The organism is Lacrimispora sp. 38-1, from assembly GCF_049890855.1.
Taxonomy (GTDB): Bacteria; Bacillota; Clostridia; order Lachnospirales; family Lachnospiraceae; genus Lacrimispora.
In genome coordinates this window covers 57,672-115,342 of record NZ_JBANEW010000058.1, presented here as the reverse complement: position 1 = coordinate 115,342, position 57,671 = coordinate 57,672, and the positions used below count along the sequence as shown (strand labels likewise).

The window sequence follows — 57,671 nt, the reverse complement described above, 5'->3', positions numbered from 1 at the left end:
TTAAATCAGCCGTTTTTGTTATTTTTCTCAATTATGTGTTTTTCTATCAGATCTTCACCCTTTTCCCTATACGAATTACATGTTTTATATTTTTTTTACTATTTTTGTTAAACAGGTAATTTTTTTCATGCTTGCCTCATATGCTTATAATAATAGATATTTTTATTTTCTAACGCACTTATGGGAGAAAGTGAACAATGGACGGAGATGTTTTTTTAGACCGCATACCATGCGGCATACTGAAGGTAAAGACAGAAGACAGATTTCCAGTTATTTATTCAAATTCAGCAATAAAAAACTGGTTTCAGTCTCCTTCCTGTCTTGAAGATATGATTTGTGAATCAGAATTTGGAGAATTTTCAGAAAAGATTCGCAATCATATGGAGCTTGGATCCCGGATATTCAGACTGGAATTCAGAGCCAAAACAATGGATGACCACTGCTGGTTCTCCATGGATTTTCATTTTATACAAGAAGAAGAGTTATTCTATTGTTCTGTATCGGATATCACCTGGCTGAAAAGAAACATGGAAAGTCTTAAAGTTCAGGAGGAGCAATACCGACTTGCAAGCCGTCACTCCGGCTGTATTGTATGTATCTATGATATCCCAAACAGAACCCTTTCTCCTTCCTCAGAATTTACCAGAAACTTTCCAGCCCATTTCACCATGCCCCTTTCTCCGGAATATTTAATTGAAAATGGCATCGTACATGAGGAAAGTATGAAAGACTTTCTGGAATTTTATGAAGAAATGGAGCGGGGTACTCCGGAAGGGGAATGTGTTGTCAGACTTAAGACCGGATCCGGAAAATACCACTGGTTCTCAAAGCATTATTCACTGGTATATACGGAAGAAAAAAAGCCCCTGCGCGGTATTATTTCCTATCAGGATATTACGGATCAATATGAAAAAGAGCTGGCATATCAGCGCTGGGCGGAGTATATGCAGGAACAGAAAAAAGACTGCATCGGTTATTACGAGTACAATACAAAATCAGATCTCTTTGAGGAAATAATCGGAGAAATGACCTGTAATGTTCCCGAGGACGCAAAAAAATCCTTTGCTGATATCATGAATTACATTGCAGAGCATGAAATTTATGAGGAAGACAAAGAACTTTACTTAAATTTCTTCAACAAGGAGTACTTACTTTTTCAGTACTACCAGGGCAACCGCTCTCTCCGGCTGGAACATCGCCGTTTAAGGGCTGATGGCAGTGTCTGCTGGACTCTTGGTATGGTACAGATTGTAACAGACCCTTATACAGACACCATCAAAGCTTTTATCCTGATCAAAGATATTGATGCTTCAAAGCGGGAGACACTGACTTTACACGAGCTGTCACGGCAGGACTGTCTGACCGGACTGTTAAACCGATCAGCTGCCATTTACGCAATCCGTCTTATCTTAAACAGCAGCAAGGGGCACCACATCCTTATCATGCTGGATATTGACCAGTTTAAACAGTTAAATGACAGCTATGGACACCAGTTTGGAGATAAGGCACTCCATCGGGCCGCATCAAGACTTAAATCTGCGCTCAGGAGAGAAGATATCTTCGGCCGCTTAGGGGGCGATGAATTTATAATTCTTCTGAAAGATGTCTCTTACAGCATGGATCTGTATTCCCGCTTAGAAAATTTATGCAGTCTGATCGGGAGTGCCCTGGAACCGGAAGTGCATATATCCGGAAGTCTGGGAACTGCCGCCTATCCGGAGGATGGAGTCACGTTTGAAGAATTATACAGAAAAGCGGATATCGCACTTTATCATGCAAAGAAACATGGCCGAAACCAGTATTCCGTTTATGAGCCTGGTATGTCCATGGCAAATAGTGAATAAAATAAATGCCCTGTAATTCTCATACAGGGCATTTTCAATATGCAGAAGAAGGGACTTGAACCCTCAAGGTATTGCTACCACACGGACCTGAACCGTGCGCGTCTGCCAATTCCGCCACTTCTGCTCTTATAATTGCACAAATTGATGAATCAATTCGTACAATTATAATACTATACTTTTCCAAAATAAGCAAGCACTTTTTTATATTTATTAATTACCATGGGACAGAATGTAAGCTGCAGAATTGATACCTGCTATTGCACCATCTGAAACTGCAGTGGCCACCTGGCGAATCTGCTTCTCCCGAATATCTCCGGCTGCATAGACACCTGCTATTTTTGTTTCCATTTTTTCATTTGCAGGTATATAATGGTCCACAAGATCCAGTTCTTTGTATAATTCTGTATTGGGCGTTGTACCAATATAAGTAAATATGCCGCACCCAGGATCTTCAATGCGCTCTTTTTCTCCTGTAACCACATCCGTCAGCTCCAGTGCTTCCACACGGTCTTTACCAAAAACCGCTGTAAGATTTTTTTCCAGCTTTACTTCTGCATTTTCCAGTAATTCCAGCTTTTTTGTAAACTCATAAATCGCCCCAAGCTTATTCTCAAAATGAATAACTGTAAGCTTTCTGGCAAATCCAGCAAGATAGAGTGCTTCTTTTAAAGCGCCGTCTCCACCACCCACCACGTAGATGTTTCTGCCTTCATACAGATTCCCATCTTTCAAAGCTTTTAAACCCATACCTTTTCCCAGAAGTTGTTTCTCCCCCGGTATATTAAGATTTTTGGGAGAGGAGCCATTTGCCAGAATAACTGCTGCTGACTCATAAGTATTCTGATCTGTCACTACCTTTTTCTCTGTTCCATACAGACATACCTGCATTACAGTCTCATACTGTATATGGACTCCGGCATTTAGCGCCTGGGTTTCCAGGCGTTTTGCAAAAGTGGAGCCTGTTTCCTTCTCCATTAAAGCAGAGTAATGGGTTACTGTGGATACTTTCCCTATAATACCTCCAACCTGCTCTTTCTCCAGTACCAGTACCTTAACTCCCCTGCTGGCCGCATAAATTGATGAACTAATACCGGCAGGCCCTCCGCCAATCACAATCAGATCATATCTCATTTTCTTATCCTTTCTTTTGCAATAGTCTTTTTTTATTGCTGCTTCCTTTTCTGATTATGATTATAGCATTCTGTAATGATAAGTTAAAATTATTTATCTTTATCTTACCATTACAGAAATTTATTATTACAATTAAATCGCACAAAAAAAGCAGTTCTTCACGAATGAAAAACTGCCCGTTAATGCGGGAGATGGGACTTGAACCCACACGATCATACAACCACAAGATCCTTAGTCTTGCCTGTCTGCCAATTCCAGCACTCCCGCATGTCATATTATAGGAAACCTTACAGCTATGACAATCAATAAGGTTCGTGCAGAAGAAGGGACTTGAACCCTCAAGGTATTGCTACCACACGGACCTGAACCGTGCGCGTCTGCCAATTCCGCCACTTCTGCATTGCGCTGTCATCTCTTTCAGCGACAATAGCTATTATAGTATACATGCTCTTTTCTGTCAACCTGATTTTCAATTATTTTGAAAATTATTTTTTTGTATATATTTTTTAAATAATATTGACAATTCTTGTTAAAGATGGTAAAATTACTTTCGTTGTGCGGGAGTGCTGGAATTGGCAGACAGGCAAGACTAAGGATCTTGTGGTTGTATGATCGTGTGGGTTCAAGTCCCATCTCCCGCACTTACTCTTAATAACCAAGAGTTTTTTCTTGACATATTTTACTTTTAGAGTATAATAGGTCATATATTCCTCGATAGCTCAGTCGGTAGAGCAAACGGCTGTTAACCGTTGGGTCGTAGGTTCAAGTCCTACTCGGGGAGTTTTTTAATCACACGTTTCGTGTGATTTTTTTATTGTTTAAAATCATCGCATAATATTTCATATTGAATCATATATATAAATGTACATACCTGTTAAGGTAGTACTTAGGTGCTGTCCCCAGCACCCGCATTTCCGGGCGGAAGTCTCAATCTCCTGTAGACTTCCGCCCCTCTGCGTTCTTTTTCAGTTTTTATTAACTGCAAATCTTATATTACATATAATAATATTAATATAAAACGAAAGGGTGTAGAATATGCCCCCATTCCCACCTTACGGCACCCCTCCAGGCGGACCAGTGCCTATGGGCCCTCCGCCATCAGCCGCACCGCCAAAACCTGCCCAGGCCCGATCTGCTACAAAAATGGTGAGCCCTGGTTCAATGCGAAATTGTATCGGGCGCTTTACCTATATATGGATGAGCAACGGACAGGAGTTCTGGTTCTTTCCAATTCAAATATGGCGTAACAGCGTCTCAGGCTTTCGCTGGGACAGAAGATTTGGCTGGTCATATGCAGGAATATCGTTAAACCGGATCGATATGTTCACCTGCTCCTGACAAAGAAAGCTCCCCCGCAGCCAGACCGTTAAACAGTAACAATTCAGAAAGGTGATGTGGTAATATGGATAATTATATATGCCGTTACGATACGTGCATATTACCTAAAAAAGTGGATGTACCAATAGAACTTTACAAGTCGCTGCAAGGGGAATATTTTATCGGATATGCAGATAACTTGTCTTTTGGCAGCAATACCAGCGCCTGGGCCAGATTATATAATCCGTGCTGCTCCCAGGTAAACTTATATGTAAATGTGTGGACTGTTACAGATATATCGGAAGCTCCTTACCGCGCCCAATTTTGGTTTAATGCAACTCCACCTGGTACACCGACTGATTCAGATTTGGTATCGCCTACCAATACTGCCCTTATGCCTTTGCCAGAACCAAAAATAAAGTTGCAATATGCTTCAAATGTTGAAGGGGAGCCTTCCGGAGGCGTAAAAGCATTTGTTCGCAGGGCTCTACCGGAAGCAACCCTGGTAGAGAGTGAAAATGGTAAACTAATATTCCCTCCGGGAGGTTCTTTATTGATATTCCTCTCTACGCCAGAAGCTCCAACATCTTCTGCCTCTGGCAGAATAGCCTTTGGCTGGTGGGAAGAAAGCATTTATGATACGTGTATCGTATGACAGGATTAATACAGAAAGGAAGCAAGAATTATATTTTTACTTCCTTTCTGTTCCGGAATCCCTTATTTAAGAGGAGATAACCTTAAGAATTTATAATAGATCATTTAATAAATCAAAATGTGTGTTCTTTCCAGTTACTCATACTATATGGTGCAATTAAGGGTCAGAATTTTATGCGGGTATTTTTCATCACGAAAAATTTCATCTTTTATCTGCCCGTTAAAAGTAAAGCCCAACTTTTCAGCAAGCATAATTGACTTATCATTCTCAATAAAAATACAAGCATTTATGTCTCTTACTTTCATATCATTTCGAGCAAATGCACATATTGCTTTCAGCGCTTCAACCATATAACCCTTTCCCCAATAATCTGGGTAAAGGTCATACCCAATATCACAAAAGCCCTTGGATTTATTCCAACAATGAAAACCACATGTGCCGATTTTTGTCCCATCACTCTTTCTTACCAGAATCCACCGATGCTGTGCTCTTGGCTCTGATTGTATATAAAAATTAATAATTTCGTCAGCACCTAAGATATCTGCAATTGGCTCAGCGTCGAACAAATATCGATTTACTTCGTTGTTTGAGAATTGTTCTAGTATAAACTCTCTGTCATGCAATGAGATATTTTTCAGAAACAATCTATCAGTTTCAAGTTCTTTAAAAAACATTTTAGTACCTCCATATGATAGAGGGCTAAATATAACTTCCCCTCCAATTAGTTTTGTTTGTCATACTTACCAAGCCCCTTTCTTTAATATTTATTAAACACCGACAAGTGTTATAACCTATTTAATTTAGATTATCTCTTTTATTAATTCAAAGTGGTAATTATTATACCATATTATTCTACCAACTCACAATATTATGTTTTCATTGTACCTTACTGCGTTAAACTAATTTTGAAGGTGAATGCTCATCAAACCGTGCATTACTTATTTCATTTATTTTTTCGATAATATCCAACAACCACTTCTGTGATAATACCTACAGAGATTATAAAAATTATCTTCCAAAATTCTGATTTGATAATATTCCACAGCGTGGCGTTAGTGGATACTTTTTCTCCCATTATCAATCCCGCAATGATAACAATATAACTTATAATATTTATAATTTTAACTTTTATATCAATCACCTAATCCTTAAAACTGCTGGAATAAACATACGTTTTTGAATACCCTCTATTATATAAACGTTTTAGACTTATAATTAGTAACACTATTTTTCATTTTTTACCTTTTGTCGATATAATATTTATGATGATTTATGCCGGTCTAAGAGCCAGTGAATTTATATTAATTGAAAGAAAAAATGTTAATTTACAAGAAACATATATGCTAACAAATATGAGTAGAAATTACGAATCAAAAACAACTCTTTTTAAACGGGTTTTAAAAATAAAAAAACCCCGTAAACACGAGGTTTTCGAGGTTTGAATCTGCGATTAAGCTACTTTGGATTTTGCAAGCTCAGCTAATTTTGCGAAGCCTTCTGCATCATTAACAGCCATATCAGCTAATACTTTTCTGTTTAAATCAACACCAGCCAGCTTTAATCCATGCATAAATACACTGTAGGATACGCCGTTGATACGTGCTGCTGCATTGATACGGGCAATCCATAACTGTCTGAACTGTCTCTTTCTTTCTTTTCTGCCTGCATAAGAACTTGTTAAAGCTCTCATTACGGACTGCTTTGCTACTCTATACTGTTTGGAACGAGCGCCTCTATAGCCTTTAGCCATCTTTAACACTCTGTTATGTCTTTTCTTAGCGTTCATACCGCCTTTAATTCTTGCCATCGGTCTTTCCTCCTTCTCAACTTAGAATTCTATAAATATGGTAAAATCTTTTTCATTACTTTTGCATTGGTTGCATCAGCAACAATATCTTTTCTAAGATTTCTTTTTCTCTTAGTAGACTTCTTAGTTAAGATGTGAGATTTGTAAGCTTTATTTCTTACAAGCTTTCCTGTACCTGTAACTTTGAAACGTTTTGCAGCTGATTTGCTTGTTTTTAATTTAGGCATTGTATTTTCCTCCTTGATAATGTTCTTTTAGCGTTTTGCGGTTAAAAACATAACCATGCTTCTTCCTTCCACTTTCGATGGTTTGTCGATTGTCGCAATATCGGATAACTTCTCAGCGAAATCATCTAAAATATATCTTGACTTTGACATATGCGCCATCTCACGACCTCTGAAACGTAAGGTTACCTTCACTTTATCTCCTTTTTCGAGGAACTTCCTTGCGGCGCCCATCTTTGTATTCAAATCATTTGTATCAATGTTGGGAGATAAACGAACTTCTTTTATTTCGATTACCTTCTGTTTCTTTTTAGCTTCTTTTTCTTTTCTTGCCAGCTCATAACGATACTTACCGTAATCGATGATCTTGCAAACCGGTGGTTTCGCGGTAGGAGCAATTTTAACTAAATCAAGCTCTGCTTCTTTTGCCATCTGCATGGCGTCTTTGGTTGCCATAACTCCAAGCTTTTCTCCGTTTTCACCAATCAACAGAATTTCTTTATCTCTGATCTGTTCATTAATCATTAAATCGCTAATTGTCGTGCACCTCCATTATATTGTGTGTGTATTGGTCGGAATCACATTGCTGCCTTTAGGCATAAAAAAAGTAGATAGACAAACGCTATCCACCACCAAAGTCTCTACACAGTACACCTATGTATCAAAGGCTATGAACCAGGGACACTTACTCGTGCCGTGGTGAGGCGGATACCTACTTTCCTGTCTGTTGTTTCCACAACTTTTATTATAATACTACACAATTTGTGATATGTCAATGTTTTTTCGCTTTAATTTATGGCTGAAATCATTATAACTGCCCTTTGTAATTAATATAGAAGAAAGACAAAGACCTGCCGGACTTCTGCCAGCCTGCCTTTGTCTTTTTTTACTGTTATCTGGTCTTAAATGTAGCGCATTCTGTATGTCCCGCTTCTCTTGCACCATCACCTGCAATGCCGATATGCTCTGCCGAACAGTGACGGCCTTCATTGTATACGCAGTTAACTGCTTCACAGTCCACTTCCAGCCTGCTCTCCGGTGTTTTGAATAAGTTATGGAAGGAACCGTCTTTGTTCTCATCAAAACTGCCGCAGCAGGTATCAATCGTATCTTTGGCCTGGGAGCCTTCCACAATAATTGCAGACTTGCAACAGCAATTATCAGAATTATGCAAACAACTTGTTACATTGCAGTCCAATTTTGTCATATTCATTTCCTCCTGGAATTTTTATTGAGATTTTCTTTCAGGAGGTATTATGCGCCGCGGGAGAGGAAACTATTCTCATGAATCGTTCTTCTCCCACGGAATCATATGATATTATTTGGATTCTTCTGTTACATTGACCTTTTTAATTTCTTTTGTACGGATCTCCTTACAGATATCGTCAATAAAGTCTGCAATCGGCCGCTGTCCTTCATCTCCGTTAAAACGGCTGCGTACGGAAACCACACCGTCTTCCTCCTCTTTCTGTCCCACTACCAGCATATACGGCAGTTTTGAAAGACGGGCCTCGCGGATCTTATAGCCGATTTTTTCAGAACGCTCATCTACTGTTGCAAGAATTCCGTTTGCTTTCAGCTGATCAGCAACTTTAGCTGCATACTCATGATATTTTTCGGAAATCGGAAGTACACGGACCTGCTCCGGACATAACCAGGTCGGGAACGCGCCTTCGTACTTTTCAATCAGCCATGCAAGAGTTCTTTCATAGCAGCCTATGGATGTTCTGTGAATAATATAAGGACGTTTCTTCGTTCCATCCTTATCTACAAAGCTCATGTCAAAACGCTCTGCCAGGAACATATCCAGCTGGATGGTAATCATCGTATCTTCCTTGCCATATACATTCTTAGCCTGGATATCCAGCTTCGGACCATAGAACGCTGCTTCTCCCACTGCTTCCGTATACTCAATTCCAATGTGATCCAGGATCTTACGCATCATGTCCTGTACTTCATCCCACATCTCAGGAGTTCCAAGGTAATGGCTGGCATTGTCAGGATCCCACTTGGACATCCGGTAAGTTACATCTCCTTCCAGACCAAGAGTCGTTAAGCAGTACTTTGCAAGATCCACACAGCCTTTGAACTCTTCCTCAATCTGATCGGGACGAACGATTAAATGGCCTTCGGAAATAGTAAACTGACGTACCCGGGTAAGTCCATGCATCTCTCCCGAATCTTCATTTCTAAACAGAGTTGATGTTTCACCATATCTGCATGGAAGATCGCGGTAAGACTTCTGGCTCTGTTTGTACACGTAATACTGGAATGGACATGTCATGGGACGAAGAGCAAATACTTCATCATCCTTTTCTTCATCCCCAAGAACGAACATACCCTCTTTATAATGATCCCAATGATCAGAGATAATATACAAATCCCGCTTTGCCATAAGAGGTGTCTTGGTTCTCATATAACCCCGTCTCTCCTCTTCATCCTCAATCCATCTCTGCATGGTCTGAACGATCTTGGCACCCTTTGGCATTAAAAGGGGGAGACCCTGACCAATCACATCAACAGTGGTAAACAGCTCTAAATCACGGCCAAGCTTGTTGTGATCACGATTTTTGATATTAGCTAAATATTCCAGATATTCATTTAACTCGTCTTTCTTTGAGAATGCTGTTCCGTAAATACGGGCAAGCATGGCATTCTTTTCGCTTCCTCTCCAGTATGCGCCGGAGGATGAAGTCAGTTTAAATGCCTTGATCGGCTTTGTGCTCATAAGGTGGGGTCCTGCGCAAAGATCGGTAAAATCTCCCTGCTTATAAAAAGAGATCTCTTCTCCCTCGGGAAGATCTAAAATCAGTTCCACCTTGTAAGGCTCACCCTTTTCTTCCATAAATTTAACCGCTTCTTCTCTTGGAAGGGTAAAACGCTCAATGGCTTCCCCTTCTTTGATGATCTTTTTCATTTCTCCTTCGATTTTATCAAGATCTTCTCTGGAAAATGAAGGATTGTCAAAATCATAGTAAAATCCATTCTCGATAGAAGGTCCAATGGCAAGTTTGGCCTGGGGATAAAGTCTCTTTACTGCCTGGGCCAGAATATGGCTGGCAGTATGGCGGTAAGCAGCAAGACCTGCCGGATCGCTGACCGTTAAAATGCTTAAACTGCAGTCCTTATTTACTGTAGTCCGTAAATCAACAACCTCTCCATCTATCTCGCCTGCACAGGCATTTCTGGCAAGTCCTTCACTGATATCAGAAGCGATATCAATGACTGACATTGCATGATCATACTCTTTGACCGAACCGTCTTTTAACGTAATCTTCATTGTTCTAATCTCCTTTACCAATTATTTTAAATCATGGATCAAATAAAAAAAGCCCCTTTCCATATGTTTCCATACAGAAAGGGACGATTCCAACTTAATAAATCGCGGTTCCACCCTACTTGAAAGAATGATTCACTCATTCAAACCACTTATACTGATGATAACGGAATCACCGTTCCCGATTAAGGGACGCTCCAAGCTGGTCTTCTCCTGATATTCCGGCAAGGCACTTTCACCGTATGTGCCTCTCTCTGAGCTCTCCTGTCAGGATACTGGTCTTGTCACCGCTTTATCTTAATTGCATTTCTATGCCTAAATTATAACACTCAAAAACGTTTTGTCAAGCGTCACGAAATATTTTCTTATAAAAGGACAATTAGAGCCGTTGTAATTGCCACAATGCTGATTATGATTGACAGGGAATTAACGGCACTTGCCATTTCAATATCGCCTTTTAGTTCGGCTGTGAATGCTGGTGATATGCCCGCAACCGGACCAAGTGTGACTATGGCAAGCGTCTGACGAATCTCCAGACTAAAGGGGGTGAAAAAGTAAAAGCCCACAGCCATTGTGATTGCAATTGCATATCTCATTCCAAGTATCTGGATAATTCTTTTTATTTTTTCTTTTTCCATACGGATTTCAAATCCAATACCAAGCATAAGCAGAGCCAGAAATGCATTGGCTGCTCCTGCAGTGTCTGCAAAGCTGATTATGATACCTGGAAGCTTGATCTTTAGAAGACCTAAAATTGTCATGATCACATAAGAATCGAACGGGACTGAGGAAAAAAGTTTTTTTACAACCTTGTTAAAAGAAGGCTTCTCCTCACCTCCTGCTGCCATGCTGGCAAGAGAATAGGTAAGGCCAGTACACATCACAGAATTGCCTGCATCAAAAAGACTGGTTGCCGCAAAGCCTACAGGGCTTAGGAAGCTCTGCACAAAAGGCATGGTGAAATTTCCCACATTATAGCCGGACATATTGAGCATGGCGAAGGCCTTGCTGTCTCCTGAGCGGGAAATATTGGTTATATATCCGATCCCTATTGTTACAAAATTACACAAAATTCCAATGACACACATGGCAAGCAGGGAACGCTCCATGGTAATTTTGCTGAAATTGGAAACGATGGCAGCCGGAAGAGTGATCTTTATCACCACTCTGGAAATCAGATAAAAATCTTTTGCCTGAAAAAAACCTGCCCGTTTCAGTAAATAGCCCATTATAATTATCGCCACAAAGGCTGCTGCCCTCATTAGTACTGCTGTCATAAAAACTCCTCTTTAAGCCTCCAGGCAAAACTGCCGGCGGTGCTGTAAGGCCCCGCCGGTGGTTCTTTTTTATATTATTTTACCTCAACGCTCCATCCTGCAGGTCCTGTCAGCCTGCCAAGCTGGATACCGGTAATGGTATCATAGCATCTCTGGGTGAGTTCACCGATCTTTCCTCCCCCGATGGACATTCTCTCTTCCTCAAACCGAAGCTCCCCAACAGGTGAAACGACTGCTGCCGTTCCGGTTCCAAAGCACTCTTCCATCTCTCCTGATCTGGCTGCAGCCACCACTTCATCTACAGAGATCTTCCGCTCTTCGACCTTAATTCCCCATTCTCTGCACAGGGAAAGAACAGAATCTCTTGTAACGCCTGGAAGAATGCTGCCGTTTAGTTCAGGAGTGATCACAACACCGTTTATCTTAAAGAAAATATTCATGGCGCCCACTTCTTCAATGTATTTGCGGTGAACACCGTCAAGCCACAGCACCTGGGAATATCCTTCATCATGGGCTTTCACCTGGGAAGCCAGGGAAGCAACATAGTTTCCGCCGGTCTTTGCTTCACCGATTCCGCCTTTCACCGCTCTTACATACTCATCTTCGATCCAGATCTTAACCGGGTCCAGACCGCTTGCGTAATAAGCACCCACAGGAGACAGAATAATCATGAACTTATAAGTATGAGATGGTCTCACTCCCAGAAACGGATCAGTGGCAATCACAAAGGGTCTGATATAAAGAGAGGTTCCAGGCTTTGTGGGAATCCAGTCCTGATCCACGCTTACAACTGTCTTTAACGCCTCTAAAAAGAGTTCTTCCGGAATCTCAGGAATGCAGAGTCTGTCATTGCTTCTGTTGGCTCTCTCAATATTCTTGTCAGGACGGAATAAAAGGATCTTTCCCTCTTCGGTTTTATATGCTTTTAAGCCTTCAAACATCTCCTGACCGTAATGGAACACCATGGAAGAGGGTTCCAGTTCCAGCTTGTGATAAGGCACAACTCTTGGGTCGTACCAACCCTTTCCTTCCTCATAATCCACCTCAAACATATGATCCGTAAATATGGTACCAAATGTCAAAGGATTTTCTTTGCCCGGCTTTTCTTTCGGGCAAGCGGTTCTCTCAATTCTTATAGTCTGCATGTTATACTCTTCCTTTCCCATACCGGCATATCGTCAGCTTTTATAATTTGTTTATCATTATCTTCCAAAAAACTGCTGATGTCAAGAATTTTCAGCCTGTTTTAATCTGCCGAAATGGAATCAAATCCATAACTGCTGGTTATATAACGAGGAAATTCCATTCTTACCGTCTTCATGGGGTTCACCGTCTGGCAGATCACCAGGTCTCCTGCCAGGGTCAGAAGCATTCCGGCATCCTCATCATCCAGGCCGATTTTTTCCTTCAGAAAATCATACATCTGTCTGACCGCTTTTCTCCATGCAGTTTCCACATCGTCTGCGGAAGCAATGGTAATCAGCTTCTCACCGGTCTCTATCATGGGATATGGAACACAGTTTTTGTTCTTCACCACATCAACCCGGACAACTGCCTTTCCTTCTATCTCCAGACCGCAGTCTTCCACCTCTCCGTCACCCATAATGCCATGAAAATCACCAAGAGATAAAAGCGCTCCCTCTGTAAAAACCGGAAGGTAAAGAGTGACTCCTTTTCTGATCTGTGTACAGTCCATATTTCCGCCATGATCCATGGGTGTAATGGTGGAAACACCATCTCCGTCCGGAGCCACACCGATCACTCCGATCATGGGTGTGACGGGCAGTTTCAGCTGCTCACTGTAATGAGCGTATCCATCAGTTACAGGAATCCGCTTCAGTACTTTTTTTTCAAAAAATTCCTTTTCACTACCGCTACCCGGTCCCAGCATAACTACTCCCACAGGCCCCGGTATGATATCCAGTATATCAATCTTTAACATATCTCCAGGCATGGCGCCTTCTATATAAAGTGGTCCTGTAGCCGGATTTCCAGGCTTTCGCACAACATTTTCAAAGGTTGCCTCTTCAGGAAGAAACTGATTGGTAAAGCAGTCATAAGTTTCAAAAGCTACCGTCTCTCCCGCTTTGATCCGTTCGCAGGGAGGATTATCTTTTGACAGTGTATGGGTAATATAATTTCTGGTTATGGTTTTCATTTTTTCAGTCCTTTCTGTGGTCCGGTCTTTTGGCTAAGTTCCGGCCATACAGTAACCAGCATGGTGATAAAACAGGCGCCTCCTCCGATCAAATTGGAAACCGGCTCTGCCATAAGAACCCCATAGGCTCCGTTCCCCAGAATGAAGGGAAGAAGAAGGATGAGAGGAATGACTATTACGACCTTTCTGAAAATGGAAAAAAACACTGCTCTCCTGGCCTTTCCAAGAGCCACGAAAACCGACTGCCCCGCAAACTGAAGAGACATGAGAAAGAATCCGAAATAGTAAATCCGCATGGAAGGGATTCCTGCCTCCAGAAGTTCTCCATCCTGATTGAAAATACGAATAAAAAACTCAGGAAAGCTGTGAACCAGGATCCACATGAAAGTTGTATATACAATAGCCACCACAGATGTGAATTTAATGGCCTGCTTTACTCGTTTGTATTCGCCGGCTCCGTAATTAAAGCCCATAACAGGCTGCGAGCCATTGGTCAGACCGTTGACAGGCATGGAAATTACTTCCCTGACAGAATTAATGACAGTCATAATTCCTACATATAAATCACCACCATAGTGCTGAAGAGAGGAATTATACATAATCTGCACCAGACTGTTGGTCACTGACATGGTAAAACCCGACATCCCAAGAGCTGTAATCGATTTAACCCGGTATCTTTTTAAGCGAAAGGCTGAGTACTTCAGCTTCAGTATAGCCTTTTTCCCTCTTAAAAACAGCACAATCCAAAGGGCCGAGAGGAACTGGGATATAATTGTGGCAAGAGCGGCTCCCCTTACCCCCATGTGAAGGGCAAAAATAAAGATGGGATCCAGCACAATATTGGCTGCCGCCCCAACCAGAACCGTCATCATCCCTATGGTTCCAAATCCCTGGGAATTGATAAAGCTGTTCATCCCAAGTCCGATCATTACAAAAACACTTCCAAGAAGATAGATGCTTAAATACTGATCGGCAAACGGATAAGTCTTATCACTGGCACCAAACAGATACAGCATGGGCTTTTTAAAAATCAGCCCTAAGGCTGTAAGAAGAATTCCAGATACAATGAGAAGAACAAACGAGTTTCCCATAATTTTTTCCGCTTCTTCCTCATTGCCCCGGCCTCTTTCAATGGAACACAGAGGTGCGCCTCCCATTCCGAACAAATTGGCAAAAGCGATTACCATGGAAATAATGGGAAGACATAGTCCCAGCCCGGTCAGAGCCAGTGTTGCATCCTCGGGAATTCTTCCTATGTAAATTCTGTCTATGATATTATAAAGAACATTAATCAGCTGGGCGAGGGTCATGGGTACTGCCAGCTTTAATATATTTCCTACTATATTTCCTTTTGAAAAGTCATTCTTTGTATCTGTCATTGATTCACTGCCTCTCTGCTGTATTATGCTCCCAACAAAGCACTTTTTTAATCATAGCACGGATTTTTCCATTTTGCATCCGGTTTTTTCCAGTCACTTCATAGGAATTCTTCTTTTACAGAAAAAAATGCCGGTTCCATGAAAAGGAACCGGCAGGACTATACGAAGAAAACTTACATAAGAGAATGATATAACCGGATAATGTCTTCCAGACTGGCTTCTTTGGGATTTCCGGGAGCACAGGCATCTGCTGCTGCTGATTTGGCCAAAAATGCAACATCCGCTTCATTTGCGATGCTTTTTAAATCAGCAGGAATTCCTACATCTGCAGAAAGCTTTTTAACTGCAGCCACTGCAGCCTTCCTGTATTCCTCCGGGCTCATGGAATCTGTTCCTTCCACTCCCATGGCTTTTGCTATATCACGATACTTCTCTCCAGTTGCTTCCGCATTAAACTCCATGATCGTAGGAAGCAGGATCGCATTGGCCACTCCATGAGGAGTATCATAGACGGCTCCCAGAGCGTGAGCCATAGAATGTACGATTCCCAGGCCGCAGTTTGAAAATCCCATACCAGTCATATATTGTCCCAATGCCATACCCTCTCTGCCTTCCGGGGTATTGTCAACTGCGCCTCTTAAGCTTTTGCCAATCAGTTCAACCGCTTTTAAATTAAACATGTCTGTAATGGGATTGGCACCTTTTGTGATATATCCTTCGATTGCGTGAGTGAGTGCATCCATACCGGTAGCTGCAGTCAGCCCTTTAGGCATGCTGGACATCATGTCCGGATCAACAATTGCAACAACAGGAATGTCGTGAGGATCTACACATACAAATTTACGTTTTTTCTCCACATCAGTAATTACATAGTTAATCGTCACTTCCGCTGCAGTACCAGCCGTGGTTGGAACAGCTATGATCGGGACAGAAGGATTCTTTGTAGGCGCAACGCCTTCTAAACTTCTTACATCTGCGTATTCCGGATTAGCAATGATAATGCCGATTGCTTTGGAGGTATCCATGGAGGAGCCTCCCCCAATGGCAATGATATAATCAGCACCAGATTTTTTGTATGCTTCTACTCCGGTCTGAACATTCTCGATTGTGGGGTTCGGCTTAATATCAGAATAAATTTCATACTCCAGACCGTTTTCTTCCAGTATTTTTGTCACTTTGGAGGTAACCTGGAATTTAATTAAATCAGGATCTGATGCGACAAATGCCTTCATAAATCCTCTTTTTGCTACTTCACCAGGAATCTCAAGAATGGCACCCGCACCGTGATAAGATGTTTCATTTAAAATAATTCTGTTTGCCATGGTAATCTCTCCTTTTCTTTTCTTCCATAAAGGAAGCCGTTTTGTTCTGTTATAATTTTAACAACCAGGCTTAAAAAAATAAAGTTACAGTTTACGGTTTTTGTAACAAATGTTACACAAGCCCTAAACTGTAACTTTATTTATGTGCATAAATACCAGAGTTTAAACCAGTCCCGCCTCCGAAAAAACCCCGGACAGCTTTGGCGGCATGGCTTCCACAAGGCTCTCTGCCATCTCCTTCGGCGACTGCGGCATTCCGGAAAGAACCCATTTCACAGTCATATACACAGATCCACGGCAATACATCTCTAACAGAAACTGGATCTCTTCCGATAAAGGTTCCTTCCTTCTATGAATTAACAGATCCGTATAGAATCCCATGATCAGTTCAAAATCATGCTCCTTTAATGAATTATAATCATCAGAGCGGAATGCACCGGTAAAGAAAACCGACTCCTTTTGAATGAACTGGAACTTTTCATTCAGGCTCTGGCAGACAGTCTTGTCTACACCGATCTGGGCAAATGATTCCAGCACCAGCTTATCAAAATACCAGTTTATCAAATCATACTTATCCTTAAAATTACGATAGAAAGTCTGCCTTGTCATCTGACAGCCGTCTACAATATTCTGAACCGTGATTTTATCCACCGGCCTGGTCTTCATGCAGTCTTTTATGGAATCAGCAAGCCGGTATTTCGTCTTTTCACTCTTATTGGGATAATCAGCCATGTTCCGCTCCTGTCACGTATATTTGATCTCTATTTTAACACAGCAGGCGCTTTTTGTGAATATTGCTGATAAAAACTTCTTATTAAGTGATTGGGGCAGGATTAAAAATACACAAATCATTGTGGAGACGGTATTTTTCAGCCCATGTCTGCTTCCGACTGCTGGCTACATCAATGATCTCATGAAACAGCAGTGTCCCGATCTCTTCAATTGTCGATTCTCCTGATGCAATGGTCCCTGCATTGATATCAATTAAGTCCTGCCACTGTGCCTTCATATCATTTCTGGAACAGACCTTGATGACAGGGGCAATTGCCAGACCATATGGTGTTCCTCTTCCTGTCATGAATACCTGAAGCCCGATACCGCTTGCCAGCTGGCAGGGGCCGCAGACAATATCACTTGCCGGCGTTGCAGCATAGATAAGTCCCTTTTTGCTTGGTTTTTCAGCAGGCGACAGCACTTCCACAATGGGAGAAGTTCCGGATTTCGCAATGGAACCCATGGCTTTTTCCACGATGTTTGCAAGTCCTCCCTTTTTATTCCCGGGAGTCGGGTTTGCACTGCGGTCTACCTCTCCTTCCTGAAGGTAATGATCATACCATTTCATCTCACCGGCCAGTTTTTTCCCTACCTCTTCATTGATACACCGCTCCGCCAAAAGATAGACTCCGTCCCTGACCTCTGTCACTTCGGAAAACAAAACGGTTGCTCCGCCTTTTACCAGCATGTCTGATGCATAGCCTGCCGCCGGATTGGCGGTAACACCGGAAAATGCATCGCTTCCGCCGCACTGCATTCCAATGAGTAAATCAGAAAGGGGAAGTGTTACACGTTTTCTTTCATTTAAAATCTTAAGCTTCTTTTCTGCCATTTCCATCAGGGCACTGATCATATCTTCAAATCCCTCTTTTTCCTGAAGTATGATCACATTGTCCGGATTAATATCTGCAGAATCACAAAGCATTTCTACTGTAAACTTTTCACAACCTAACGCCACCACCATAAGCTGTCCGCCGAAATTGGGATGCTTTGACAAATTTCTAAGGGCGCGTATGGGGATTTTCGCCTCCGGGGCATTGATGGCAACTCCGCAGCCGTAGGCATGGTTAATAGGAACAATGTCATCGACATTGGGATATTTATGAAGGAGTTCCCGTTTCATGCGTTCGACCGCTACATTTAATACACCGGTCACACACTGAACCGTTGTGCTGATTCCCAGAATATTACGGGTTCCGGCGGGGCCGCCCCATGGATTTACATATCCTTCCCATGTTGTTACCGGGGGCTCTGGTAAGTCTGTTACAAGATTGGTTGAAAATACCATATGATCCACTTCCGGCGGTTCGGGAAGCTCCAGCATATATTCATTAATCCAGTCTCCTTTTTTAACAGCCTCTGTTGCGTAGCCCAGCACCACACCATAACGGATCACAGATCCACCCTTTTCAATATCTTTAAGCGCAATCTTATGGGCCTGGGGAATATCGTGTCTGGCAGCGACGCCGGGCATAATTTCCTGGCCTGCTTTGATCTCATCGACTGCAATTGCCACATTATCTTCTTCCTTGATTTTAACAAACAGCGGTTTACTCATATCTTACTGATCCTTTCCAAAGTGATTTTACACAAAAATCATCCAACTTCTGTTTGTTTTTATTATAAATACACGGGACACATTTGTAAAATTGTTACTTTTAAGAATTCTCTAACTTTTTCTTTGAGTACTTGTTGTACTTTTTAGTTAATTGATCTATACTGACAGTACATAATTCATACAGGGGGAAATATCTTGGATACCAAACAGATTGAATATATATTAAAGATTGCAGAAGAAAATAACATCACAAAAGCTGCAGAAAAGCTTTTTCTCACACAGCCCGCATTAAACCAGCAGCTTCTTCGTCTGGAAAAGGAACTGGGTACTCAGCTTTTTCATCGTTCACGGACAAATTGGAGACCTACCCAGGCTGGAGAGGTGTATCTTGAAAATGCCAGGAAAATGCTGCTGATTAAACAGGAAACCTACCGCACCATCGGCGATATGGTCTCTGATAAAAAGGGAACGCTGTCGGTTGGCCTCACACCAGGGAGAGGAATTGCCATGTTCTCCGCTGTATATCCCAAATTCCATCAGAATTTTCCCGGCATTCACATCATTCCGGTGGAACGCAGTGTGATAAACCAGCAGGAGATGATTTTAAGAGGGGAGCTGGATATTGGCTTTCAGACATTATGCCCCAGCCAGCGCACTTTAGACGAATATGTAGAGCTGGGAAAAGAGGAAATCCTTCTTGCTCTTCCCACAAAGCACCCTTTAAGCAGACAGTTAGAAAACAGTGGGGAGATTTATCCGGAACTGGATATCAAAGCTCTGGAAGAGGACCCCTTTGTTTTGATGTATCAGGAATCCACCATTCGCTATCTCGTGGACCGGATCTTCCTCGAAGCAGATTTCACTCCCAAAGTATTGTTTGAAACTTCCAGCACCAGTGCGATTATTACCATGATTCAGGCCGGCCTTTGCTGCGGCCTGATTCCCATGTCCTATCTTCGGACGAAGCCGGAAGGGATTGCATGCTTTTCCCTTCCTTCCCACCCCACATGGGATGTGGTGGCTTCTTACCGGAAGAACAGCTATTTAACCCGCGCAGCCAGATACTTTATCAGGCTTGCCGCAGAATATTGGAACTATTAATCCTAATTGGAAAACTCAAAAAGATTTAATCCTACCGTCTCATCTGCTCTTCTGCCAACTACACCGGGGATTTCCGTAACAATGATCTCTCCCGTAGCGCTGATAACTGCACGGCCTAAATGACCGCTGTGGCATTCTCCGTTATGAGGATTTCCAATTACCATGTGAAGATGGAGATAAGGTTTTCCGTCTTTTTCCGTAATGCTGCCCATGAGAGATGCAATTTCATAAAGTCCCTTATACTCATGGCTGTAATACTCTTTCTTTTCTGTATCATAAACTCCAAGCTGGATGGTACCTGCTGCACCCAGACCGTTTACGGACGCCAGCCTGATCTTTTCTTTTTTACAAATCTGTATCAGACTGGTTAAAATCTCCTCTCCCGGATCCAGCCGTATAACAAATGTATGTTCAAATTTTCTGTACTCCATATGAATTCGCCTCCTGTTCATTAATCTTTCTCAACTGCTTCCTGGTTCTCTTTCACAAACATAATGCCAAATGCCAGTGCTAAAAGCACGCAGGAAAACCAGATGGTTTTTTCCGCAAACAAAGGTACCAGGAAACTGCCTGCTGCTGCACCCACGGCAAAAAACAGGATTACTCCATAATAGCGAAGGCATTTTTCAAGACTTTCCCTGTCCCTGGTCTGACGGTACCGGTACAGCATTTCGGTAGCACTTCTTAGATTCCCGATACACATGGTGCTTGCAAAAGCACTGCCCTTCATCTTTCTAAACGCTTCCACCTGCATGGCACAGACAAAGGATACCATTGCGTTGGCGGCCAGATCGAAGGACCTGGGCAAAAATCCTACCACAAACAAAAGCACCATTTCCATAACCACTACAATCTGCCGCCAGTGTATTCTTTCATTATCCTTATATTTTCCTCTGATTATTTCAGAAACATAAATCCCTGCAGCAAAGGCCAGAATCGGCATCAGATAGCGGAAGGCTGTCTGCCAGCTTCTGTTCATAATACTATGGGCAAAAATAATGATATTACCAGTCTGCGCATTGGCATATACCTTTCCTCTGTTAAAGTAGGTATAGGCATCCTGTAAGCCGCCGGATAATGTAAGGATTACTCCCGTTGACATCGCTTCTGACATCTGCCCCTCTATTCTTTTCCAGATCATTTTCCATCACCTGCCTTTCCAATGCCTACTATATCACATCTTTTCCTGATTGAAAACAAAGGGCTGCTGAAAGTGAACAAAAAATCTGTAGTATCTGCCAAATTCAACATAAAATTAGTAGATTTTATTTCTTCTTTGCCTTATGCTTATTGAGCACGAAAAAACATTGCCCAGAAGAGGAGAAATATCATGTCAGAGAAAGCAACTTTATCTGCCAAAGATGAAAAATTCCGTAATTTTGCACTGCATGACAATATGTGGAAGGTGGTTCTCTATGTCGGAACACCGTTAGCACTCTATCAAAGCTTAAATCAGCTTTTTAAAATATTTGACTCCATGATGGCTGCCCATATCAGCGCTTCTTCCGTTTCTGCAGTCGCCTATCTTTCCCAGATCAACTTAACGCTGTCCGCTCTGGGAGGAGGACTTGCCATTGGATCCAGTTTAAAAATCAGTGAAGCTTACGGTGCAGGAGATTTTAATCTCGTAAAAAAACGGGTGAGCAGCCTTTTTGCCATGTGCGGTTTATTGGGGGCGGCAATTCTTCTTGTTCTCATGCCAGCTGCTCCCCAGTTTCTTAAATTTGCCAAAACGCCGGACAGTTTTATTGCAGAAGGCACCCAGTATTTCCGTCTGGAGCTGATCGGTATGGTCATCAGTTTTTTTAATAACGTCTATATTGCCATCGAAAGAGCCAGAGGAAATTCCCGCAGAATCCTGCACTTAAACATGGGTGTTATTGTCATTAAACTTTCTTTAACAGCTCTGTTCGTTTATGTGATGGGGGCCGGAATCAACATGATCTCCGTTGCAACAATCATCTCCCAGATTTTTATCCTGGCTGCTGCAGTTAAAAACTTAAACCAGAAGGACAATGCATTTGGCTGCTCCTTACACAGCATCAGTTTAAAATCTGCTGTAATTGCGCCGATGATCACCCTGTCCATACCGGTTATTATTGAGAAAATTGCCTTTTCCCTTGGAAAAGTAGTCATTAATTCCATGAGCACGATTTACAGTGCGCTGACTGTTGGTGCCCTTGGAATCTCCAATAATATCGGCGGTATCACTACGATGCCTCAAAATGGTTTTCAGGAGGGCGGGTCTGCCATCATCAGTCAGAATATGGGAGCCGGTAAGCCCGGCCGTGCCATGAAGGCATTCGGCTGTATCCTCGTGATCAATGTTTTTCTGGGGGCCGTCCTCATGTCTTTATCCCTGCTGTTTTTAGGACAGATCAGCAGGCTTTTTGCAGGCGAAAACAGGGAATTCGCTGATATGATCGCATCGATTTACCGTTATGAAGCCTATGGCGCCATTCCTCTGGGAATAAATTCATCCGTTCTTGCACTGCTGTACGGATTCGGCAGAACAAAAATCACCCTGACCATCAATTTCTGCCGGGTATTCGTATTTCGCATTCCGGTTCTGTGGTATCTGCAGAACTATACACAGATGGGAAGTACCAGTGTTGGTGTAGTCATGGCTGTCAGCAATATCTGCACCGGATTATTTGCTCTGGTCATCGGTATTATCGAAATCCGCAGAGTCTGCCTTCAGTATCATATTACAAACAGCATTTTCCCTGTTTTAAAGAGAAGGCCACAGCCAAAAGCTGATTCATAACTGACAAAAAACAGGGTGCCATCCTCCGGCCTTACGGCATTGGACAGCACCCTGCTTTTTTATTCCCATAATATGACTTCACCCAAAGCCAGCGATTCAGGAACCTTTATAATTCTCTGGTTGGAAGATCCTTTAAACCGAAGTTTTAAATCCTTTTCCTCTTCTACAAATTTACCATCTACCAAAACATCCAGGCAGGCTAATATCCGGCGGGTCTGGGGAACGCTGTCAGCCATATCTCCCAGTATATCTTTTTCAAAATCAAATCCCGTATAACACCAGATGGTTTTGTCAGGAAACCGGCGACGGACGTCTTCCACAAGATGCAGAATTCCTTTCTGGTTTTCGGGATGCATGGGCTCCCCTCCAAGAAGGGTAAGCCCTGCAATATAGCTGTGACTGAGATATCCGGTTATCAGCTCCTCCGTATTCTTCGTGAACTCTTCTCCGTAGTGAAAATCCCACGCTTCTGCATTAAAGCAGCCCTTACAGTAATGGGTGCATCCGCTGACAAACAGGGATACTCTCACACCTGGTCCGTTGGCTACATCGGTGGGTTTTATTGCTGCATAATACATGGCTGCCTCCTAAAGATGCAGTACTCTGGATTTAATTTCTTTTGTCTTACCTGTATTCCAGAAATTTTCTCCTAAATAACCGCAGGTTCTTCTGGTTACATTCATACGGTTTTTATCTTTATTATGGCACTGCGGACATTCCCACTCCATATTGTCATTAATTATAATTTCACCGTCAAATCCGCATACCTGGCAGTAGTCAGACTTTGTATTAAATTCTGCATACTGAATGTTGTCATAGATAAATTTAACTACATCTTCCATTGCCTGTAAATTATGCTTCATATTGGGAACTTCCACATAAGAAATGGCTCCTCCGGAAGAAATCTTCTGGAACTGGCTCTCAAAGTTAAATTTGGTAAAGGCATCAATATGTTCTCTGACATCCACATGATAGGAATTGGTATAATAACCCTTATCCGTTACATCAGGAATGCTGCCAAAGCGCTCTCTGTCGATCTTTGCAAAGCGGTAGCACAGGGATTCTGCCGGAGTCCCGTACAGTCCAAAGCCAAGACCTGTCTCTTCCTTCCACTTGTCTACCACCTGCCTCATGTGATTCATAACACGAAGGGCAAACTCCTCTCCTTCGGGAGTGGTATGGCTGACCCCTTTCATGAGTCTGGTTGTTTCATAGAGACCGATATATCCCAATGAAATTGTGGAATATCCGCCGTGAAGCAGAGCATCGATGGTCTCTCCCTTTTTCAGCCTTGCAATGGCTCCGTACTGCCAGTGAATCGGGCTTACGTCAGACAGGGTTCCTTCCAGTGATTTATGCCTGCACATCAGAGCTTCAAAGCAAAGATTTAACCGTTCGTCCAAAAGGCTCCAGAACGTTTCCTCATCGCCCTTTGCAATAATTCCGATCTGAGGAAGGTTTAAGCTTACCACTCCCTGATTAAATCTTCCCTCGAACTTATAGTCTCCGTTCTCATCCTTCCAGGTGGAGAGAAAGCTGCGGCATCCCATACAGCTGAATACATTGCCCTCATAATTTTCCCGCATCTTTTTTGCTGAAATATAATCCGGATACATGCGTTTGGAGGAGCACTTAACTGCAAGTTTTGTTATATAATCATATCTTCCGCCCTTTAAGCAGTTGTTCTCATCAAGAACATAGATCAGCTTTGGAAATGCAGGCGTTACATAGACGCCGGATTCATTCTTAATGCCTTCCAGTCTCTGACGGAGAACCTCTTCCACAATCATGGCATTTTCTTCAATATATTCATCCTGATCGTCCAGGCATAAAAACAGCGTAACAAAGGGTGCCTGGCCATTGGTCGTCATCAGCGTATTGATCTGATACTGAATGGTCTGGACACCAGACTTCAATTCATCCCTTAAACGAATGGAAGCCATCTTCTCTATCATCTCTTCCGATACGGTATCGCCGAACTCTTCTCTGATCTGCTTATGAAATTTAGTGCTGCTTTTTCTTAAATATTTTCCCAGATGGCGGATGTCTACAGACTGGCCTCCGTACTGATTGCTGGCAACCGCCGCAATGATCTGGGTCATAACAGTACAGGCTACCTGGAAGCTCCTGGGGCTTTCAATCATCTTCTCATTCATCACGGTGCCATGATCCAGCATGTCCCCGATGTTGATCAGACAGCAGTTAAAAATCGGCTGCACAAAATAATCCGCATCATGAAAATGAATGGCACCCTGTTCATGGGCAAGAGAGATCCTCTCCGGCAGAAGCATTCTCTTTGTTAAGTCCCTGGAAACCTCTCCTGCAATATAATCTCTCTGGGTGGATGCAAGAATGGTATTCTTATTGGAGTTTTCCTCTGCCAGTTCTTTATTCTCATTCTTAATCAGCTTTAAAATGGATTCATCCGTTGTGTTGGCTTTGCGAAGCAGAGCCCTCTGGTAACGGTAAATGATATACTTTTTAGATAATGTATATTTGTTGTTATTTACAAGTCCGCTTTCAATCATGTCCTGAATGGTTTCCACATTCATCACGTCTTCTGAACGGCTCTCCACATCATCTAAAATGGCATCAATCATGTCCTCATCAGCCTGCTCAGCAAGATCCACCTCAGCATTGGCCTTGCGAATCGCCTTGACGATCTTATCTCTGTCATACTCCACAATTCTGCCGTCGCGCTTTTGTACTTTTATCATTTCTGTCACCCTAACCTGTTCAATATTTTGTATGTCAATTTAAATCTTCACTACATATAGTGCTTTTTAATTATACACTACCCAGCAAAAATGTAAAGGAGATTTTTGGAATTTTATCGGATAAAGTTAGTCCAGACTTTTTCTTCTTTTTCGGGAAGACTGATTCCTGCTGCCTTTCCGGCCTCAATACATTTTAAAAGCCATGCCATGTTTTTTCCCAGAGTCCTCATTGTGTAAAGCCCTTCCAGATCCTGCTCCACATCCTGCGGAGTTCTGCCATGTACCATATTCCAATAGGAGGAGGAAACCAGGGGCATCTGGGCAATGGTAAAATACTTATTTAAGGCATCAAGGGTGGCCGTAGTACCCGCTCTCCGTGCAGATGCTATGGCTGCTCCCGGCTTATGGGCAAAATTACTACCCCCTGCATAAAAGAGACGGTCAAGGAACGAAAACAGCGCTCCATTGGCAGACGCATAATAAACCGGCGAACCCACAATGAGACCATCTGCCTGTTTCATCTTTTCAATAAACTCATTTACCGGATCATCCTCAAATACACAGGCTCCCTTTTCCCTGCATGTTCCGCATGCGATACATCCATGAATGGCTTTATTTCCCAAATGAACCAGTTCTGTATCGATTCCCTCTGCTTTTAATGACCCTGCCACTTCAAGAAGGGCTCTGTTGGTGCAGCCCTCTTTATGAGGACTTCCGTTTAACAGCAATACTTTCATGACATTCCTATCCTTTCTTTAATCCAGAAGCCCCAGCAAATCTTCCTTCGTCAGATTGCTCAGGGAAACTGTACCCTCTGTTATAATCTGCTCTGCCAGATCTTTTTTTGATTCCTGAAGCTTTAAAATATTTTCTTCAATGGTACCCTTGGTGATTAACTTAAATACAGTCACCTGTTTATCCTGTCCGATTCTGTGAGCCCGGTCTGTAGCCTGATTCTGAGCTGCAACATTCCACCATGGGTCAAAATGAATTACCATATCTGCTGCGGTTAAATTGAGACCGGTTCCCCCGGCTTTTAAGGATATAAGAAACAACGGTATCTCATCTTTTTTAAAGGAATTGACCATATGAAGCCTCTCTTCCTTAGGAGTACCCCCGGTCAGCATATAGTAAGCAATACCTTCCCCTTTCAGCCTGTTTCCGATAATTTCCAGCATTGAGGTGAACTGGGAAAACAACAGGATCTTATGTCCTCCCTCCACACCATTTTTAATCAAGTCAACGCAGGTCTCAAGTTTTGCAGAATCTCCCCTGTAATTTTCGTAGCATAAATGGGGGTCACAGCAGATCTGGCGCAGCTTTGTAAGTTCTGCCAGTATCTGGATGCTGTCTCTTCCGGTTCTGTCCTCTCTGCTTTCCAGTTCTGTCTTTAAGCGGTACGCATTGGCCATATATAAATCCTTTTGCTCTTTGTCAAAAGCGGAGTATACCACTGTTTCCAGTTTGTCCGGCAGTTCCTTTAATACATCTTTTTTCAGTCTTCTTAAAATAAACGGGCCGATCAGGCGGTGAAGGCTTTCCAATACCCATTGCTCCTGATTCTTTACAATGGGCATCTCATATTCTTTTTTAAACTTCTGATAATGGAAAAGAAAACCCGGCATCAGAAAATCAAAAATACTCCAAAGCTCAGAAAGGCGGTTTTCTATGGGTGTTCCTGTCAATGCAAACCTGCAGACAGCATCAACCGATTTAACGGCTTTGGCACTCTGCGTGGATGCATTCTTGATGTACTGGGCTTCATCAATGATCTGAAAACGGAATGTTCTGCCTTCATAAAGGTCTGCATCTCTTTTCAGCAGATCGTAGGAAGTGACGACAACACAGCCGTTCTCCAGATTCTTTAACTGTTCTTCTCTCTCTGCCGCCGTACCTGTGACTGTTTTCACATTTAAAACCGGTGCAAACAGATGAATCTCATTCTCCCAGTTATAGACAAGGGAAGCCGGGCAGACCACAAGAAAGCTGGCATCCGGATTATTCTGGGCTTCGTCAAGAATTAAGGCGATGACCTGAATGGTCTTGCCAAGTCCCATATCATCCGCAAGAATTCCGCCGAATCCATATTTATCAAGAGTCTTAAGCCAGCGGAATCCAGTCTTCTGGTATCCTCTGAGTACAGACCTTAAAGACAGGGGTATCTCGAAATCGCTGTCCTCTATGGATTTCATCCCACGTACAACCGCTTTGTACAACTGATCCCTGTATAATGTTATGCCGCTTTCTTCTTTAAAAAGACCATCGAGATAAAGAGCTCTGTATTTGGGCAGACGGATATTTTTGTTCTCCATCTCATCCGGATTCATCCCAAGTCCCTCAACCAGCTTTGCGATGGTAATCAGACCGTTATCCTCAAGATTCACAAATTCCCCGCTTCTTAGCCGGTAATATTTCTTTTTTCTGCTGTATTCGGATAAAAGCCTGGCTAAATCCTGACCGGTTAATTCGCCTGCATCCACATTGAGCTCAAGCCAGTTTCCCGTACTTTTTACACCGACAGAAATTTTAGGCGGAGGAAGCACCTTTAATTTTTTAAATGACTCGGAAAAATAAACCTCTCCCACAGCCATAAATTCTCTTACCCCTTCTGTCAGAAGGCGGTATACCGCTTCCTCGTCATCCTTAATTGCCGGATAGTCCGATTCATATTCCCTGTATTTAAAATATCTGGTGATCAGCTGGCTGATACGGAATTCCCCCGGAACATCCCTGCATACGGTTCGGGGCAGCCTTTCATCCTCAACAGGCTGAAAGGAATAGCTTCCATAGGAAAGAGTAGGCCGCAGGACCAGCTTATTGAAACCATCGGAATCAAAATCAAACCTGGCTTTTAATTCTTCCGGTTTAAAAGACTCCAGATTAAGACTGCCTGAATCAATGGTACAGTAATCGGCAATGCGTTTTAACACACGTTCATAAAAAAGGGGCATATCCTTGTTATTAATTACCGTCTGATAATCCATACCATAGCCGCTCATCATCTGGCTCAAAAAAACTCCAAGTGTTTCGCTGCAGGGCTGGTCGCAGCAATAAAGGCGCTTTAAATCGCCAATATAGAGATGGGTCTCCCCCTTCAGCACCAGAAGATTTTTATCGATGGATACACGGACTCCGTCTCTTCCTTCACGGGCCGCCCCCACAGTCAGATCCGGATTACGCCAGGAGATCTCCAGCCGTCTTTTCTCTCCCCTGTGATCCTCAAACTCCAGAGTATTCCCTTTCATAATCTGGAAGAACCTGTCTCTGGCTGTTTTGCTCAGATTTAAATACCGCATCACGGGACGTGCAGAAAAGGAGCTTTTCTGCATCTGCTCATGCTGCTCACAATAGGAATTGATAACTTCCAGCATAAAATCCAGCAGCGGCCGGCTTTCCTTCACAAAAACAGACCGGTTATGGTAAAAAGCCAGATTTTTCCCATATTCCACATAAGTTCCATGATCCATGGCATCTGCAAAGGCAGCTAAATCCTTAACAAGGTAAAGACGGTCTCTGCCCAGCTTTACTTCCAGCTTCACCTCTCTGCGGTTTACCAGCACCGATACCGAAAGATAAATCTGTTCTTCCTGGCCTTCACTCATAATTCTGGCAACTTCCCCGTTGGTATACTCGCGGATCATGGCTCTCACCTGGGCAGAAGTAATCACCGTTTTACCCTGATTGCCTGCTTCCTGTTCCTCATAAGCCTTAAAAAGGGCCTGACAGTGAGCGCACATCCCCCGGTAGGAGTTTCCCTGGGCGCAGGAACAAGAGTAGTCAAAAACCTGACTACCCTTGAGATGAAGACTTGCTCTATATTCTTTTCCCTGATCTTCCACCAATGCCTTAACTCCTGTTTCGCCCTTCCAAAAAGCATTGGCAGTTATCTGTGATACTTTCATAACCCCTCACATCCGTTCACTTTTACATTCGTTCCGGTGCCTCAATACCCAAAACTCCGATGCAGCCGTTCAACACATCCTTTGCCAGGCGGAGGAGTCCGATCCATGAGGCCTGCTGTTCTTTGTTCTCTTCCGAAATGATCTTTGTCTCATGGTAGAAGCGGTTAAATGCATTAGCTAATTCGTAGACATACTGGCATATCTTATGAGGAGCCAGCTCCAGAAAAGCACTTTCTGTCACTTCATTATACTTAGACAGCTGGAGCATTAAATCCTTTTCTGCATCTGAGGAAGCAGGAAGTATGGTTTCCGCTCCCTGGTATTTGTCCTCCAAAGTCTGGTACTTCGCCAGAATAGACTTAATACGTACAATGGTATAAAGGATGTAGGGGCCTGTGTTTCCTTCAAAGGACACGAACCGGTCCATATCAAAAATATAATCTTTCGCTGCCTGATTGGAGAGATCTCCATATTTTAAAGCAGCCATTCCAACAATTTTAGAAGTTTCTCTGGCTTCGTCTTCCGAAACGGAACGATTCTCCATAATCTTTTCATAGGCGGCCTGGCTGATGTCAGAAATAAGGGTTTCCAGACGCAGTACTCCGCCATCTCTTGTTTTAAACGGCTTTCCGTCTTTCCCGTTCATGGTTCCAAAGGCAAGATGTGACATTTTTTTATCAGCACTTACAAAACCGGCTTTTTTCGCCACACGGAATACCTGAACAAAATGGAGCTCCTGGCGTTTGTCTGTTACATATATATACCAGTCCGGTCTGATATCTTTTTCTCTTTCAATGATGGTCCCTAAATCGGAGGTGGAATAAAGAGCTGCTCCGTCAGATTTTCTTATAATACAAGGAGGCAGTTCCTTGGAATCTCCTTCCGAAGCGATATCCACCACTAAGGCTCCCTGACTCTCATAGGCAAGTCCTTTATCTGTCAGTTCTTTAATCACTTCCGGAATATAAGGTTCTGCATCACTTTCTCCCTTCCATAATTCAAAGGTGACGTTAAGACTGCCGTAATTCATCTTTAAATCAGCAACGGAAACGTGGATAATGTGTTCCCAGATGGCACGGTAAGGGCGATATCCGTTCTGCAGTTTTAAGGTTGCATCATGAGCTCTTTTGCTGAATGCTTCGTCCTCTTTGGATTTTAAACTGGCTGCAGGGTAAATCTCCTCTAATTCTCCGATGGTAAAAGGGGCTTCTTTTGGATAATCTCCTTCAAATGACTCATCAAAATAAGGAAGTTCCGGCTTTCTGTCCTTTAATTCTTCTATAATCAGACCCATCTGAAGACCCCAGTCTCCCAGATGTACATCACCGATCATATTATGTCCAAGGAAACGTCCCATGCGCTTTAAGCTCTCTCCGATGACTGCAGAGCGGAGGTGTCCCACATGAAGGGGTTTTGCCACATTGGCACCGCCGTAATCCACAACGATGGTCATGGGTTGTTTCGCCATGTCACAGCCGCACCGGTCGTCTCCTGCCATTCCATTCATATATTCTGCCAGATAACCGGCATCAATTTTTAAATTAATAAATCCAGGCATCACAACATCCACAGAAGCGAAAACGTGACTTCCGGCAAGTTTTGACACCACTTCCGATGCGATATCAAACGGTTTCTTTTTATAAGCTTTGGCTGCCGCCATGGCTCCGTTGCACTGGTACTCGCAAAGATCCGGACGGTTGGATAAAGTCACCTTTGCATAAATTTCATCGTATCCGCAGTCTGCAAAAGCTGTCTTAATCTCTGCCGTAATTAAATCAAGAATCTTCTCCATCGGTTTTATGATCTCCTTTTTCTATTCCAGAAATTTCTAAGCTAAATAACAATTATATTACAACTGCCTGAAAAAATCAAATCATTTAAGACAGAAAGAAAAAAAGACCGGATCTCCCGGCCCTTTTTAACTGATTAAACTCTGGACAGGTATTCACCTGTACGTGTATCAATCTTAATCTTATCACCCTGTTCAACAAATAAAGGTACATAAACCACTGCGCCGGTTTCCACGGTAGCCGGTTTGGTTGCTCCCTGAGCAGTATCACCCTTGAATCCTGGCTCTGTATCAGTAATAACCAGTTCCACAAATAACGGAGGCTCTATAGAGTATACCTTACCATTGTAAGAGCATACCTTTACTGTATCATTCTCTTTCACAAACTTTAATGCATCTCCGACGACATCATCGCTTAATGCAACCTGTTCATAACTGCTGGTATCCATAAAGTTATGAAGGTCTCCATCTGCATACAGATACTGCATGTCTACTCTGTCGATTCTTGCCTGGGGAAACTTCTCTGTCGGGCGGAATGTGCGCTCTACAACGCCGCCGTTTACCACATCTTTAATCTTAGTTCTTACGAAAGCAGCACCTTTACCAGGTTTTACGTGCTGAAACTCCATAATCTGATATACAGTACCATCGATCTCCAATGTGATACCGTTTCTAAAATCACCCGCTGATATCATAAATGATATTCCTCCTTGAATTCACTTCTTAACCTTTTATATTCTATACTAAAATAAATTCATTTTCAACCGTTTTTTGCAAATATCTCCTTTTTTCTTTGTACCAGATCAATTATTTATGATCAAAAAAGATATCTGCCTGTCCATGAAAACGACCCTCTTCTCTGATATTATAACCGAAAAAATCAAATATACCCACCGCCGGTCAGCTGCGCTTTCCATATCTGTTTTTTTTATTCTTGTGGTAATAATGCAGAACAACAGACTCCAGGGCCCGCTTCATTCTGATCTGAATTTCCTCTTTGGGATGAATCCGTCTCACAAAAATGCTGTGAATTCCTGCTCTCTTTGCACCGAACACATCGGTAAAAAGCTGGTCACCTACGAAAATCGTATTGGACGAATCAGTTCCCATAAGCCTCATAGCCTGCTGATACCCTCTGATTCCCGGCTTTCTTCCTTTATAAATGTACTTAAGGCTCCCTGCATCCCGGGCAAATGATGAAACTCTCGGTTCCTTGTTATTGGACAAAAGACAGGTTTCCATCCCAAGTTCATGAAGGGCGGAAAACAGTTTTTTTGACCGGTTATCTGCCTGTGCCCCATGGGGGACAAGCGTATTATCAATATCAAAAATTACACCCCTGATTCCTTTTTTATAAAATTCCTCAAAAGGTATTTCGTACGTGGAATTTACGTCTTCATCTGGATAAAATTTCTGAAACATGGCTCTCCTACTTCTTTAATAATTTTCCTATCTCTTCCATAAAGGTATTTACATCCTTGAATTCCCTGTATACGGAAGCGAACCGCACATATGCCACCTCATCCACTTCCTGAAGTTTTTTCATAACAAGCTCTCCGATGACGGTGCTCTCCACTTCTTTCTCCTCCCGGTTAAAAACCTGGGTTTCAATCTCATCTACCATGGCAGCGATCTGCTGAGAAGAAACCGGCCTTTTGTGGCAGGAGTGAAGAATTCCTGATTCAATCTTGGATCGGTCATAAACCTCTCTGGAATTATCTTTTTTTATAACCATAAGCGGCATGGTTTCCAGCTTTTCATAAGTGGTAAACCGCTTCCCGCACTTTTCACATTGTCTGCGGCGTCTGATCGAACTGTTGTCGTCTGCCGGTCTGGAATCAATGACCTTTGTATCTGCCTCGTTGCAAAATGGACATTTCACGCCTCGGATCCTCCTGTCTTTGGGACTGTAACTATTATTATGTATATCATAACTTACAATCCACAGATTCGCAAGCCCATCTTCCATTAAATACCGCATTTTCCCGTCGCTTTTTCCAAATCCACGTTAACCAGAATAATATCAGGACCTACCTGTCTGATATCACAAAACGGGATGATATATTCTTTCTCCCGCACAAGAAAGCCGCAAAAGCATCCGGGACCTGGCACAATGATAGCCAGCAGACAGCCTGTTTCCATATCAAAATCCACGTCTCCTACAAAACCAAGACGCCTGCAGTCACAGATATTAATCACTTCTTTTTGTTTCAGATCGCAAATGCGCATAAGACACACCTCCTATAGTGTATTCTATGCGCATGCAAACACGGTGACACGATTTCAAATTAAAATTCCTGTTTCTGTAACGCTTCATAAGAAGAATCATAAAGATAACCTTCGGGATGTGAAATTTTCTCCGGCTTCAGTTCTTTATAGTATTCTGTTAATGTGGCGTACATATACGGAGTAATCCAGAGATATGCGATTCCTAAAGAAAAATAACCAAGAATTATCATTCCCATAAAACTTAAATTAATGTAAAAAAGGCTTCCCTTATTCCCTTTCATCAGCGCTGCGCTCTCTCTGATACACTGGAAAATGCCTTTATCCGGTTCCTCCACAAATATAAACATGGACTGGGACACATATAAGGATGTAATCATAATGCCGACCAAAAGTAGCAGATAAGTGATGATTAGCAGAACTATCATAACCGGAATAAAATCCGTTATAGTGGCTACTGCCAGTACTACATAATATGGAATTGACCAGACCATTATAATCAAAAATATAATAAAATTCAGGCCGATAAACTTATGCGGCTTATTTTTAAATCCAAAAAGCAGATCTGCAATCTTCGCCGGCTCATTGTCGCTGATATTTAAAAATATCTTTAACATTCCGGGTGTAAATAAGGACATCAGAACAAGCATAAGTACCGTCGCAATTACCACGACCGTTATGATGATGATATATTCTGTCATGTTGCTGCCTGCTCCGGGCATACTCTCAGTACCCAGTATCCCCGCTATTAAGGTTGCAAAAAACACCATCATAAAAATAATTGTCATAATTGCGCCTACAATTAACTGAACACCAACGCAGAGTCCATAGTTACCCTGCAATTTCTGCTTTGCACGCTTTTTCAGCTCTTTTGATGTTATCTTCAATGAAACGCACCTCCTGCAGTTAATTCATCAAGTAATCCCAATGCCACAATAAGGATTAACACAATCACTGTAAGTACCAGTGCAATTATTGAAGTAATTAAACCTGCCACTGCATTTCCTTCGAAATGATCCTCTGTCCTGGAAAGCAGGGCAAATACAATACCCAGACTGCCAAAAATAAGACCTCCATAACAGCAGCAGGAGGTCACAATGCCAATGATTCCCATAATAAGAGAGGCAAGCGCCATATTATTCTGCTTTTTCTGCTGAGGCTGCTGTGGTTGCTGTGGTTGCTGGTATACAGTGTTGTAACCTCCGTTATTCTGTTCACCGCCGGAATTTTCAAAAACAGGCTGTATCTCATTCTTCTGTGTAACAGAAGGATCATCCAAATTCATCTGATTATCCTGATCCATGAATTATCATCTCCTTTAAGTCATAATAAAGGCATTATACATTATTTTCCATTATATGTAAAATGAAGTTTTTCTTTCAATTTTATCTGATTCCTGACAAAAAAAAATGCAGCAGGGTTTTTCACTTCCCTGCTGCATAATATTTCTGACTGCCATTTACTGATTAAAATGAAGGAACAACCGCTCCGTCATAGGTATCCTCAATAAACTTTTTAACTGTATCGCTGGTTAATGCTTCTACAAGCGCTTTTGTCTTCTCGTTTGTTTCATCTCCCTTGCGGACTGCAATGATATTGCTGTAACGGGTTGCTGCTGCAGAGGATGCATCCTCAACTGCAAGTGCATCTGAAACCTTTAATCCTGCATCAATGGCATAGTTTCCATTGATAACCGCTACATCCACATCACCAAGAGAACGGGGAAGCTGAGCTGCCTCTACCTCAACAATCTTAAAGTTCTTGTCATTTTTTACAATGTCGTTCTTGGTTGCTTCCAGACCAACGCCTTCTTTCAGCTGTATAAGGCCTTTGTCAGCCAGAAGATTTAACGCTCTTGCCTCATTGGACACATCGTTTGGTACGGCAATCTGTGCGCCATCTGCGAGATCTTCCAGAGATTTGCTCTTTCCTGCATAGATTCCGTATGGCTCATAATGTATGGATCCTGCACTGACTAAATCAGTTCCCTTTTCTGCATTGAACTGATCTAAATACGGCTGATGCTGAAAGTAGTTTGCATCTAAGTCGCCGGAATCAAGTGCTACGTTTGGCTGTACGTAATCGGTATATTCCTTTACAACCAGCTCATATCCTTTTTCCTTTAAAATATCTTTTGCAGCATTTAAAATCTCTGCATGAGGAGCGGGTGTAGCTCCTACTACGATTTTCTCCAGCTTGCCTGAAGCCTCTGTCTTGCTTTCTGCTTCTGCCTTTGTCTCAGCAACCGTAGTTTCCGTTTTTGAATCTGCTGCAGCCGTGGTTGCGGGTGCTTCTTTGCTTCCTGCGCAGCCGGTCAGTGCTCCTGCCAAAAGCAGGGTTGCGGTTAAAGCATAAAAAGATTTTTTCATAATGATTTCCTCCTGAAAATTTATTTAATAACGCCTGTGGCAGTTACTATTTAATTCGCTTGTCGCTCACTCTGGAAAGCTTCATGCCTGCCTCCTGTATAACCTGGACAATCAGAACAAGGATCGCAACTGTTATAAACATCATCTGTGTCTGATACCGGTAATATCCGTATTTGATGGCAATATCACCCAGACCGCCTCCGCCTACAAAGCCTGACATGGCAGAATAGGAAAGAATGGTTGTTACGGATAAAGCTGCTCCTACTAAAAGAGAAGGCTTAGCCTCCGGCAAAAGGACCTTCCATATAATCTGCATGGCAGATGCTCCCATGGACTTGGCCGCCTCAATCACCCCTGCATCCACTTCTTTAAAAGAGGACTCCACCACTCTTGCAACATAAGGCGCAGAAGCGATCACCAGTGGCGGAATTACTGCTTTTGCCCCGAGAGTGGTTCCCACAATCGCTTTGGTAATGGGGATTACCATAATCAGAAGAATAATAAAAGGTACGGAACGAAGCAGATTAATAATCAGCCCCAGAGTTTTCTGCAGCCAGGGAATGGGGTAAATTCCATCTTTATCCATGACAATGAGAACAATTCCTAACGGAATTCCGATTAAATAAGCAAAAAAGGAAGAGGTAAATGTCATAAATAAGGTTTCCCATATTCCTAATTTCAGCATCTCTATCGTCGCAGCATCAAAGGTCATAATCCTTCACCTCCTCAAAATTAATCTTTGCAGTCTTCAAATAATTTAAAATCCGGTTCTGGTCAATCTCTTCTTCTGGCAGCTGTATCACCATCTGACCCATGGCGGTGCCTCCAATATCTCTTGTTTCTGCATGCATGATATTTACCGGCACCTTGCAGGCAAGTATCATATTGGAAAGAACCGGTTCAAAGGACGAACGTCCGTCAAAGGAAATGCGGATTCTTCTGTTATTTCCAAACCCAATTACCTGTTCCGCCGCATCTCCAAGAATCAGCTGTCTTCCGATTTTGGATTTGGGTCCGGAAAAGATGTCAGTGACGCAGCCAACTTCTGCGATATGACTCTGGTCAATGATTGCGACTCTGTCACAGATCGCTTCTATGACCGTCATCTCATGGGTGATCACCACAACGGTAACTCCCATGTTTTTATTAATTTCTTTTAAAAGCCCCAGTATGGATTTTGTCGTATTGGGATCCAGCGCACTGGTCGCCTCATCACAAAGCAGAATCTTGGGGTTTGTGGCCAGCGCTCTGGCTATGGCAACTCTCTGCTTCTGGCCTCCGGAAAGCTGGGAGGGATATGCTTTCGCCCTTTCCTTCAGGCCAACCAGCTCCAGCAGCTCCATAGCTCTTTCCACTGCTTCCTTTTTCGAAACATTGGCAATTTCCAGGGGAAAGCATACATTCTGAAGCACATTTCTCTGGGCAAGTAAATTAAACTGCTGAAAAATCATACCCATGGATTGTCTTGCCAGCCTCTGCTGCCTGGAACTCATGGCGGAAAGACTCTGGTTTTCAAAAAGCACATCACCGGATGTGGGAACCTCTAAATAATTGATACAGCGGACGAGGGTGCTTTTTCCGGCTCCGCTTAAACCGATAATTCCAAATATCTCCCCCCGTTCAATGGATAGATTGATATCATCTAATGCTTTAATGGGACCGTTTGAGGTTTGAAACTCTTTCCCCAGTCCGACCAGCTGAATAATAGGCTCTACTGACTGCATGTGTCATTTCCTTTCTTTTTATGTACAAAAAGGCCGCAAGCCATGCACAGACCTGCGACCTGAAACTTCCGCATAGCGGTTTCCAGAAAACTCCAATCACAATCTATACAAATGAATTCCTTTATCGGTTTTTTACGCATCCGGAGAAACAACACATCATCATACACATGCCGTTCATCTGATCCATATTCATCTGCATAGCTGTTAACCGTCTCATGGCAGCCGCTCCTTTCCCTAAATCCTACGGATATAGTAGGTATATCTTTATGAGGCGTATTTTACGCTCTCTTATCCGATTTGTCAATAGTTTTTTTGATATGCGAAAAACTTTACTTATGAACAGAGATCCACGATTACCTGGGCAAATATCTTTGCACTCACCAGAAGTTCATCAATCACAGCGAACTCATCGGCACCATGCATGCGGTTGTCCGTTCCCGGCAAAGAGGCTCCGAAGGCAACACCATTCTCCAATTCGTGAACATAGGTGCCTCCTCCCATGGAAACGCACTCTCCCTTTAAACCGGTATAGGATTCATATGCACTCAGCAGTGTTTTTACAAATACCGAATTTCCGTCAACGTGATGAGGCGGGCGCATGGAATCATTATGCAGGGTAAATCCCTTTTCTTCCATATTCTTTCTTACTGCCTCCAGCACATTCTCCTTTGTTGCACAGATGGGGCAGCGGCTGTCAAAGGTTCCGGAAAGGCCGGTCTCAATCACTTCCAGAAGGCTGAAAGCAAGAGTTAATCCGCCTGAGAGCTCATCGCTCATGGCAATGCCCAGGGCTTTTCCTTCTGTATCCCCGTGAGGGATCAGCTCCAAAAGACGGCCGAGCATGGTGATCTGCGGGCATTTTGCAAAAGGAAGTCTGGTTAGATAAACCAAAAGGCCGGTTAATGCATTATTACCCTCTTTGGGAGTGGAGGCATGAGCACTCTCTCCCACTGCGGTTATGTGAGCTGTATCACCCTCAAAAGCCAGCTCGTAACGAACACCGGTTTCGCTCTCGCATTCAGCGGCAATACGGCTTAATACTTCTTTATCAAAACCGGCAACTACAGCATTCGCCTTGCCCGGTACAACATTTACCTTAAGGCCTGCTTTGAGACTCACCAGCTTTGGAAGGGCATCGGACGGCTCCCAGTCTGCAGTAAAATGACCGTTCAGTCCGCCTTTTTCCGTATTCACTACAGGGAATGCCCCGTCTGGTGAAAACGTCATGGGCGCTTCCTTTTCAATGGAGTAATAATGGGCAATATCGGAACTGCCGCATTCTTCATCTGTGCCAAGAATCAGCCGCACATTCTTCTTTAAGGGAATATTTAACTCCTTCACTGCCCGCATGGCGTAAAGTGCCGCTACAGCAGGTCCCTTATCATCGGAAGTTCCTCTTCCGAATAATTTGTCTCCCTTTACAACCGGCTCAAAGGGTTCTGTCTCTTTCCAGCCCTCTCCTGCCGGCACCACATCGAGATGTGCCAGAATGTCTAGCTGGTGTTCCTTATCATTTAAATCGGCCGTTCCCACATAGTTATCATAATTGGTAATGGTAAACCCATAGGAGTCGGCCATATCAAGCGCTTCCTCCAATGCCTGAAATGCACCAGGACCGTAAGGCATTCCTTCTTTGTAAGGCATTTTCTCACTGTTGATTCTGCAGAGTCTGCAGATATCTTCAATCATCTCATCCTTATGAGAATCGATGTACTCACCAATCTCTTTCTTATACATAATTCCGCACCCCTTTCAGCTTTTATAACTATCTTTTATTTCATCATCGCTGCAAGTGTTTCATTCACTACCTTGCCGTCTGCTTTTCCTTTTACCTTAGGCATGAGCACCTTCATGATCTTTCCTTTGTCTGCAGCAGTGGGTATTTCAATTCCCAGTTCCGCCAGCACGCCGTCTATGATTGCCTTAATCTGGTCTACTCCCATGTCCTCCGGTGCGAACTCTTTATATACTGCAATCCGGAAAGAAGCTTCTTCTTTTATGTCGGTACGGTCTGCCGGTGCCTGTTCAAATGTCTCCTGAGTCTGTCTCAGTTCCTTTTTCACAACTGCATCCGCTTCTTCTTCCGTAATAGGTGTATGATCCTTCTTATCGATCTCAAAATTCTTAAGAGCGGAAAGGAGCATGGATAACGCATCTTTTCTGGGCTTATCCTTTGCCTTCATCGCTTCTACCATTGCCTGTCTTACTTCATCAATTCTACTCATTGTCTGCTGCCTCCTTGTTTTTATACATTCCCGGGACCTTTCCTTCCCAATTAGTTGTGTCCGAATTCAGAAAGTCTGAGGCCCGGATTGCGGTCCAGTACCATACCCACGCTCCAGCTGTTAACAAAAAGAAGCAGCGGGTTATCTTTTAAGTCCTTAATACGTTTCATATCGGATGTGCCCTGAATCTTTGCCACATCCACCTCAGCGCTGTTTTCTACCCAGCGGATATATTCATATGGCAGCTTTTCAAGCTTCACTTCCACGTTGTATTCATTCTCCAGACGATAGGTCAGCACCTCAAACTGAAGTTCTCCCACGACGCCTACAATGATCTCTTCCATTCCGGTATTAAACTCCTGGAAGATCTGAATGGCGCCTTCCTGGGCGATCTGATTCACACCTTTTATAAACTGCTTCCGCTTCATGGTATCAATCTGGCGCACTCTGGCAAAATGCTCCGGTGCAAAGGTAGGAATTCCTTCGAACTGGAATTTTTCGCCGGATTTGCAGAGGGTGTCTCCAATGGAGAAAATGCCGGGATCGAATACACCGATAATGTCTCCGCCGTATGCCTCTTCCACGATCTTTCTGTCCTGTGCCATCATCTGCTGAGGCTGGGATAAACGAAGTTTTTTCCCTCCCTGCACGTGATTCACTTCCATGCCGGCATCAAACTTTCCTGATACAATCCTCATGAAAGCAATCCGATCTCTGTGAGCCTTATTCATATTTGCCTGAATCTTAAAGACAAAAGCAGAAAAATCCTCGTCAAAAGGATCAATCACTCCGGTTGTTGTCAGTCTGGGAAGGGGTGAGGTGGTCATCTGAAGAAAATGCTGTAAAAATGTCTCAACACCAAAATTGGTCAGTGCAGAGCCGAAAAAAACGGGAGACAAATCTCCTCTGCTGACCCGTTCCATATCCAGTTCGTCACTGGCTCCGTCAAGAAGCTCGATCTCGTCCATCAGCTGTCTGTGGAAGGATTCCCCGATTAAAGCGTCCACCTGGTCATCGCCTAACTGAACCTCCGTGGATTCCACTTCCTTTTGACCGTTCATGGCCGCCTTAAAGGTGGTAATGGTACCCTTAAAACGGTCATAAACCCCTTTAAAATCTCTTCCGCAGCCAATGGGCCAGTTCACCGGACAGGTTCTGATACCAAGAACGGATTCAATCTCGTCCATCAGTTCAAAGGGATCTCTCGCCTCCCGGTCCATCTTATTTATAAAGGTAAAAATAGGTATATGTCTCATCACACAGACTTTAAAAAGCTTAATCGTCTGCGCTTCCACACCCTTGGAACCATCAATAACCATGACAGCAGAGTCTGCCGCCATCAAAGTACGGTACGTGTCCTCAGAGAAATCCTGGTGGCCCGGGGTGTCTAAAATATTAATGCAAAATCCGTCGTAATTAAACTGTAATACGGAGGAGGTTACGGAAATACCTCTTTCCTTTTCGATCTCCATCCAGTCGGAAACCGCATGTCTTGATGATTTTCTTCCTTTTACAGAGCCGGCTAAGTTAATGGCTCCTCCATATAGAAGAAACTTCTCTGTCAGCGTGGTCTTTCCCGCATCTGGATGGGAAATGATGGCAAATGTTCTTCTCTTCTTTATTTCTTCTGCAATATTCACAAAAATAATTCCTCCAATTATACGTCTGGGTCCTGTCTATTGTAGTATGATTCCAACCATAAGTCAAGATTCACTCTGGCAGTTGGAATATGGAATTTTTCCTGCTACGCCAAAAAAATCTCAGATAAGAGGCGGTGTGCCACTTCCTCTTTTGTCATCTTTTCAAGAGCGGTCTCCCTGTCCTTTGTAATGATGGTAACCACATTGGTATCCGTTCCGAATCCGGCGCCTTCCACTTTTAAATTATTTGCCACAATCATATCAATTTTTTTACGTTTCAGCTTTTCCCTGGAATTTTCCAGCATGTTCTCTGTTTCCATGGAGAAACCGCAGAGGAACTGTCCTTCCCGTTTGTGTTCTCCAAGCCATTTTAAAATATCTTCCGTCCGTTCCAGTTCCAGAGATAAGTCCCCGTCTTTTTTCTTGGTTTTTTCTGCATTCACATGCTTAGGACGATAATCTGCAACGGCTGCCGCTTTGATCACTGCATCCTGGTCCATTGCTTCATTTTTCACAGCTTCAAACATGTCTGCGGCGCTTTCCACCTCTATGACCTTCACAAAGGAAGGTTTTTTAATCTCCGTCTTTCCGGTTACGAGGGTGACAAAGGCTCCTCTTAAAGCTGCAGCCCTGGCTATTGCATATCCCATTTTTCCAGTGGAAAAATTAGTGATATAGCGGACCGGATCAAGGGCTTCCCTGGTTGGTCCTGCTGTAACGAGAATCCTCTTTCCTTCCAGATCTTTTTCATATCCTGCTTCTTTTTCGATGTATTCAAACAGTGTTTCCGGTTCCGGCATCTTACCTGCACCCACGTCTCCGCAGGCTAAATATCCCACTGCAGGAGTGATGACTTCCATTTCATAGGACTGACAGATTCTTATATTATCCTGTACAATGGGGTTCTCATACATGTTCGTGTTCATGGCAGGGGCAATGATTTTCTTACACTTACAAGCCAGGACTGTGGTGGTGAGCATATCATCTGCCAGACCATGGGCAAGCTTTGCAATTACATTGGCACTGGCTGGAGCAATCATCACCACATCCGCTAATTTAGCGATGGAAACATGCTCTACCTGAAACTGAAAATTACGGTCAAAGGTATCAACCAGGCATTTATTGCCGGTCAGGGATTCAAACGTAATGGGATTTATAAAATTAGTGGCACTCTCAGTCATGATTACATGGACGTTGCAGCCTTTTTTCACCAGCATGCTGGCAAGCCCGGCTGTTTTATAAGCAGCAATGCTTCCTGTAACGCCCAGAATTATATTTTTTCCTTTCAGCATAAAAGCCTCCGTTGTTTTTCCATTAAAAATATGATACTCTACAGTATAGCACAAGAAAAAAAAGTTGGAAAGGAGTTCTCTCCATGATTTTAGCCATCGATATCGGAAACAGCAATATCGTCATTGGCGGCATTGACAGCAGCAAAACTTATTTTGTTGAACGGGTGAACACCAATCACAGAAAAACAGAACTGGAATATGCCGTAAATATAAAGGACATTATGGATCTTAACGGTTTTTCGCTTTCCTCCATTGAAGGATCAATCGTATCCTCGGTTGTCCCTCCTCTCACAGAGGTAATCCTCTCTGCAGTGAGAAAACTGACGGGCAAAACACCTCTCCTTGTTGGCTCAGGAATGAAAACAGGCCTGAATATCAAGATGGATAACCCGAAGACAGTGGGAAGTGACTTGATCGTAGATGCCGTTGCCGCTCTTAAGAATTTTACACCTCCTATTATTGTGATTGATATGGGAACTGCAACTACCGTGTCCGTTATCGACCAGCAGGGGAATTTTACAGGAGGCATCATCTTCCCAGGTCTCAGGGTTTCACTGGATTCCTTAAGCAGCCGGGCTGCCCAGCTTCCTTATATCGGCCTGGATAAACCCGGCAGAATCATTGGTAAAAACACCATTGACAGCATGAAAAACGGCATTCTGTACGGCAATGCGGCCATGATTGACGGCATTATTGACCGGATGCAGGATGAGATACAGATGAAAGCCAGCCTTGTGGCAACGGGCGGTCTGGCATCATCGGTTATTTCCCTCTGCCGTCATAAAATACACTATGACGATGCTCTGCTGCTAAAAGGCCTGCAGATTTTATATGAAAAAAACAGATAAAATAAAAGCGCCCAAAAACTGGAAATAAATTTTAATTCGGCAATCGTATAAAAGCCCTCGAATAAGTACATCATTTCTATGTAAGAGATTAAAATGATGCGGAGGGAAAGATATGTCTGGATACAAAGTAGAGATTTGCGGCGTCAATACTTCCAAACTGCCTCTTCTGAGCAATGAGGAGAAGGAAGTTCTTTTCAAGCGGATACTTAACGGAGATAAAAAAGCCAGAGAAGATTACATCAGGGGAAACTTAAGACTGGTTCTCAGTGTCATACAGCGTTTTTCCGGCAGCAGCGAAAATGTGGACGATTTGTTTCAGATCGGCTGCATCGGTCTGATCAAGGCGATCGATAATTTCGATATTACGCAGAATGTCCGGTTTTCCACCTATGCAGTGCCCATGATACTGGGCGAGGTACGGCGTTATCTTCGGGATAATAACTCCATCCGTGTCAGCCGTTCCCTGCGTGATACTGCTTATAAAGCAATTTACGCCAAAGAAAACCTGATGAAAAAGAACTTAAAAGAACCCACTCTCATGGAAATAGCAGATGAAATCGGGGTCAGCAAGGAGGATATTACCTATGCTCTTGATGCGATTCAGAGCCCGGTAAGTTTATATGAGCCGGTTTACTCGGATGGGGGAGATCCTCTGTTTGTCATGGACCAGATCAGTGACAAGAAAAACCTGGAAGAAAACTGGGTTGAGGACATTTCTCTCAACGAGGCCATGAGAAGACTTCCGGAACGGGAACGTCATATTATCGATATGCGTTTCTTTGAAGGCAAGACGCAGACGGAAGTCGCGGAAGAGATCCATATCAGTCAGGCTCAGGTCAGCAGGCTGGAAAAAAACGCTCTTAAAACCATGAAAAACTATCTTTCATAAACAGCTTTACGTGATACTCACAAAGCATAAGCCCACCTTTTTCAAAGGCAGGCTTAGCTACATAATCTTTTATTCGAACCGCACAATTTCTTTTTTCAGCCTCTTCATAATTTTTTTCTCAAGCCTTGATATGTAAGATTGGGAAATGCCAAGTAAATCCGCCACTTCCTTCTGTGTCATTTCTTCCCCATCCTCATCGGAAAGGCCAAACCGCAGCTCCACGATCTTGCGCTCCCTGGGACTTAACCGGCTGATTGCAGTGTTCAGGAGATTTCTTTCAACCTCTGTTTCTAAATCTTTATATATTACATCCTCATCCGTACCAAGAATATCTGACAAAAGAAGCTCATTTCCATCCCAGTCCACGTTTAATGGCTCATCAATGGACACTTCCATTTTTGTCTTATTATTTCTTCTTAAATACATGAGTATCTCGTTTTCAATGCAGCGTGAAGCATAAGTTGCCAGTTTTATATTTTTAGTCGGATTAAAGGTATTGATCGCTTTAATCAGCCCGATGGTGCCAATGGATATTAAATCTTCAACACCAACACTGGTATTATCAAATTTTTTAGCAATATAAACGACCAGGCGGAGATTGTGTTCAATCAATTCTGATTTCGCTCTCTGGTCATCGTCTCCTCCAAGAAGTGCAATAATCTGGGCCTCCCTCTCATTATCCAGAGGCGCAGGCAGAATATCCGCACCTCCAATGTAATGGATCTCCCCCTGAGACGGCATCATCAATGTTCTGAATGTTGGAATTGCTTTAAACTGAAAACGATTTGGTACGGATACTTTTATAATCATGTCGACACTCTCTCCTTTACATCAATACAATTACTCATCGTGCAGCAGCATCTGATATTCTCCGCTTGAGGACAGCGCCTTTTTGCAGACAGCAATCAGAGGCTTTTCAATTATTTTTACATCATCTCCCTGACGTACCTCCATCTCGTCTAAAAAAATACCGGGCATGACTCCGTTTGATTTTCCCACGCTTTTGAAGGGGATATAAACCACCTCCGAAACGCTTTCACAGAGTTCCCGGACGGCTTCATAGGTCACAACGTGGACGGGACGGCGGCTTACCGGCTCATAAAGGCAGTTTCCTGTATCAAGAAGAGCCGTCACCCTCTTTTCCTTTCCTCTGTAATGCATGGTGACTTCATATATATTGCTCTTTGCTTTCCACAGACCCGGAAGCCATCGAAGCAATACACGAATCCCAAAATAGGACCCGGCTCCAAAAAAAATCAACTGGTAAAAAGGAATGGCCCTGCCTGTATTTCCTCTAAGAATCTGTTCTATATAATAGCCGGCCTTCGTATGCTGATATAGGAACTCCATAATTCCTCCTACAGCCACTGCAGCCAGATAAAGGGCTATTACTCCTTTTCCGATATCTTTGGGTCTTTTTAAGTCGAAAGCCGTCACTACCATCAGGGTACTGACTCCCAGATAAGTAACTGCCATCTCAGGCAAAACAGGCAGATATGGAAAAACAGCGGCAAACACGGCCCACGCTGCTCCCAAAGCTGCCCCCAGAATCAGCCTCCACCGGATCAGACGGTACTTCATTCCCCGTCTTACGATGGACAATACCAGAAAATCCATGGTAAAATTAATAAAGAACAAAACATCTATGTACAGGTTAAGTTCCGTTTCTGCGTTCACCTCCCGCCCTGTAGGAACATTATAGCCAGTTATCCATTCAGAATTTGTCAAAACCACGGAAAAAATTCCATATTTTCATCGTCTTTTTCCAACCTGCTGTGTCAGTTCCCGACAGTAATTTACAGACCGGATCTGATATTTTTGTCTTACTCTCACTTATCAGGGAATTGGAGACCCCAATCCCGGACAGCAAAAAAACAGCCGGACACAGTGGTTTTTTCTGTGTTCGACTGTTTTTTCATATAATATTAAATTGTCGATTTTTTATAAAATGATCAAGATAGCTGGGAAAGCCGTTCTTTAACCTGCTCCATCATCTGAGCATATTTCTCAAGCTTTGCCTTTTCTTCTTCGATCTTGGCCTCAGGCGCCTTGCTTACGAACTTCTCGTTGCTTAACATGGTGCGCACACGGGCCAGCTCCTTATCCAGACGTTCTTCTTCCTTCTTCAGGCGTTCAATTTCTTTCTCAACATCAACCAGCTCTGCAAACGGCATATAGATGACAGCCTGGTGAATCACTGCTGAAACTGCGTCTTCGCCGATCCCTGCCTTATCCTTCTGTATGCATACCTCGCCTGCATATCCGAGAGTAGCAAAAAATACTTTGCTTCGTTCAAAAATATCCAGAACGTCCTGATTTTCAGAAACTACGTATACCTTCGCCTTTTTACTTGGAGGAACATTCATGGAGGTTCTCACATTTCTGATACCTCTTACTGCCTCTTTAATGGTTTCTACCGCAAGTTCTTCCGCCTCAAATGCATATTCTTCCCTGTATTCCGGCCATTTTGATATCATGATTGATTCTTCTTCATCCTGAAGATTGCAGAAAATTTCCTCAGTCAGGAACGGCATATAGGGGTGAAGCAGCTTTAAGGAATTGATTAAAACAGTTTTTAATGTCCATACAGCTGCATTCTTTGTGGTATCTTCTTCATTCCACAGTCTTGGCTTCACCATCTCGATGTACCAGTCGCAGAATTCTTCCCAGATAAAATCATAAACCTTGGAAAGAGCGATTCCAAGCTCGTATTTATCCAGATTTTCTGTTACATCCCTGGCAAGAGTATTGGCTTTTGACAGGATCCACTTATCCGCCATGGTGAGTTCAGAAAGCTGTGCTTTTGCATCAGGAGCTTTTTCAATATTCATCATGATAAACCGGGATGCATTCCATACTTTATTGGCAAAATTTCTGCTTGCCTCTACCCGCTCCCAGTAAAATCGCATATCATTGCCAGGTGCATTTCCGGTAATCAGTGTCATTCTAAGGGCATCAGCGCCGTATTTATCGATGACTTCCAGAGGATCAATGCCGTTTCCCAGGGATTTGCTCATTTTTCTTCCCTCGGAATCTCTTACCAGTCCATGAATCAGCACAGTATGGAACGGAAGCTCCCCTGTCTGTTCGATTCCGGAGAATACCATGCGGATTACCCAGAAGAAAATAATATCATAGCCGGTTACAAGAACGCTGGTGGGATAGAAATACTTTAAATCTTCTGTATTTTCCGGCCAGCCAAGGGTTGAAAATGGCCAGAGAGCAGAGGAAAACCAGGTATCGAGAGTATCTTCATCCTGTGTGAAGTGAGTACCGCCGCACTTGGGACATACATCAGGAGAATCTTTGGAAACAATAATTTCATGACACTCATCACAATAATATGCAGGAATTCTGTGTCCCCACCAGAGCTGCCTGGAAATACACCAGTCCCGGATATTCTCCAGCCAGTGAAGATAGATCTTATCAAAACGCTCCGGAACGAATTTCAGTTCTCCGGTCTTTAATGCCTCGATAGCCGGTTTTGCCATCTCTTCCATTTTAACAAACCACTGCTGTTTCACCATAGGCTCTACCGTGGTTTTACAGCGGTCATGGGTACCGACTGCATGAGAATGGGGAACCACCTTAACCAGAAGGCCTGAATCCTCTAAGTCTTTTACAATGGCCTTTCTGGCTTCATAGCGCTCCATACCATTATATTTGCTGCCTGCAAGACAAATGGTAGCATCATCATTCATAATCGTAAGCTCAGGCAGTTGATGTCTTCTTCCCACTTCAAAGTCATTGGGGTCGTGAGCCGGGGTAATCTTAACGCAGCCGGTTCCGAATTCTTTGTCTACATAGGAATCCGCTATGACAGGAATCTCCCGTCCGGTAAGGGGAAGGATTAACATCTTACCAATTAAATCCTGGTAACGCTCATCATCAGGATTTACCGCAACTGCCGTATCGCCTAAGAGTGTTTCCGGTCTGGTAGTAGCAATTTCCACGTATCTGCCTTCCTCACCTGCAATCGGGTAGTTAATATGCCAGAAAAATCCATTCTGATCTTCATGTTCTACCTCAGCATCGGAAATAGAGGTCTGACAGACAGGACACCAGTTTACAATTCTGGAACCTTTATAGATATAGCCTTTTTTATACAGTCTGATGAAAACTTCCTGTACTGCCTCGGAACAGCCTTCATCCATGGTAAAACGCTCTCTGTCCCAGTCAGCAGATGACCCCATCTTGTGAAGCTGATTAATGATCCGGCTTCCGTAATCTTTTCTCCAGTCCCAGCATTTTTCCAAAAAGCCGTCCCGTCCTAAATCTGCCTTTTCAATCCCCTGCGCTCTTAAGCTTTCAATAACTTTTACTTCCGTCGCAATGGCTGCATGATCCGTACCCGGCTGCCACAGAGCCTCAAAGCCCTGCATCCTCTTATAGCGGATCAGAATATCCTGCATGGTATTATCAAGGGCATGCCCCATATGAAGATGACCGGTAATATTGGGCGGGGGCATCACAATGGTAAACGGTTTTTTATCCTTATCTGGTTTGGCATGGAAATACTTTTTGTCCAGCCATTTCTGATAAAGTTTGCCTTCAATCCCTGAAGGATCATAGGTTTTCTCCAACTCTTTCATAATCTTCTCCTTTATATCAATTCAGTATTTTGGAAAAACAAAAAGCCCTCTGCATCCGAAGACACAAAGGGCGAATAAACGCGGTACCACCTTTATTACGGCAGATTCTGCCATATCTTTAGAGCCTTTAACGGGGCCATGCGTGAAAGCTTACTTTATCATAAAACTTCAGCCTTCCGGTTCCGAAGCTACCTTCCGCAAACACTGCCTTAACCGTCTTTCAGCCTGCGGACGGTTTTCTCTTTCAGGGTTATGTGCGTACTCCTCTTCTTCAATACCTTTTCCTGTTATCTAGTATATGATAGAGGCTTTTTACCGTTTTGTCAAGACATAATATTGCGGTATTCCTTCTTCCACTTGGAAACCAGTTCTCCCGCTCCCTGGAAACGCTTAATGGGATCTTTCTGGAATAAGTCTTCCAGTTCAAGCAGGCTCTTTGCCTTCCCTGCCGTTTCATTTGCCATTTCCCGCTCTTTGATGCATATCTGCTTCAATTCCTCTGTCATAAGAGTTAAAAAGCGCTCTCCCGGTATCACAGAAGGATTCCACTGGCTTAAGTGGCAGATTTTTTTCAGTACCTCTTCGTTTCTGACAAGGTCAAATGATTTTTCATAGGCTTTGCAGGCCTTATCCATAAGAAACAGGCGGGCATAGGCAGCCCCTAAGTTATGATAGACTTTTGCCGTAAATCCGTCACTGCCTCTGTCTGCTCTAGCCATGTCAATAATTCTCAGATAAATAGATACTGCTTTGCCGTATTGCTTTTTAAGAAAAAGAAAATCAGCCTTTTCCTTTAACAGTTCTGACTGCGGCAGCCTGCGAAATGCAGCCAGCTGCTGACGAAACCGTCCCACTTCCGCAGCACTGTAATAATCACATTCATGAAGAATCATAGCCAGAAGCTCATCCTCATCTTCCCCGCTTTTTTGCCATTTCTCCAGCTTTGCCGCGAAAAAAGCCATATCTAAATCTTCCCGGATAAATTCCAGAAGACTTTCATCTATAAATCCATCTATTACGAGAAGGGGATGATTATAAATCACATAGCTGAGTTCCTGGGAAGAAAAAATCCGTATTCCCAGATATTCAAAGTAAAAGGGCCGCTTCACCGGTTCCTGCCGGCACAGAATGAGGCTCATAACATAACCTCCTGTCTGATGACTGCACCGGAAGCCGGAAACAGTTCTCCAAATCCCTTATCCCTTAAAACAACGGCCATGGTTTTCTCATCCAGGAATCCAAAACTGATTCCCAGGCGGGTCGTCCGGTCCGGACGATTGGGAAATCCCTCCAGAGCTATCTTAACCATCCTCTTTTGCTTGGGATCCATGGGTGTTACCATAAATTCCACATAATCCTGTTTATCCACAATTAAGTCCACGCTGCTTTTCGCCTCATACCAGTTATCACCTGCTGCTGCCACTATGAGCTGACTCTCCCGTTCCTTGTGAAGCACACGCAGGGAAACAGTGGAATGAAGATGACCTTCGCAGATACAGATAAATGGATATGCGGAGTTATCCTGTAAATAATCCATTCCTTTAAAAGCGGCACCTCTGGCAAACAGCTCCGGCTCCATATAAACCTTTCTTCTGGAACATAGCACTTTCATGGAATCCTTTGCCCAGTCATGGCGTTCAAACCCCTTTCCGGTTAAAAATACAGAAGAAAAGAGCTTTTTCTGCAAAAGCCGGTCAGCACAGGAGCTTAAGATTTTATCCGCCAGCTTTCCTCCGGAAGGTGTATCCAGAATATCCAGATTAAAGCTTTCTTCCAAAGCCTCATGCTCTGCAATCACCATCATTTTCCGAAGTCCTCTCTGGACCTTAAGCTCATGGTAATGAAACGAGTCCTCTGATAAATCAAATACTCCCACCTGGTTTCCCCATACTTCTTTTTTCTGGCTGAGTGCATAGTAAACAAAGCTTTCCGTATGGCTGATAATATGAACCCGCTCCCGTTCAATCCCCAGAGAGTCTGCACAATACATCAGCGCATCCATCAGCTTTCCATCCACTTTCTGCATGGTAATCACCAGCTGTTTAATCTCCTCACAGAAAAATTCTTCCATGGGGAGCTTTATGATTTTTTTCAAAAATAATTTTAGTAAGTCGAGACCATCATATTTCGTACCGCCAAGTGTTGCAGTCCCGTCTTTTCTTACCATTTTTATCAGCTTGTCCACAATTATACCTTCTCCCACAAGAGTATAGGCATAAGCTTCTTCTCCTATGTACCAGGCTTCTTCATCCTTTTTCTTGCAGATAACCGTAGGAATGCTCCATGATTTTTCTCTGTCATGGCAGCATATCCGGGTATAGGCATCACACAGATCAAGCCCTATTATCAGTCCGTCCATTGACATCCCCTTATCTTACATCAGTGAAAATATTTCTTCCGCAGCAGCATTTTTCTTTAAATACTCCTGCATCCGTTTTTTAAGCCCGGTTTCATCCTTTAAATTTAGAGACAGGCTCATTTCGTTTAAGCAGGCATATCTGCTGTCCGAATCTTTGGGGGTAACGCCTGCCTCGCAGCTGACGCTTCCCTCTTCCTTTAATACCCATGTTTCATCAATCAGCTCTTTTACCCGGTATTCCATGATTTCGCCTTCAAACAGTATTTTCTGTTTCACGAAAACACCCTGATACATACGGGTAATATCCTCACTGTGATACTCTTCCTCATCAGGAAGTATCCTGATTTCCAGTTCAATTTTCGAATCCCGTTCTGCGCAGTACTGAATCATCGCCTTATCCATGACATCCTCAGGCATGGGGATATACTTTGCCAGCTTTTTGTAGTACGGGAATACCAGACGTTCTTCCAGCAGCAGTGATACCATGCTTTTTAACAGCTCTTCCTGCGGCTCATCAATAGCAGGAAGCTCCGAATAATATCTGGTCAGTGCCAGTAAATAGATGGTAGGAAAACGGCCTTTCTGAGACGCCGCCTGTACGATTCCTTCCAGATAAGAAAAGACCTTTTCTTCCGGCTCTTTCCCATTCATAAAATAGTCGGTGCACTTTAAGGTGAAATATGCCTTTACAATGCTCTCACCAGGCTCTTTCCTACTCTGGTATAAATGAAAAACCTTATCCAGTCTTGAAATATCGCCGCTGAACATCATCTGGGCAGTCAGACGCTCTTCCAAATCATAGGTTTCCACATGAAGGGAAACTCCCTGCAGCAAAATACGGTACATCTGGCTGCTGAGACCATTGTAATGTTCACACAGATAATCCAGGAGAACGCTGTCGCTTTCTTCTTCTAAAAAGGCGGTATATGCCAGATGGAGTAAAAGCGGATCCTCACGGAATAAATTCTTAAGAATCATCTCCGTACACAGCTTATGAAGCTGCCTGGAACTGATTCCTTCCCCGCCAAAATCCCGGATCATCAGGTAAGCTTCCTCCATGTAATTGTTGTGAATCAGCGTATCACAGACTCCGGCCCGTTCCTGTCTGGAGAGAACCTTTTTATCAAGCTTCAGTAAATATCCGGCTCCGGCTCCCTCTCCCTGCTCCGGCGCAGTTTCTGTCTGCTTTTGATAATATTCAATGACTCTTGATAACAAAAGCTTCTGGTAATAGGGACGCAGATTTGGATCCTCCAGTGTGCTTTCCAGAATGCCCACTTCTCTGGCGTCTCTCGCACCGCGGGCCAGAATCTCGTCACAGACCCGAAGGCGAAGCATGGAATGTTCCGGAAACAGTTCAAAACATCTCTCCTCCAGCTCGTTTCGTTCCATCACCGGATCCTTTTTGTATGATATATTGGCGTACCGGTTTCCATATGCATCCTGAAAAAGCAGAATGCTGTGTTCAGAAAAAAGAGGGACATAGGCTACGCCGTCATTTAAAAGAAACGCATCTTCCTGCGTCATTTCTTCATAACAGACAATGACATACTTCATTTTTTTATTGCTGCATTCCACCCGGTAGGAGCGCAGAATGGAAGGAAGCACTTTTGCCATAGATAAATCCACGACTTCCTTTAACACCATCCGCTCATAGATTGCAGCCAGGTAATTGTCAATCCTTGACTCGAAAAGCTGCTCCGTCGCAAACTTTTCAATTACCCGCTCATAAGCCTGATAAAGGGGATCAGAAGGTTCTAAATATACAAGAACATTCTTATAAAGAACACTTCTGCTGTAAAGATCCAGTTCGCTGCCTCCGTAGGAAAAATAAAGAAGCACTTCTTTGGGAAGCAGATAGCAGTAATTCTTAGGCAGCGCATAAATAAAATATTCATAAAGCCTGGTCAGGCTGATTCCTGCCCTGATTCCCTTCTCATACCAGGAAAAAGCTTCCGAATTACGGCACTCTCCTTTGATCAGCAGGGAACAGATAGCCTCTAATACCTCTTTTTCAGATGTCTCTTTATAAAGCCTGCAAAGCATCCGGTAATGCAGCCGGTTATAATGCCTGGCAGTGAGAGTGAGTCTGCAAATCTGTGATGCCAGTCTTTTCCCGATGAGCCCTTTCCCCGCAGCAGAAAACAGGATCTGAAGCTCCATGGGACCAATGCCCCGCATCAGCTCCGGCGCACTGTTTAATACTTTGCAGCCCCATACATAGAAAAAGGGGCTTCTTACCCCTGCTTCGTATTGACGCCTGAGCGTTGCCAGTAATGCCGGAGGATTTTCAAGTAACCGGCTGTCTGTTTTAACAAGAAGTCCAAATATATAAAACAGGCGATGATCCTCTTCCAGATATTTTTTCATCAGACGTACGAGCGATTCCCGCTGGTACTCATCGGGCTGAATCTCCAGCCGCAGATACTGGTAATAGCAGTAAATCTCCTTCTTCTCCTGTCTTTCTGAAAGAATCTCATCCCTGCTTTCATCAAGGAAAAGTGCTGCTTTCGATTTCTCTCCGGCAAACAGGCAGCATTCTGCACGAAGCAGCTTTAAAAGACCCGACTCCCCCTTCATCAGTTCGATTTCATCAAGTGCCTTTTCCATCTCTCCACACAGAGACTCTGCACGTTCTTTCCCTGTCTCCGCCTCCAGGCGAAGCCGCAAAAATCGGCCGAATGCCTCTTTTGCAAAGGCGTCCTCCGCCGATATTCCTCCTCCCGGGTTGCTTACCGATATTACCGGTACCAGGAAACACTCTTCCACTCCGTTTATCTGAATTCTGCCATAATTTTCTCCCTGGTGCATACGCTCCGGGTGTACAACAAAAGGCAGCTCACATATATCATCTTCAAAATCCTGTTCGCCAATGGTCTTCTTTGGCAGCTCTATAAAATCACAGTCTGCTGTCACTTCCAGGCTGATGCAGCCCCAGCAGCTGCGCCTGATTTCGATCCAGTCCCTGACAGCATCCTCCAGTTCTCCATATCTGCGCTCTCCGGTATCCACCGATAACTCCACCGGCTTTTTTACCTTTAAAGCCACAAGAAACTCTTCCAGTTCCTTTCTTCTGTCAGGCCTGCCCTTTAATCCGTCATAAACTGCTCTTACATGAAGATCATTCATAAACGGAGCGGTAACAAAATCGCGGTACTCAAACAAACGAAGAGCTGTATCCATATCTTTTTTTGCAGTATCTGCAAAATTCTCTGCTGTCGTTAAATCACTCAGTGCCTTTCCTGACGTGCCAAGCTCTACACGAAACGAATAAGGGACTTCCTTCTCGCCGCCATTGGTAACCAGATAAAAAGATCCCTCAATCACATCCCCGTCTTCCATGAAACTTCCGTTAATCTCATAGACCAGATGATTGTATGTACCCCCGAACGACCCGCTTATCATCCGGACGCGGTAGTTAGAGGAATATGCAAGCCCTTTTATGTGCAGGTTATTCTCACTGGTAACGACAAGTTCCCGTCTCGTGGCTCCGCCCGAACGCACCACATCATCAATTCCCGATGGGGTAACCTTAATCTTTGGAATTTCTGAATCAATGATGCCCTTTGCCAGCCTGTTGATTCGTTCTCTCATAGTACCACCTGTATGTTCAATTTCCTTATGTTTTTCGTTTACTTCATTTGAATTACTCTATATTCTAACATATTTTCTATTGATTTAAAACCCTAAAATTGGTATGATAAATAAAAACTGTTGAAAAAAGGACAAACTCATTATGACGACCAACGAGAAAGCATTATTGCTTCATGAGAAATGGGGCGGAAAGCTGGAAATAACTTCCAAGGCAGCAGTAAAAAGCAGGGAAGATTTAGCCCTCGCATATACCCCCGGAGTAGCGGAGCCCTGCAGGGTGATTGCGGATAATCCTGAAGCCGCCTATCAATATACCATCAAATCCAACACCATCGCCGTTGTATCCGACGGCAGCGCTGTTTTAGGCCTTGGTAACATCGGCCCGCTAGCAGCCATGCCGGTGATGGAAGGCAAAGCAGTATTATTCAAGGAATTCGGCGGGGTCAATGCCATTCCCATCTGCCTGGACACACAGGATACGGAAGAGATTATTAAGACCGTTGCTGCCATTGCTCCTGCTTTTGGCGGAATTAATCTTGAGGACATATCTGCACCCAGATGCTTTGAGATTGAAGAGCGGTTAAAGAAGCTCCTTTCCATTCCCGTCTTTCATGATGACCAGCATGGTACTGCAATCGTAGTCCTTGCAGGAGTGATCAATGCACTGAAAGTGACAGGGAAAAAGAAAGAGGACTGCCGCGTGGTAGTAAACGGCGCAGGCTCTGCCGGCATTGCCATCACCAGACTTTTACTGTCTTACGGATTTTCACATATCGTCCTCTGTGACCGGGCAGGAATTCTTTTTAAGGGGATGGAAGGTTTAAACTGGATGCAGGAAAAGATGATGGATACCACGAATAAAGAACGGCAGACAGGAAGCCTTGCCGACGCCATGAAGGGGGCCGATATCTTTATCGGTGTCTCAGCTCCCGGAATTGTAACAGAGGAGATGGTTTCCTCCATGAATTCCGATTCCATTCTCTTTGCCATGGCAAATCCGGTTCCGGAGATCATGCCGGACCTGGCGAAAAAGGCAGGTGCCAGAGTCGTTGGTACAGGCAGATCCGATTTTCCAAATCAGGTGAATAACGTAGTTGTCTTCCCGGGTATTTTTAAAGGTGCGCTGGAGGGAAGAGCTGCTGCCATTACAGAAGAGATGAAGCTTGCTGCTGCAGAGGCCATCGCAGGCCTGGTAGCACCTTCCGAAATAAATGAAGACAATATCCTGCCGGAGGCTTTTGATCCCCGTGTGGCAGATGTTGTCAGCCGGGCGGTGAAAGACCATATCCGGTAATAGAAAGATGGAGGTTATCCGATGCTCTCAGAACCCATGACACTTTATAAGCTGATGATTCTATACATGTTGAAGCAGGTTAACTTCCCCCTGACCAGTGCACAATTATCTAACTTTTTTCTGGAGCATGAATATACCACATATTTTACGTTGAATCAGGCATTGAATGAACTATTAGAGGCAAGACTGCTGCATGTGGAGACCAATCACAACAGCAGCCGGTATGATATTACAAGAGAAGGGGAGGAGACTCTCTCTTTCTTCGGCAATAAGATTTCACCGGCTATTGTCCATGACATGGATGAATATTTAAAAGAAAACAAGTTCCGTCTCCGCAATGAAGTGGGTGTGACGGCAGATTACTATAAATCTACAAGCCAGGACTACATTGTTCACTGCGAGGTAAGAGAAGGCAAGAACTGTCTGATTAATCTGGAGCTGTCCGTTCCCGATAAGGATCAGGCAGAAATCATGTGTGACCACTGGAAATTAAAAAGTCAGGAAATCTATGCATTTGCCATGAAATCATTGATGAGCGGATCGTAAATTTTCTGTCAGCAGATCTGATTAAGGGGGAATTCGTTTGAAGAAAGTTCCGGTTAAAAAAACATGGTATCACTCTGTTTCTGACCACTATAAGTCTTTGAAGCTGCAGCACAAAAAGAAGATGTTCCGATTAAAAGCCAAATTGTTTCTCACTGTTTTTCTTCCATTATTAATTCTGGTATTGGGGGCCGAAGTGCTCCGTACCTTCATTCGGATCAAGATACGGAACCTTTTTTCCCGTCCCCTTCCGAAAGACTGATCACATGAGGCGGCTGTATTAAGCCGCCCTTTTTTTGTGTTATACAATATTTCTTTCCTCTCCCCGCAGATAAGAGACGATGTTTTCGTACACCTCATAAAGGCACCTTCTTCTGGCCTCAACCGTGGCCCATGCGATATGGGGAGTAATAATCAGTTTTGTACTGTCTTTCATCTGCAAAAGGGGATTATCCGGCAGCATGGGCTCTGCACTGATTACATCAAGCCCTGCTCCTCCGATCTCTCCGTTTTCCAGTGCTTTTAAAAGGGCTTCTTCCCTGATAATATTTCCCCTGCCCAGATTCAGCAGTACCGCAGATTTTTTCATCTTTTTCAAGGCATCTTCATCAATTAAATATTCTGTGGCAGAATTTAACGGAGCATGAATGGATATGATATCCGACTCATGTAACAAGACATCAAAATCAACACGCTCCCAGCTGGAATTCGTATTTTTACCGGAGGTGGAATAATAAATCACTCTGCAGCCGAAGGCTTCTGCCACCCGGGCCACCCCTCTTCCAATCTCTCCAAGTCCGATAATTCCCCAGGTCTTTCCAAAAAGTTCATTGAATTTCATATCAAATCTGCTGAATATATCGCTGGCTGCGTATTCACCTGATTTCACAAAATGATCATAATACGAAAGCTTCTCATAGACATAAAACAGCAATGCAAAGGTGTGCTGAACCACAGACCGGGTGGAATAGCCCTTCACATTGGTGACTGCTATCTTTCTTCTTCTAACATAATCAAAGTCAACGGTATTGGTCCCGGTAGCCGTCAGACAGATCAGCTTCACATGCTCTGCATATT

Annotated in this window: 51 protein-coding genes, 5 tRNA genes and 1 other annotated feature (1 of these 57 only partly in view); of the genes, 12 read left to right on the top strand and 44 right to left on the bottom strand. The window is 43.4% G+C overall.

The genetic code is table 11. The annotated features are described in order from the left end of the window. Positions 1-197 precede the first annotated feature (197 nt). The gene (locus tag V7D18_RS16135; RefSeq protein WP_426155598.1) at positions 198-1,844 is read left to right on the top strand and encodes a diguanylate cyclase domain-containing protein; all 1,647 of its coding nucleotides are present in this window, start codon (positions 198-200) and stop codon (positions 1,842-1,844) included. 40 nt (positions 1,845-1,884) lie between these two features. Here V7D18_RS16135 and V7D18_RS16130 read toward each other — a convergent pair. The 4 genes from V7D18_RS16130 to V7D18_RS16115 all read right to left on the bottom strand — a co-directional run bounded on the left by V7D18_RS16130 (position 1,885) and on the right by V7D18_RS16115 (position 3,374). Continuing rightward, a tRNA-Leu gene (locus V7D18_RS16130) sits at positions 1,885-1,968 on the bottom strand. 86 nt (positions 1,969-2,054) lie between these two features. After that, on the bottom strand, positions 2,055-3,011 hold the full coding sequence (locus V7D18_RS16125) for an NAD(P)/FAD-dependent oxidoreductase (RefSeq protein WP_426155831.1): 957 nt from the start codon (positions 3,009-3,011) through the stop codon (positions 2,055-2,057). A 147-nt stretch (positions 3,012-3,158) separates the two neighbouring features. After that, positions 3,159-3,242 (bottom strand) — tRNA-Leu (locus V7D18_RS16120). 48 nt (positions 3,243-3,290) lie between these two features. Then, a tRNA-Leu gene (locus tag V7D18_RS16115) sits at positions 3,291-3,374 on the bottom strand. Between the two features lie 158 nt (positions 3,375-3,532). On the opposite strand from V7D18_RS16115, the gene V7D18_RS16110 reads away from it, so the two are divergent. From V7D18_RS16110 to V7D18_RS16095, 4 genes are all read left to right on the top strand, one after another. After that, a tRNA-Leu gene (locus V7D18_RS16110) sits at positions 3,533-3,616 on the top strand. Between the two features lie 67 nt (positions 3,617-3,683). Then, a tRNA-Asn gene (locus V7D18_RS16105) sits at positions 3,684-3,756 on the top strand. A gap of 302 nt (positions 3,757-4,058) precedes the next feature. After that, a complete protein-coding gene (locus tag V7D18_RS16100; protein WP_426155596.1) occupies positions 4,059-4,313 on the top strand; it encodes a hypothetical protein in 255 nt (84 codons plus the stop codon). A gap of 64 nt (positions 4,314-4,377) precedes the next feature. Further along, positions 4,378-4,947, top strand: a complete 570-nt coding sequence (locus tag V7D18_RS16095) for a DUF6143 family protein (protein ID WP_426155594.1) — start codon at positions 4,378-4,380, stop codon at positions 4,945-4,947. 143 nt (positions 4,948-5,090) lie between these two features. Here V7D18_RS16095 and V7D18_RS16090 read toward each other — a convergent pair whose 3' ends face one another. The 13 genes from V7D18_RS16090 to garD all read right to left on the bottom strand — a co-directional run bounded on the left by V7D18_RS16090 (position 5,091) and on the right by garD (position 18,723). After that, entirely contained in the window at positions 5,091-5,621 is a 531-nt protein-coding gene (locus V7D18_RS16090) for a GNAT family N-acetyltransferase (RefSeq protein ID WP_426155592.1), read from the bottom strand. Between the two features lie 776 nt (positions 5,622-6,397). Beyond that, positions 6,398-6,754 carry a 50S ribosomal protein L20 gene (gene rplT, locus V7D18_RS16085; RefSeq protein ID WP_104439346.1) on the bottom strand — a complete coding sequence of 119 codons (357 nt, stop codon included), beginning with the start codon at positions 6,752-6,754 and terminating at the stop codon, positions 6,398-6,400. Positions 6,755-6,783: 29 nt separating this feature from the next. Then, positions 6,784-6,981 carry a 50S ribosomal protein L35 gene (gene rpmI / locus V7D18_RS16080; protein ID WP_314460042.1) on the bottom strand — a complete coding sequence of 66 codons (198 nt, stop codon included), beginning with the start codon at positions 6,979-6,981 and terminating at the stop codon, positions 6,784-6,786. Between the two features lie 27 nt (positions 6,982-7,008). Beyond that, positions 7,009-7,503 carry a translation initiation factor IF-3 gene (gene infC / locus V7D18_RS16075; protein ID WP_426155590.1) on the bottom strand — a complete coding sequence of 165 codons (495 nt, stop codon included), beginning with the start codon at positions 7,501-7,503 and terminating at the stop codon, positions 7,009-7,011. Positions 7,504-7,870: 367 nt separating this feature from the next. Beyond that, positions 7,871-8,185, bottom strand: a complete 315-nt coding sequence (locus tag V7D18_RS16070; RefSeq protein ID WP_426155588.1) for a DUF1540 domain-containing protein — start codon at positions 8,183-8,185, stop codon at positions 7,871-7,873. Positions 8,186-8,296: 111 nt separating this feature from the next. Further along, on the bottom strand, positions 8,297-10,258 hold the full coding sequence (thrS, locus tag V7D18_RS16065) for a threonine--tRNA ligase (protein WP_426155586.1): 1,962 nt from the start codon (positions 10,256-10,258) through the stop codon (positions 8,297-8,299). A gap of 362 nt (positions 10,259-10,620) precedes the next feature. Then, on the bottom strand, positions 10,621-11,532 hold the full coding sequence (locus tag V7D18_RS16060; RefSeq protein WP_426155585.1) for an AEC family transporter: 912 nt from the start codon (positions 11,530-11,532) through the stop codon (positions 10,621-10,623). A 74-nt stretch (positions 11,533-11,606) separates the two neighbouring features. Continuing rightward, positions 11,607-12,677: a branched-chain amino acid aminotransferase gene (locus V7D18_RS16055; protein ID WP_426155583.1), complete on the bottom strand. Its 1,071-nt coding sequence runs from the start codon at positions 12,675-12,677 to the stop codon at positions 11,607-11,609. 101 nt (positions 12,678-12,778) lie between these two features. After that, positions 12,779-13,690 carry an acetamidase/formamidase family protein gene (locus tag V7D18_RS16050; RefSeq protein ID WP_426155581.1) on the bottom strand — a complete coding sequence of 304 codons (912 nt, stop codon included), beginning with the start codon at positions 13,688-13,690 and terminating at the stop codon, positions 12,779-12,781. Further along, positions 13,687-15,069, bottom strand: coding sequence for an MATE family efflux transporter (locus tag V7D18_RS16045; protein ID WP_426155579.1), 1,383 nt, complete (start codon positions 15,067-15,069; stop codon positions 13,687-13,689). Before V7D18_RS16045 ends, V7D18_RS16050 begins: the two co-directional genes overlap by 4 nt. 173 nt (positions 15,070-15,242) lie before the next feature. Next, entirely contained in the window at positions 15,243-16,391 is a 1,149-nt protein-coding gene (gene fucO, locus V7D18_RS16040; protein ID WP_426155577.1) for a lactaldehyde reductase, read from the bottom strand. A 162-nt stretch (positions 16,392-16,553) separates the two neighbouring features. Further along, on the bottom strand, positions 16,554-17,123 hold the full coding sequence (locus V7D18_RS16035; protein ID WP_426155575.1) for a TetR/AcrR family transcriptional regulator C-terminal domain-containing protein: 570 nt from the start codon (positions 17,121-17,123) through the stop codon (positions 16,554-16,556). Between the two features lie 82 nt (positions 17,124-17,205). Next, positions 17,206-18,723 carry a galactarate dehydratase gene (garD, locus tag V7D18_RS16030; protein ID WP_426155573.1) on the bottom strand — a complete coding sequence of 506 codons (1,518 nt, stop codon included), beginning with the start codon at positions 18,721-18,723 and terminating at the stop codon, positions 17,206-17,208. A 195-nt stretch (positions 18,724-18,918) separates the two neighbouring features. Here garD and V7D18_RS16025 point away from each other — a divergent pair, with 195 nt between their 5' ends. Further along, positions 18,919-19,824, top strand: coding sequence for a LysR family transcriptional regulator (locus V7D18_RS16025; RefSeq protein ID WP_426155571.1), 906 nt, complete (start codon positions 18,919-18,921; stop codon positions 19,822-19,824). 2 nt (positions 19,825-19,826) lie between these two features. On the opposite strand, the gene V7D18_RS16020 is transcribed toward V7D18_RS16025, so the two are convergent. Both V7D18_RS16020 and V7D18_RS16015 read right to left on the bottom strand, forming a co-directional pair. Further along, positions 19,827-20,255, bottom strand: coding sequence for a PPC domain-containing DNA-binding protein (locus V7D18_RS16020; protein WP_426155569.1), 429 nt, complete (start codon positions 20,253-20,255; stop codon positions 19,827-19,829). A 20-nt stretch (positions 20,256-20,275) separates the two neighbouring features. After that, the gene (locus V7D18_RS16015) at positions 20,276-20,965 is read right to left on the bottom strand and encodes a YoaK family protein (protein WP_426155567.1); all 690 of its coding nucleotides are present in this window, start codon (positions 20,963-20,965) and stop codon (positions 20,276-20,278) included. A 189-nt stretch (positions 20,966-21,154) separates the two neighbouring features. Between V7D18_RS16015 and V7D18_RS16010 the strand changes: the two genes are divergently transcribed. Continuing rightward, positions 21,155-22,591 carry an MATE family efflux transporter gene (locus tag V7D18_RS16010; protein WP_426155565.1) on the top strand — a complete coding sequence of 479 codons (1,437 nt, stop codon included), beginning with the start codon at positions 21,155-21,157 and terminating at the stop codon, positions 22,589-22,591. A 59-nt stretch (positions 22,592-22,650) separates the two neighbouring features. Here V7D18_RS16010 and nrdG read toward each other — a convergent pair whose 3' ends face one another. The 18 genes from nrdG to coaBC all read right to left on the bottom strand — a co-directional run bounded on the left by nrdG (position 22,651) and on the right by coaBC (position 42,475). Further along, a complete protein-coding gene (gene nrdG / locus V7D18_RS16005) occupies positions 22,651-23,169 on the bottom strand; it encodes an anaerobic ribonucleoside-triphosphate reductase activating protein (RefSeq protein WP_426155563.1) in 519 nt (172 codons plus the stop codon). Between the two features lie 9 nt (positions 23,170-23,178). Further along, a complete protein-coding gene (gene nrdD / locus V7D18_RS16000) occupies positions 23,179-25,308 on the bottom strand; it encodes an anaerobic ribonucleoside-triphosphate reductase (protein ID WP_426155561.1) in 2,130 nt (709 codons plus the stop codon). Positions 25,309-25,421: 113 nt separating this feature from the next. Beyond that, entirely contained in the window at positions 25,422-26,045 is a 624-nt protein-coding gene (locus V7D18_RS15995; protein WP_426155559.1) for a flavodoxin family protein, read from the bottom strand. A gap of 18 nt (positions 26,046-26,063) precedes the next feature. After that, complete coding sequence (locus V7D18_RS15990) at positions 26,064-29,210, bottom strand: DEAD/DEAH box helicase (protein WP_426155557.1); 3,147 nt, start codon at positions 29,208-29,210, stop codon at positions 26,064-26,066. A 22-nt stretch (positions 29,211-29,232) separates the two neighbouring features. Beyond that, positions 29,233-31,002, bottom strand: coding sequence for an arginine--tRNA ligase (gene argS / locus V7D18_RS15985; protein WP_426155555.1), 1,770 nt, complete (start codon positions 31,000-31,002; stop codon positions 29,233-29,235). Positions 31,003-31,136: 134 nt separating this feature from the next. Next, on the bottom strand, positions 31,137-31,694 hold the full coding sequence (gene efp, locus V7D18_RS15980; protein WP_104439369.1) for an elongation factor P: 558 nt from the start codon (positions 31,692-31,694) through the stop codon (positions 31,137-31,139). 205 nt (positions 31,695-31,899) lie between these two features. After that, positions 31,900-32,421 (bottom strand): YqeG family HAD IIIA-type phosphatase, encoded by a 522-nt coding sequence (locus V7D18_RS15975; RefSeq protein ID WP_426155552.1) that lies wholly within the window; start codon positions 32,419-32,421, stop codon positions 31,900-31,902. 7 nt (positions 32,422-32,428) lie between these two features. Beyond that, positions 32,429-32,881 carry a transcriptional regulator NrdR gene (gene nrdR / locus V7D18_RS15970; protein ID WP_104439371.1) on the bottom strand — a complete coding sequence of 151 codons (453 nt, stop codon included), beginning with the start codon at positions 32,879-32,881 and terminating at the stop codon, positions 32,429-32,431. Positions 32,882-32,967: 86 nt separating this feature from the next. Continuing rightward, positions 32,968-33,228, bottom strand: a complete 261-nt coding sequence (locus tag V7D18_RS15965; RefSeq protein ID WP_314460075.1) for a YlmC/YmxH family sporulation protein — start codon at positions 33,226-33,228, stop codon at positions 32,968-32,970. A gap of 59 nt (positions 33,229-33,287) precedes the next feature. Further along, positions 33,288-34,112, bottom strand: coding sequence for a DUF975 family protein (locus V7D18_RS15960; RefSeq protein WP_426155549.1), 825 nt, complete (start codon positions 34,110-34,112; stop codon positions 33,288-33,290). Next, positions 34,109-34,528: a hypothetical protein gene (locus V7D18_RS15955; RefSeq protein WP_426155547.1), complete on the bottom strand. Its 420-nt coding sequence runs from the start codon at positions 34,526-34,528 to the stop codon at positions 34,109-34,111. The genes V7D18_RS15960 and V7D18_RS15955 overlap by 4 nt, the downstream gene beginning before the upstream one ends. A gap of 163 nt (positions 34,529-34,691) precedes the next feature. Continuing rightward, complete coding sequence (locus V7D18_RS15950; RefSeq protein ID WP_426155546.1) at positions 34,692-35,594, bottom strand: MetQ/NlpA family ABC transporter substrate-binding protein; 903 nt, start codon at positions 35,592-35,594, stop codon at positions 34,692-34,694. 46 nt (positions 35,595-35,640) lie between these two features. Next, a complete protein-coding gene (locus V7D18_RS15945; protein ID WP_426155545.1) occupies positions 35,641-36,306 on the bottom strand; it encodes a methionine ABC transporter permease in 666 nt (221 codons plus the stop codon). Continuing rightward, positions 36,296-37,318 carry a methionine ABC transporter ATP-binding protein gene (locus V7D18_RS15940; RefSeq protein ID WP_117418130.1) on the bottom strand — a complete coding sequence of 341 codons (1,023 nt, stop codon included), beginning with the start codon at positions 37,316-37,318 and terminating at the stop codon, positions 36,296-36,298. Before V7D18_RS15940 ends, V7D18_RS15945 begins: the two co-directional genes overlap by 11 nt. Positions 37,319-37,651: 333 nt before the next feature. After that, a complete protein-coding gene (gene pepV, locus V7D18_RS15935) occupies positions 37,652-39,055 on the bottom strand; it encodes a dipeptidase PepV (protein WP_426155543.1) in 1,404 nt (467 codons plus the stop codon). Between the two features lie 35 nt (positions 39,056-39,090). Continuing rightward, complete coding sequence (locus V7D18_RS15930; RefSeq protein ID WP_426155542.1) at positions 39,091-39,543, bottom strand: GatB/YqeY domain-containing protein; 453 nt, start codon at positions 39,541-39,543, stop codon at positions 39,091-39,093. A gap of 50 nt (positions 39,544-39,593) precedes the next feature. After that, complete coding sequence (locus V7D18_RS15925; RefSeq protein WP_426155540.1) at positions 39,594-41,183, bottom strand: peptide chain release factor 3; 1,590 nt, start codon at positions 41,181-41,183, stop codon at positions 39,594-39,596. A gap of 104 nt (positions 41,184-41,287) precedes the next feature. Beyond that, positions 41,288-42,475 carry a bifunctional phosphopantothenoylcysteine decarboxylase/phosphopantothenate--cysteine ligase CoaBC gene (coaBC, locus tag V7D18_RS15920; protein WP_426155538.1) on the bottom strand — a complete coding sequence of 396 codons (1,188 nt, stop codon included), beginning with the start codon at positions 42,473-42,475 and terminating at the stop codon, positions 41,288-41,290. 83 nt (positions 42,476-42,558) lie between these two features. On the opposite strand from coaBC, the gene V7D18_RS15915 reads away from it, so the two are divergent. Together V7D18_RS15915 and sigG are read left to right on the top strand one after the other, a co-directional pair. After that, positions 42,559-43,323, top strand: a complete 765-nt coding sequence (locus V7D18_RS15915; protein WP_426155536.1) for a type III pantothenate kinase — start codon at positions 42,559-42,561, stop codon at positions 43,321-43,323. Positions 43,324-43,435: 112 nt separating this feature from the next. Further along, the gene (gene sigG, locus V7D18_RS15910) at positions 43,436-44,212 is read left to right on the top strand and encodes an RNA polymerase sporulation sigma factor SigG (RefSeq protein ID WP_104439381.1); all 777 of its coding nucleotides are present in this window, start codon (positions 43,436-43,438) and stop codon (positions 44,210-44,212) included. Between the two features lie 69 nt (positions 44,213-44,281). Here the strand turns inward: sigG and sigE are convergent, their stop codons facing one another. The 6 genes from sigE to V7D18_RS15880 all read right to left on the bottom strand — a co-directional run bounded on the left by sigE (position 44,282) and on the right by V7D18_RS15880 (position 54,757). Next, entirely contained in the window at positions 44,282-45,022 is a 741-nt protein-coding gene (gene sigE / locus V7D18_RS15905; RefSeq protein WP_426155534.1) for an RNA polymerase sporulation sigma factor SigE, read from the bottom strand. Positions 45,023-45,052: 30 nt separating this feature from the next. Continuing rightward, complete coding sequence (locus V7D18_RS15900) at positions 45,053-45,889, bottom strand: sigma-E processing peptidase SpoIIGA (protein ID WP_426155532.1); 837 nt, start codon at positions 45,887-45,889, stop codon at positions 45,053-45,055. 275 nt (positions 45,890-46,164) lie between these two features. Continuing rightward, complete coding sequence (locus tag V7D18_RS15895; RefSeq protein WP_426155530.1) at positions 46,165-48,804, bottom strand: valine--tRNA ligase; 2,640 nt, start codon at positions 48,802-48,804, stop codon at positions 46,165-46,167. 63 nt (positions 48,805-48,867) lie between these two features. Beyond that, positions 48,868-49,088, bottom strand: a binding site (T-box leader). Positions 49,089-49,127: 39 nt separating this feature from the next. Then, on the bottom strand, positions 49,128-49,943 hold the full coding sequence (locus V7D18_RS15890) for a tetratricopeptide repeat protein (protein ID WP_426155529.1): 816 nt from the start codon (positions 49,941-49,943) through the stop codon (positions 49,128-49,130). Next, positions 49,940-51,163, bottom strand: coding sequence for a DUF5716 family protein (locus V7D18_RS15885; RefSeq protein WP_426155527.1), 1,224 nt, complete (start codon positions 51,161-51,163; stop codon positions 49,940-49,942). Before V7D18_RS15885 ends, V7D18_RS15890 begins: the two co-directional genes overlap by 4 nt. A gap of 15 nt (positions 51,164-51,178) precedes the next feature. Continuing rightward, positions 51,179-54,757: a DUF5717 family protein gene (locus V7D18_RS15880; protein WP_426155525.1), complete on the bottom strand. Its 3,579-nt coding sequence runs from the start codon at positions 54,755-54,757 to the stop codon at positions 51,179-51,181. Between the two features lie 142 nt (positions 54,758-54,899). Here V7D18_RS15880 and V7D18_RS15875 point away from each other — a divergent pair, with 142 nt between their 5' ends. From V7D18_RS15875 to V7D18_RS15865, 3 genes are read left to right on the top strand one after another with little or no spacing between them, the layout of a single operon-like run. Continuing rightward, entirely contained in the window at positions 54,900-56,051 is a 1,152-nt protein-coding gene (locus V7D18_RS15875) for an NAD(P)-dependent malic enzyme (protein ID WP_426155523.1), read from the top strand. Between the two features lie 21 nt (positions 56,052-56,072). After that, positions 56,073-56,597: a DUF4364 family protein gene (locus tag V7D18_RS15870; protein WP_117418143.1), complete on the top strand. Its 525-nt coding sequence runs from the start codon at positions 56,073-56,075 to the stop codon at positions 56,595-56,597. A 37-nt stretch (positions 56,598-56,634) separates the two neighbouring features. Beyond that, positions 56,635-56,856, top strand: coding sequence for a hypothetical protein (locus V7D18_RS15865; protein WP_426155521.1), 222 nt, complete (start codon positions 56,635-56,637; stop codon positions 56,854-56,856). Positions 56,857-56,895: 39 nt separating this feature from the next. On the opposite strand, the gene V7D18_RS15860 is transcribed toward V7D18_RS15865, so the two are convergent. Continuing rightward, positions 56,896-57,671, bottom strand: the 3' portion of a protein-coding gene (locus V7D18_RS15860) for a D-2-hydroxyacid dehydrogenase (RefSeq protein ID WP_426155519.1). Its footprint extends 178 nt past the window's final position; only the last 776 of its 954 coding nucleotides appear in the window; its start codon lies beyond the right edge, outside the window — the gene reads right to left on this strand; the stop codon is at positions 56,896-56,898.

Coding starts and splice junctions, on each gene's coding strand:
- V7D18_RS15965 (WP_314460075.1), bottom strand. CDS start 33,228: ATGCGCATTTGCGATCTGAAACAAAAAGAAGTGATTAATATCTGTGAC.
- V7D18_RS16095 (WP_426155594.1), top strand. CDS start 4,378: ATGGATAATTATATATGCCGTTACGATACGTGCATATTACCTAAAAAA.
- V7D18_RS15930 (WP_426155542.1), bottom strand. CDS start 39,543: ATGAGTAGAATTGATGAAGTAAGACAGGCAATGGTAGAAGCGATGAAG.
- rplT (WP_104439346.1), bottom strand. CDS start 6,754: ATGGCAAGAATTAAAGGCGGTATGAACGCTAAGAAAAGACATAACAGA.
- V7D18_RS15940 (WP_117418130.1), bottom strand. CDS start 37,318: ATGCAGTCAGTAGAGCCTATTATTCAGCTGGTCGGACTGGGGAAAGAG.
- V7D18_RS15885 (WP_426155527.1), bottom strand. CDS start 51,163: ATGGACGGACTGATAATAGGGCTTGATCTGTGTGATGCCTATACCCGG.
- fucO (WP_426155577.1), bottom strand. CDS start 16,391: ATGGCAAACAGAATTATTTTAAATGAAACATCTTATCACGGTGCGGGT.
- V7D18_RS16035 (WP_426155575.1), bottom strand. CDS start 17,123: ATGGCTGATTATCCCAATAAGAGTGAAAAGACGAAATACCGGCTTGCT.
- V7D18_RS15945 (WP_426155545.1), bottom strand. CDS start 36,306: ATGACCTTTGATGCTGCGACGATAGAGATGCTGAAATTAGGAATATGG.
- V7D18_RS16100 (WP_426155596.1), top strand. CDS start 4,059: ATGGGCCCTCCGCCATCAGCCGCACCGCCAAAACCTGCCCAGGCCCGA.
- V7D18_RS16015 (WP_426155567.1), bottom strand. CDS start 20,965: ATGATCTGGAAAAGAATAGAGGGGCAGATGTCAGAAGCGATGTCAACG.
- V7D18_RS15995 (WP_426155559.1), bottom strand. CDS start 26,045: ATGAAAGTATTGCTGTTAAACGGAAGTCCTCATAAAGAGGGCTGCACC.
- argS (WP_426155555.1), bottom strand. CDS start 31,002: ATGGAGAAGATTCTTGATTTAATTACGGCAGAGATTAAGACAGCTTTT.
- V7D18_RS15990 (WP_426155557.1), bottom strand. CDS start 29,210: ATGAAAGTATCACAGATAACTGCCAATGCTTTTTGGAAGGGCGAAACA.
- V7D18_RS15890 (WP_426155529.1), bottom strand. CDS start 49,943: ATGAGCCTCATTCTGTGCCGGCAGGAACCGGTGAAGCGGCCCTTTTAC.
- V7D18_RS15915 (WP_426155536.1), top strand. CDS start 42,559: ATGATTTTAGCCATCGATATCGGAAACAGCAATATCGTCATTGGCGGC.
- V7D18_RS16090 (WP_426155592.1), bottom strand. CDS start 5,621: ATGTTTTTTAAAGAACTTGAAACTGATAGATTGTTTCTGAAAAATATC.
- thrS (WP_426155586.1), bottom strand. CDS start 10,258: ATGAAGATTACGTTAAAAGACGGTTCGGTCAAAGAGTATGATCATGCA.
- nrdD (WP_426155561.1), bottom strand. CDS start 25,308: ATGATAAAAGTACAAAAGCGCGACGGCAGAATTGTGGAGTATGACAGA.
- efp (WP_104439369.1), bottom strand. CDS start 31,694: ATGATATCAGCGGGTGATTTTAGAAACGGTATCACATTGGAGATCGAT.
- V7D18_RS15870 (WP_117418143.1), top strand. CDS start 56,073: ATGCTCTCAGAACCCATGACACTTTATAAGCTGATGATTCTATACATG.
- V7D18_RS15950 (WP_426155546.1), bottom strand. CDS start 35,594: ATGAAAAAATCTTTTTATGCTTTAACCGCAACCCTGCTTTTGGCAGGA.
- V7D18_RS16070 (WP_426155588.1), bottom strand. CDS start 8,185: ATGACAAAATTGGACTGCAATGTAACAAGTTGTTTGCATAATTCTGAT.
- coaBC (WP_426155538.1), bottom strand. CDS start 42,475: ATGCTGAAAGGAAAAAATATAATTCTGGGCGTTACAGGAAGCATTGCT.
- V7D18_RS15955 (WP_426155547.1), bottom strand. CDS start 34,528: ATGGATCAGGATAATCAGATGAATTTGGATGATCCTTCTGTTACACAG.
- V7D18_RS16045 (WP_426155579.1), bottom strand. CDS start 15,069: ATGACAGATACAAAGAATGACTTTTCAAAAGGAAATATAGTAGGAAAT.
- sigG (WP_104439381.1), top strand. CDS start 43,436: ATGTCTGGATACAAAGTAGAGATTTGCGGCGTCAATACTTCCAAACTG.
- rpmI (WP_314460042.1), bottom strand. CDS start 6,981: ATGCCTAAATTAAAAACAAGCAAATCAGCTGCAAAACGTTTCAAAGTT.
- V7D18_RS15880 (WP_426155525.1), bottom strand. CDS start 54,757: ATGAGAGAACGAATCAACAGGCTGGCAAAGGGCATCATTGATTCAGAA.
- V7D18_RS16060 (WP_426155585.1), bottom strand. CDS start 11,532: ATGACAGCAGTACTAATGAGGGCAGCAGCCTTTGTGGCGATAATTATA.
- nrdG (WP_426155563.1), bottom strand. CDS start 23,169: ATGTATTATGCAGCAATAAAACCCACCGATGTAGCCAACGGACCAGGT.
- pepV (WP_426155543.1), bottom strand. CDS start 39,055: ATGTATAAGAAAGAGATTGGTGAGTACATCGATTCTCATAAGGATGAG.
- V7D18_RS15975 (WP_426155552.1), bottom strand. CDS start 32,421: ATGTTTCAGAAATTTTATCCAGATGAAGACGTAAATTCCACGTACGAA.
- V7D18_RS16050 (WP_426155581.1), bottom strand. CDS start 13,690: ATGAAAACCATAACCAGAAATTATATTACCCATACACTGTCAAAAGAT.
- V7D18_RS15895 (WP_426155530.1), bottom strand. CDS start 48,804: ATGAAAGAGTTGGAGAAAACCTATGATCCTTCAGGGATTGAAGGCAAA.
- V7D18_RS16010 (WP_426155565.1), top strand. CDS start 21,155: ATGTCAGAGAAAGCAACTTTATCTGCCAAAGATGAAAAATTCCGTAAT.
- V7D18_RS15875 (WP_426155523.1), top strand. CDS start 54,900: ATGACGACCAACGAGAAAGCATTATTGCTTCATGAGAAATGGGGCGGA.
- V7D18_RS16135 (WP_426155598.1), top strand. CDS start 198: ATGGACGGAGATGTTTTTTTAGACCGCATACCATGCGGCATACTGAAG.
- infC (WP_426155590.1), bottom strand. CDS start 7,503: ATGATTAATGAACAGATCAGAGATAAAGAAATTCTGTTGATTGGTGAA.
- garD (WP_426155573.1), bottom strand. CDS start 18,723: ATGAGTAAACCGCTGTTTGTTAAAATCAAGGAAGAAGATAATGTGGCA.
- sigE (WP_426155534.1), bottom strand. CDS start 45,022: ATGATTATAAAAGTATCCGTACCAAATCGTTTTCAGTTTAAAGCAATT.
- V7D18_RS16055 (WP_426155583.1), bottom strand. CDS start 12,677: ATGCAGACTATAAGAATTGAGAGAACCGCTTGCCCGAAAGAAAAGCCG.
- V7D18_RS16020 (WP_426155569.1), bottom strand. CDS start 20,255: ATGGAGTACAGAAAATTTGAACATACATTTGTTATACGGCTGGATCCG.